The organism is Bosea sp. BIWAKO-01 (assembly GCF_001748145.1).
GTDB lineage: Bacteria > Pseudomonadota > Alphaproteobacteria > Rhizobiales > Beijerinckiaceae > Allobosea.
This window is the reverse complement of record NZ_BCQA01000001.1, coordinates 6,278,525-6,336,195: the sequence shown is the minus strand read 5'-3', so window position 1 is coordinate 6,336,195 and position 57,671 is coordinate 6,278,525. Positions and strand designations below refer to the sequence as shown.

The following is a 57,671-nucleotide window of genomic DNA, read 5'->3' as shown; positions in this document are numbered from 1 at the left end:
TGGGATCGGTTGTCTATACGCTGACCTGCTGGGTCGCCCTCGCGCCCCGTCGCAGATGAGCGACCGGGCTTCGGCCTGGACCCGTTGTTGTGGCCGCAAGGCCGCGATGCAAGGTGAACGCAGCCAGACTGCCGGGCTCACCCATCCATCTGCGGGACATGAAGGGGCTTGGGCACCAGTTTGATGCCGTTCTCCGCCATCATGATCCGCACCTTGGACAGGATCGCCTTGCGGATCTGGAACTGACGCCCGGCCCGGGCCTTGTATTTGGCGCGGATCACCAGAGTGCCTTCCTCGAGCGCGGCAATGCCCTGGCTCTTGAACGGCTCGAGCAGATCGGGGTTCAGCTCCGGATCCGCTTCGATCTCCTGCCCGATCTTCTTGAACAGTTTGCGCACCGCTTCGACATCGGTGTCCAGGGCAACCCGGAACATCATCTTCTCGATGACCCATTCGCGGCTGAAATTCTGGATTTTCCCGATCTGCCCGAAGGGGATTGTGGCAACCGGGCCACGCGGATGCCTCAAGGAGACCGATCGCAACGAAATCCTCTCGACGGTGCCCTTGGCTCCCGAGGTCTCGATATATTCGCCCATGCGGAAGGCATCATCGACGAGGAAGAACAGACCGGCCACCACATCCTTGACCAGGGTCTGGGAGCCCAGCCCGATCGCCAGGCCGAAGATCGAGAGGCCGGTGATCAGCGGCCAGACATTGATGCCGAGCATGACCAGGACGGTCAGAGCCCCCAGCGTCAGAAGCGCGGCCTTGGTGAGGCCCACGAGCAATGGGCCGACGGTGGTCAGCCGCGTGCCGATCATGGCGGTGGGGACCTGCGGATCGCCCGGCGTTTGAGGTCTGATGCGCGCGGCCATGATGGCCACCCAGTTCCAGCAGAAGGCGATGACCAGCACGAGCATCAGGATCTCGCCAGCTTTCAGCAGGACAGTGCCCCGTGGAACGCCGACGACGTCCAGGATGGGCAGGAGCCAGAGCGTGGCCAGGACCGCGAGAATCGATGCGGCGACCACGATGCGGAAGGTGCGCCACAGCGCGCCGCTCAGTTCGCCGCCCTGCGATCGAACCGCCTGCCGGCCGCGTCTTTCGATGGCGACGTCGAGATGAGGTCCGGCGAGAACGAGAAGAAGCGAAAGCAGCAACAATCCGCCCCGCGTCGGCCGTCCGATCGTCAGGTCCAGTTGGATGAAGAGGAAGGCGGCGATGACGACCGCCACCACCAGCCCGGGCCAGAGTGCGGCGAGCCTCCGGCGGAGCGACCCTGCGCTGCTGCCGAAGGACAGAACCCTCGTCACCAGCCGGCGATGACGAAGATACGCGGCCGCGACCAGAATGGTGAACGGCAAGGACACCGCGAATGTCGCGAAGAGATCGCGTAGCGGATCAGCCGCACTCCATATGCGCAGGCAGGCAAGGACCACCAGACCGCCGGCCGCGATGCCGATGGCGACCGCGAGATCGCGTCGCCAAGGCCAGAAGATCGACCTGCGACCAGTGGCCAGCGGGAAACAGATCATTGTCGCCACGGCCGCAATCACGATGCAGTTCAGCAAGGCGCGGCGGAGCACCGTATCGGTGACGAGACCCAGGAGCAGGACCCAGGCCGCCAGCACCACCAGCAAGGCGGCCGCGAACCAGGCGGCCCCGGACAGAAGCGGCCTGGCCTTCGCTTTGCCGATGATCAGGCTGGCAAGCACTGCCGTTGCGGCACCGGCAATCAGGCAAACCGCGGCAATGCCGAGAGCCAGCAGCGCTGGATTGTAGCCAGCGGCTTCGAGCCCCCGGATGAAATCGTGCCACGCACCACCGGACGAGAACCAGCCTGACAGCCTTGCCGTCAGGCCGTCCTCGATCAGCTGGGAGAACCGATGGAGCATCCCCGATGCAGCCTCGAGCTCGTCGGTCCTGGAATCAGCAGCCATGGTCTCAGTCTCGCGTGGAAGTCGACGACACCAGTCCGTCCACGCCAGACAATTGTCCAGCATGGCGGATGTTCTGGACGCCTTGCAGAGGAGGGGCGTCCCGATGCTGGCGGGATAAGGCTGCGGCCTTCGCGGCGCGCAATCGCGGACGAAACGGCCGCCGAATCCGTTGCGGGCATTTCGCGCATGGGCAGCCTGCCCGTCTTGCCATTTCGCGCCAATCGCGACCGATCGATCACGGCAGCAGACCCGAGCCATCCGGCGCAGGCCTGCGCCGCATGGGGCGATGATCGCAGCGTTCGAGGCCGGCGACCGGGCAGGGCTGGTCGAGCTCGCGATAGGGCGGCTCGGCGAGGAGAAGCAGCGCGAAACCTCTAGACGGGAAGGCGCTCGCTGCCCTGATGCAATGCGTGCGGTTCCACTGGCTTGACGGAGCCTCCGAGAAGACAGCCGACCGGCCTGTCATCGGCAAATCCCAGGCGCACGCCGATCTCGGACAGGGAACCCATGGCCCTTCCCTGGAAAACGGTGATGCGCTGGCTGTCGCGGCCCACCAGCCCGTTCCTGAGCAAGCCGAAGGCCAGGGCCGCGGCCGCGATGCCGGTTGCCGCATCCTCGGGATAGCCTGAGGATTTCGGGAATTGCCGCGCCTCGAAACGCTGCGCGCCGCGATCCTCGACCGCGTAGGGATACAGGCCCGTGGAGCCGATGCGCGCGCAGCAGTCTTCCGTCCGCCTCATGTTCGACGACAGGCCATTCAGAAGCGCGGTGCTCTTCATCGGAATGAGCGTCTTGACGCGCGATGTCACCGCGTTCTGGATGGGAAGGTCGAGGAGATCACGGCGCGAGAGGTTGAGGGTCGCCAGAACCTCCTCTTCCTCGGCCGCTGTCAGGTCGACGACCTTGCCGGCGGGCTGGCTGATCTCGACCGATGGGTCATCGGGATCCGTCAGATCGACATAGCCGGTCACCGGTCCGCTGCGCGTCTCGATGCGCAACTGATCGGCACGGAGCCTGCCAGCCTTGGCCAGGCACCAAAGCGCACCGATCGTGGCGTGCCCGCACATTTCCATCTCGTGGCGCGGCACCCAGAAGCGGAAGGCATAATCGAAATCGGCGCTGGACCCCGGCAGGACGAAGCCGGATTCGTGGCCGAAGCGCTCGGCCACCGCCTGCATTCCGTCGTCGGGCCATCCCGACGCGTCGATCGCGATCGGGCAAGGATTCCCGCCGCGGCCCCTATGGGTGAAGACATTGACGAGCCTGATGTCGTTCATCGTCGTAGCCCGGATCACGTCATGGACGGCGCGACGGCGCCGATGGCGGTAGTCCCGGAGCCGATCGGAGACGTCTTCGTCAGATCCGAACGGATGACGAAGTCTTTTGGTTGAGCGCCCTGCATCGCATGTCCTCGCCTGGCTCTTGAAGCATCCCACCAGGATAAGGGGCGGGGCGGCTCCTTGCGCGACCGAGCGGGCCTCATGGTTTGTCGGATCGGGCCAAGTCTCGCCGTGCTGTCGTCGGCGTCAGACCGGTCAGGCGCTTCATCGCCCGCGCGAGGGCGGAGCCGGATTCGAAGCCGACGCGCCAGGCGATCTCGCCAATCGGAAGCGTGGTCGCAAGCAGCAGCTCCTGCGCCTGCCTGATCCGCACATGGTCCTGGAAGGCGGCGATCGAGAAGCCTGTCTTGTCGCGGAACAAGCGGGTTGCATGGCGTCTGGACAAGCCAAACCTGTCGGCGATGAGGTCGAGCGGCAGGTCCTGGCTGGCGTTCTGGCTGATGAACGACCTGATCTCCGAAACGAGCATCTCGCCATGCCCCTCCGGGCGCGCCCCGGGCAGTTCGTCGCTTCGCTCGATCTGCGCGAGGCAATTGATCAGCAATGCCGCAGCGAGGTGGCTGCGCGTGACCTGCGCAACGGTGTCGTCGGCGTCTCCACCCTGGCACAGCCCGCGAAGCGATCGGATCTCGGGCGTCATCGCGAAAAAGCCGGTTCGCCCGAGCTTGCCGCGCACACGATTCAACGAGCCGATGCGGGCCTCGATCTTCGCCAGCTGTCCATCTGCGGCGTAGATCGCCACATGGCGATGGACCGGCCGGGCTGCCGCGGTCTGGTGCGCGAGGCCCGGCGGAACCACCACGAAACGGTCCTCGCTCAGCCAGGCGCCGGATCGTCTGGTCTCGTCGCGAAAATCGACCGCTCCGATATGCGGCAGGAATATCATCAGGCAGTCGTGCCAATGCCACGGCATGCGGTATTCGGAGCCACCGCCCATCAGCGTCAATTGCTCTTCGCCGTCGGCAAGCCGCGCGCCCACCGAGGAGCTGTCCCGAAGCTGTTGGATCGACCGGAGCATGTTTGCATGCCTAGCATCCGCCGCGAGCTCAGAACATCATCCATTCTCGAGGCCGCCGCGGGTGTCCGTGCGGCTTTAGATCATCGGATCTGAAATCCTATCCGGCCCGATGATCTAACCCTTTGTGTCCGCATCGGCTTTGCCCCGAAAACCGCAACCCACTTTTCGGGCCGATGCAATCGGCCGAGTGACAGGATTTCAGAGCCCGAACAGCCTCTCGAAGAAATTCTTCTGGCGCTTGGTGCGCTGGCGGGGTTGGCCCCTGCCGCTTTCATTGGCGTAGCGCGGATCCTGTCCGGCGCCGGCCACGCCCGCCAGGCCGACCGGCTTCTGGTCCTTGAGGGCGATCTTCATGAAATTGTGCCAGATATCGGTCGGCAGGTTGCCGCCGGATACGCCCTTGGTGGGTGTGCTGTCGTCGTTACCGAGCCAGACGCCGGCAACCAGATTGCCGGTGAAGCCCACGAACCAGGCGTCCTTGTAGTCGTTGGTGGTGCCGCTCTTGCCGGCCATGGGCCAGCCGGGCATTCGCGCCCTTTGGGCCGTGCCGATGACGAAGACGTTGTGCATCATCGCGTTCATCATCGCATCGGTGGCGGGATCGATGATCTGGCCCGCATCGTCCGGCGCCGCGCGGGTGAAGATCGGCCTGCCATCCGCAGCCTTCACCTCGGTGATCACGTAGGGCGCAACCCCGACGCCCCCGTTGGCGAAGCTGGCATAGGCGCCCACGAGCTCGAGCGGCGTGACTTCGGAGGTTCCGAGCGCGATCGTGGGGTCGGCCTGGAGCGGCGAGGTGATGCCGAGGCGCTGTGCCGTTTGCACGACGGCTTGAGGGCCGACCTCCATGGTGAGTTTCACTGCCACCGTGTTGAGGGAGAGTGCGAGAGCATTGCGCAGGCTGATCGGCCCGCGATAGCCCCGGTCGTAGTTCTCGGGCTTCCAGCCGTTGATGTTGACCGGCGAATCCGTGCGCACGGTGTCGGGGCGAAGCCCCCGCTCGAGCGCCGTCAGATAGACGAAGGGCTTGAAGGCCGAGCCTGGCTGGCGCCGGGCGGAGGTCGCCCGGTTGAACTGGCTCGTCGCGTAGTCGCGGCCACCCACGAGCGCCGTCACGGCCCCGTCCGGCCGCATCGCCACGAAGGCGCCCTGGCTGACATTGAATTTCTGGCCCTTGGCGTCGAGTTCGTTCACGAGCACCCGCTCGGCCGCCGCCTGCAGGGATGGCTCGAGGGTGGTCGAGACCACGACGTCGGAGTCGATGGCGCCGACGGTGTCGTCGAGCGCTTCCATGACGTAGTCGGCGGCATAATTGGCGGAGCCGGCCGCTTTGGGACGCGCGATCTCGGCCGGTGCGCCAAGAGCCGTCCTGGCCATGTCGGGCGTGATGAAGCCGAGCTCCTTCATCGCCGAAATCACGCGTTCGGCGCGGGCCTGCGCGGCCTCGCGGTTGCGGTTGGGGGCCAGGCGCGACGGGGACTGGACGAGGCCAGCCAGCAGGGCGGCTTCCGACAGCGACACGTTGCGGGCCGACTTGCCGAAATAGCGCTGGGCCGCGGCCTCGACACCATAGGCCCCGGCGCCGAAATAGACCCGGTTGAGATAGAGTTCGAGAATCTGGTCCTTGCTGTAGCTGCGCTCCAGCCAGAGAGACAGGATCGCTTCCTGGATCTTGCGCGAGACCGTGCGCTCCTGGGTCAGGAACAGGTTCTTGGCGAGCTGCTGCGTCAGGGTCGAGCCGCCCTGCAGGCCTCCGTCATGGGCCAGATTGCGGTAGGCCGCGCGGAGAAGGCCCATCAGGTCGATGCCCCAATGGTCGTAGAAGCGCCGGTCCTCGATGGCGACGAAAGCCCTGGGCAGGAAGGGCGGCAACTCCCCCAGTGAGACCTCGCGGCCGCCAGTCTCGCCGCGATTGGCGAGAGGCGAGCCGTCGCTCGCCAGGATGGCGATGTTCGGGGGGCGTTTGGGCACCGTGAGCTGATGGAGCGGAGGCAGCTGCGAGGCGTAATAGGCGACGCCGCCGCCCAAGGCGATGACGCCGCTCAGGCAGAGCACGAGCCCGGCATAAACCATCTTGCGTAAGAACGAGCCGCCGCCCGCGCTCCGGGCCTTCCCGGGCTGGCTGGACGCGTCATCGCTGGTTTGAGAGGCCGGCCCACGCGCCGTGGTCTCGCCCTCTCGATCCTCGGAGGTGCGGCGAAAATCCAGCTCCTGCGCGTTCGTCGCCAGCGCGTCGACAACCGGCTCGCGCCGGTCACATCCGTTCGCCACCTTTGGTCAGCCCCCAATCCGTGCAGCCGGTGCAATCGGGCGCTTCTGACATCGGCTCTTGGCGCAACTAAGACCGGGAGGTGAAGCCCCTCCGCGTGAGGGCGCTTCATCGTCGGGCGGGGAGTGCCGGGTCGAAGCGGACGTCTCCCTATGCGCAGACGGCGCGCGATGTCGCCAGCGTCCGCCCGGAGATCGGGAACCTAGTCGTCCCATCTGATCACCGCGCGTCCGCTGGTGACGTCCCGCACCATCTGGGCCACCCTGTCGGCTTCAACCTTGGGAACGGACACCGACAGCACGGCGCCGGTATCGGTGAAGACCTGATCGCGGACCTGCACCCCCGATAGCTCACCAAGCCGCGCCTGAACGCGCGCCAGATCGCCGAACGCACAGGTGATCATCGCCGAGGCCGTCTCGACCAGCGCTACCGTCTCGGCCGCGCGCAGGCAGAGCGCGGCCGTGCCGCCATAGGCGCGGATCAAGCCGCCGCTGCCGAGCAGGACCCCGCCAAACCAGCGCGTCACGACAACCGCGACACCGTCCAGCGCTTGCCCGTCGATGGCCGCGAGTATCGGCTTTCCCGCCGTGCCGCTCGGTTCTCCGTCATCGTTGAAGCGATAGCCTTGGCCGCAACGCCAGGCCCAGCAATTGTGATTGGCCGCCGGATCGGAATGGGCAGCGATGAACTCCTTGGCCGCCGCCTCATCGGCAACGGGAGCGGCGGTGGCAATGAAGCGGCTCTTCTTGATCTCCTGCCGGAATGAGAAGGGCCCAAGGAGTGTAAAGCGCGTGTCCATGCGCTCCTCTATCGGCTCGGACGCGACCTGAGCAAAGCCAATGACGGATCTCCCCTTGTGAGCGCGATCGGGGCTGGCCGGAGCACAGGCCTGATTGCAGCCACGATGCGGGGCGATCTCACTCTTCGGCATCGCCTTGCCGCGAGGGATGGGCACTCTGGAATGCAGGGTGTTCGCCGCACAATCGCTCGACCCGCAGGATGCGCGTGAAACCGTCTATCGGCACCTGGAAGCGCCGCGCCGCGTAGAGTTGGGGCAGCAGATAGACATCCGCCAGGCCGGGCAGGGGGCCGAAGCAATAGCCCTCGTCGCCAATCAGAGCCTCGACTGCGCCAAGCCCCTGTCCGATCCAGGTGGCGATCCAGGCCGCAACCTCCGGTTCGGCGTGCCCAAGGTTCCGCCGAAGGTAGGAAAGCGGCGCGATATTGTGGAGGGGATGAATGTCACAGCCGATGATCGCCGCGACAGCCCGGATTTTTGCACGCAAGACCGGGTCGCGCGGGAGGAGCGCCGGAGCCGGACAGATCTCCTCGAGATATTCGATGATGGCGGGTGACTGGGTCAGGATGGTCCCGTCGTCGAGCTCCAGTGCCGGCAACCGGCCTTGCGGGTTGAGCGCACGATAGCTCTCGCCATGTTGCTCTCCGCCGTTCCGGACGAGATGAACGAAGCTCTGCGTGGCCTCCAGCCCCTTGAGCGCAAGCGCGATGCGAACGCGATATGAAGAGGTGGACCGCCAATAGGTATAGAGTTTCATCGTGCTCCCCCTCAACTCGGACCGATGACCGCCTGCCCAAGAGCAGGCAGGAGCTGCGGACCGGCCCCGCTCGCGGAGCAATTGCCGCCGTAGCAAACCCGGTAGCGCGCCAATAGACTATCAGCGATACTGACGCAGTATTGTCCAGGAACGGTCTGCTGATCCTGCGCAATACAGCTCTTTGATGAAGCGAGGGCGAGATGCGCATCGTGTTGATCCTGATGTGGTGCGTCCTTGCCGCCTGGGGAACAGCCAGTGCCCGCGCACAGGAGCAGGCAGAAGCTCCTCCTGCCCAGGCCAGGGAATTGCTGCGCCTGCTCGAGGATCCGGGTGTGCGGCGCTGGATCCAGCAAACCGCCAAGGCCGGGCCGGCCGCAGCCCCCACGGACATGGCGACTCCCGAACCGGCGCTGTCCAGCCGACTTGCGGCGCGGCTCACCAGTATGCGCGACCATATCGGCTCGACCGCTGCGGCAGTCCCGCGATTGCCGGCGCAGCTCGCGCGGGCCGGCGGCCTTCTGAACAGCGAGCTGGCCGCGACAGGCATTGCCCGCCTTGCGCTGTTGCTTTCGAGCTTCCTGATCCTCGGCTTCGGTTCCGAGCGCGTGTACCGGGCCCTGAGCTCCCGCTACCGGGCGTCGCTCGCGCAGAGGCCCGTCCTTTCGGTCGAGGACAGATTCCGTACCGCAGGGCTGCGGCTGGTGACCCTCATTGCCGGGCTCGCGATCTTTGCCGCGGGCAGCCTGGGCGCGTTCCTGCTGTTCGCATGGCCACCGCTCCTGAAGCAGATCATGCTCGCCTTTCTCGTGGCGATGCTGATCACGCGAGGCACGCTGGCCCTGCTGGATTTCGCGATGTTTCCGCCAAGGGGCACGCAGGGAGGCTGGTCGGATCATCAGATCGTTCCGGTCAAGCCGAGCCACGCCATCTACTGGCGCCGGCGCATTGTCCTGTTCGTCGGCTACTTCGCCTTCGGGTGGTCGATCGTCGGCATCCTGGTCGATCTGGGCTTTCCCAATGAGTTCCGCTTTGCCGCGGCCTATCTGCTTGGGCTTGGCCTGCTGGCCATCGGCCTGGAAGCCATCTGGAGCAGACCGCGCGGCGACGACCCCGTTCAAGGCTTCGCCAGGATGGGAAAGAGCCTCGCCCTGACCGCCTATGCGGTCGCCTTGTGGGGCCTCTGGGCTGCCGGACTGCTCGGCATGTTCTGGATTGCCGTTTTCGCGACCCTGCTGCCCAAGGCCATCGCGCTCGGAAAGGCCGCGGTCGGACATCTCCTGAGACCGGTCGAGGGCCAGGCGGTGGCGCCGATCAGGCACAACATCCTCGAGGTGTGCCTCGAGCGCGGGGTGCGGCTGGTCATCCTGATCGCCGCGACGTTCTGGCTCGCCCATATCTGGCAGGTCGACCTGGTCGAGATGACCAGCCAGGACGGCCTGCTGATGCGGCTGCTGCGCGGCGCGCTGGCCAGCATCGTCATCCTGCTGCTGGCCGATTTCTTCTGGGAGATCATCAAGGCCGCCGTGGACGGCGCCCTCGCGGACCCGACGGAGAGCATCGCTCCCGGTTCCAACGAAGCCATCCGCCGGGCGCGGCTGCGCACGCTTTTACCCATCTTCCGAAACATCCTGTTCGTGGCCATCGCGGTCATGGCGGGCCTGACGGCGCTGGCTGCGCTCGGATTCGAGATCGGCCCGCTGATCGCCGGGGCCGGTGTGCTCGGCGTCGCCATCGGCTTTGGCGCTCAATCCCTGGTCAGGGACATCATCAGCGGCATGTTCTACCTGCTGGACGATGCATTTCGCGTCGGCGAGTACATCCAGAGCGGCAGCTTCAAGGGAACGGTGGAGTCATTCTCGCTCCGCTCCGTTCGCCTGCGCCATCACCGCGGCCCCGTCTACACCGTGCCGTTCGGGCAGCTCGGCGCGGTTCAGAACATGAGCCGCGACTGGGTCATCGACAAGTTCATGATCAATGTCACCTATGACAGCGATCTGGAAAAAGCGCGGAAAGTCGCCAAGAAGATCGGTCAGGAGCTGGCAGAGGACCCCGAACTGGCGCCTGACATCATCGAGCCGATGAAGATGCAGGGGGTGGAGCAGTTCGGCGACTATGCCATCCAGCTTCGCTTCAAGATGACGACCCGCCCCGGCCAGCAGGCGGTCGTGCGTCGCAAGGCCCTGCTGCGCCTCAAGACGGCGTTCGACCAGGCCGGCATCAAGTTCGCCCATCCGACGGTGCATGTCGAAGGCCGGGACGAGGAGGCCGCTGCCGCACAGCAGATGATGACCGCTGCAAAGGTCGAAGCGGCGAAGATCGAAGCGGCAAGCGCGGCCGGCCGATAGCGCCCGCTGCATCACACTGGAAGGCATGGCCGCAATCGGCGATGATCGCCTGGTCAGCCTGCCAGATGCCGCTGCCTGATCAGCCCGTGAGAGGACGGCGGCCGATCACCCCTGGCACCAGCGACCCCGCCAGTGGGAGGCGGCTGCTCGACGAGACAAGGGGGAAACCATGGCGCTCCTAGGCAGGATCACGCACACCACGACCTATCGATACGCCAAGCCTGTCACCTTCGGCACGCATCGAGCCTTGTTCCTGCCCAGGAAGGGCGCAAATGCACGTCTGCTCAGCTGGTCGGCAAAAACCAGCGTTCCTTCGAAAATTCACTGGATCAGCGATTCCCGCTCCAACGCCGTAACGGTGATGGAGTTCACTGAACCCGGCAGCGAACTGACATTTACCTTTGAAGTCTGCGGGGTTTATTTCGGGGTCAGCGGGGTCGAGGCGTTTCCCCTCGACCCTCGGGCCGAGGAAATTCCGGTCCAGTACACGCCCGACGAGTGGACCGACCTGGCGGGCTATCTGCGCCCTCATGCGGAGGATGCCGACGGGAGTCTGGCCGCATGGGCGAAGAGTTTCGTTGCCGGCGACCAGGACCGAACGACCGATGTCCTGCGCCGGATGCTGACCATTTTTCGCGACGGCTTCCACTATCAGGCGCGGGAAGAGGAGGGGACCCAGACGCCTGGCGAGACCCTGCGCCTGAAATCCGGGACATGCCGGGACTACGCTTGGCTGATGACCGAGGCGCTGCGGCGGCTCGGCTTCGCATCCCGTTTCATCACGGGTTACCTGTATGACGGGGCTGTCGATGGCGGCGCGGTTGGCGTCTACGGGGCGGGTGCGACCCATGCGTGGCTGCAGGTTTTCCTGCCGGGTGCCGGCTGGCTCGATTACGATCCGACCAACCAGATCAGTGCCGGTTTCGATCTGATCCCGGTGGCCGTAGCCCGACATCCCGGTCAGGCCATTCCCCTGGCGGGCTCGTGGTTCGGCGATGCGAATGATTATCTCGGCATGACGGTCAATGTTGCCGTCGAAAAGCTCGGCGAAGCCCCCGATGTGTGAGGGCGGCCGTATTCGGGGGGCACTGCCCTCGTCAGCTCCGGTCTGATACAGTGCCGTCATGACATGGCGCGTGAAAGGCACGCGTCGCCCTGACCGGTAACGGCGGTCCGCCGCCGCGGACGCAAAGGGACAAGTCACTGCCGTTCGCCCTCCCGACGCGGCTCTGGATGTGCGTGGAACCGCCCGCGGGGCCTGATGCTGGTATCTTGCTGACGTGAGCCGTGCCGCCGTTCCGGCGGAGAGCACCGGGGCAATGACGCGGCCGCCGAGCCATGGGGCGGGGAATTGCCATGCGAATGACCGTTTCCATCATCAAGGCCGATGTCGGCTCCGTCGGCGGGCACACGAAACCCTCGTCCCGCATGCTGGACAGCGTCAGGAGCGAGGTCGCGCAGGCGATCGAGAGGGGGCTGCTGATCGACGGCTTCGTCTGCCATACCGGCGACGATATCGCGATCCTGATGACCCATTTGCGGGGCTCGGGAAACCGCGAGGTGCATCAGTTCGCCTGGGCCAGCTTTCTGGCGGCAACCGCGATCGCCAAAAGTTCGGGGCTCTATGGCGCGGGCCAGGATCTTCTGGTCGACGCGCCATCGGGCAATGTTCGCGGTGCCGGCCCGGGTGTCGCCGAGCTCACCTTCGAGCACAGCCTGTCGGGCGTGCGGCCGGCGGAGTCCTTCATGGTGTTCGCTGCCGACAAATGCGGTCCCGGCGCCTACAACCTGCCGCTCTACCTGGCCTTTGCCGACCCGATGTACTGCGCCGGGCTGATGCTGCCGCAGATGATCAAGGGCTTCCGCTTCCATATCATCGACATGGACAACACGGCCGGCGACAGCGTGATCGAACTCGATGCGCCGGAGGATAGCTACCGCATCGCCGCGCTGCTGCGTGACAACGAGCGGTTCGGCATCGACCGCATCGTCTCCCGCAGCCATGGCGAGCCGGCGGCGGCGGTCTCGGCGCAGCGCCTGCACGCGATCGCCGGCAAATATACGGGCAAGGACGACCCCGTCGCGATCCTCAGGAACCAGGGGATCTTCCCGGCGCCGGAGGAGATCATCTCGCCCTTCGCCAAGGCGCATTTCGTGGGCGGCGATGCGCGCGGCTCCCATGTCATGCCGCTGATGCCCGTGCCGCTCAACACCGCGGTGACGGGGCTTTACTGCCTGCCCATCGTCTCCTGCGTCGGGTTTTCCATCGACGGCCAGGGCCGCTTTTCCGAATCCCATACGGATTTCTTCGACAACCCGGCCTGGGACGAGGTCCGCCGGCGCGCCCAGAGCAAGGCGATCGAGATGCGCAGCCAGGGCTGGTCCGGGGCCGCGATGCTGCCCTATTCGGAGCTGGAATATGGCGGCTTCCGCGACACCGTGGGCGAGCTGATCGATCGCTTCAAGATCCGCGACGCGTGCGAGCCTGCCGCAGCCGAGTAGCGGGGACGCTGTCAGCCAGATCGCAGCGGCGTCGTGATCGAGGCCAGGCCGGCTCGCCATCCCAGCGACAGAGGGCTTCGTCAGCACCGTTCCCGTCTCCGCCTTAACCCTGAGGAGAACCGCCATGCCCGGCCCGGACCCGTTGATCGGCCGCAGGAGCTTCATCGCATCGACCGTCGTGGGAACGATCGGCGCGATGCTTCCCGCCATGAGCGCGACCGCTGGTCCGTCTCCCTCGCGCTCGCCGCAGGAGACTGCGGCCGCAGACCCGAAGGCGAGCGGCGACAGTTCGATCCGGCCATTCCGCTACCACGCGACCGACGAGGAACTCGCCGACCTCAAGCGCCGCATCAAGGCGACGAAATGGCCCGAGCGCGAGAACGACCCGACGCAGGGCGTCAGCCTCTCGACCATCGAGAAGCTCGCCAACTATTGGGCGGACCACCATGACTGGCGAGACGCCGAGGCACGGATCAACGGCTACCCGAACTTCGTCACGACGATCGACGGGGTGGATATCCACTTCATCCAGGTGAAGTCGAAACATCCGAACGCGCTGCCCATCATCGTCACGCATGGTTGGCCCGGATCGATCATCGAGCAGCTGAAGATCATCGACCCGCTCACCGATCCGACCGCGTTTGGCGGCACGGCAGCCGATGCCTTCGATGTCGTGATCCCGTCGCTGCCGGGCTATGGCTTTTCCGGCAAGCCGGCCGTCAACGGCTGGGATCCGCAGCATGTCGCACGCGCCTGGGCGGTGCTGATGCAGCGGCTCGGCTACACGCACTATGTCGCGCAAGGCGGCGATTGGGGCAACGCGGTCACCGAGCAGATGGCGCTGCAGCGCCCGGCCGGCCTGGTCGGGATCCACACCAACATGCCCGCCACGGTTCCGGCCGAGATCGCCCCGCTGCTACCCAACGGCCCCGAGCCGGCGGGCCTGGATGCCGAGGAAAAGCATGCTTGGGACCAGCTCGTCGATTTCTATGCGAACGGGCTCGGCTACGCGCAGGAAATGGCGGGCCGGCCGCAGACGCTCTACGCGCTGGCGGATTCGCCGGTGGGGTTGGCGGCCTGGATCATCGACCACGACATCCGCAGCTACAACCTCATCGCGCGCGTCTTCGATGGCGCGAAGGAGGGCCTGACCCGGGACGATATCGTCGACAACATCACGCTGTACTGGCTGACGAACACGGCGGTCTCCTCGGCGCGGCTGTATCGGGAGAGCAAGCTCGCGTTCTTCGCGCCCAAGGGTGTGCCGCTGCCGACCGGCGTCAGCGCGTTCCGCGACGAGATCTATCAGGCGCCGGAAAGCTGGACGCGCAAGGCCTATCCGAACCTGGTCTTCTACAGGCGCCACGACACGGGCACGCATTTCGCGGCCTGGGAGCAGCCGCAAGCCCTGACGGACGATCTGCGCGCGACATTCCGCTCGTTGCACTGAGGCGTTCGGCACACTGCAACCATGACGGCCGCGCGCTGCCGTCATGGTGCAGCAGCGAGATACTGGGCGACAGTGCTTGGTGCTGGGCCTGCGCCCCGCGGTCCGACGATGAGCGGTGGTCATGACGAAGGCCAGAGCCCGGACCCATCAGGCTGATCCGGCGCATAGGACAGGGATCCGGCGTGGTTCGCCGTGATCGGGCTGCTGACCGCCGATGGCGCGGGCACGAGGCGCCGTACTCAGCGGGTCAAATCCCGCTGCCATGGCCATCGCCCCTCGATTTCGAGCACCAGTGTCCAACTGAGAAACGTCCGCACCACAACCAGGCCTGCGAGTAGCCCGAGGCTGGTGAAGGTAAGCTCGATCGCAATGGTCTTCACGATATCGGCTGCCACCAGCACTTCCAGGCCAAGCAGAAGCGACCGGCCGATGCGTATCTTGTATTGATCGTAATACCGTTCCTCTCGACGTCGAGCTACATAAACGTAAGTCGACCAGACGATGCCGGCAACGATGATAAAGACGCCGAATGTCTCGATACATGTGCCAACGAGACGAATCCAGTGGCTTACATCGGCTTCGAGGGCGAGCAGGTTCTCGATTCTGGTGCTCATCTTTTATCACCCCACCCACCCGGGCTGAGCCTGATCCCGATCCGATCGTCGACTTCCCGTGTCCTTGGCAAGCGGGTTGTACCCCAAAATGCCCGGTTCTGGCTCTCATGCGAAGTGCAGGTGAACCGGGAAGGAGCCCGCCCGTTGGCGGCGCCGGGGCAGGGCGATTGCGAATGGCGGGACGACCGTGGAAGGCAGACCTGAGCCCGCCGACGCCGCGAAACGCGGGCGGCGTGTCTCAGGCGCTGCGCGAGGACAGGCCGACGACGACCACGACCGTGATCATCAGGCAGCTCACGACGATCAGGGCCGTGGACAGGGAGACGGCCGTCATCACCGCACTGGCCAGGATGACGCCGGTCGCGTTTGCGGTGCGCAGCAGCGCAAACACCTCCGGCCGCTTCTTCGGAGGCGCAAGCGAATCGAGAGCGAGCGAGTAATAGGTGCCGAGCGGCGCCAGAACCGCTCCGACCAAGACCGCGCCAAGGACGGTGACCGCCAGCGAGATCTGGAGCGCAGCGAGGATGGAGCCGGCCGTCATGATCGTCAGCTGGACCAGGACGGCCCTGCGTGTCTGCATGCGGTTGCGAATGCTGACCCAGACACCACCCGCCACCGACGCCAGGCAAAGCGGCACCGTGAACAGGATCGCCAGCGTCGGCTCGTAGCCGAAATGCAGGGCGAGGGCGACAGCGCCGATCTCGAGCGCCGCCACGGTCGCTCCGCCAGCCGCGGCGCACATCAGCCAGAGCAGGATCGCCGGACTGACGACCGAGGCATCGGGATGATGCGCGTCTTCCTGTGCCGCCGCCGCCGTCGTCGGCACCAGCAGGGCCGGGATCGCCCCGAGCGCCGCGACGACCATCACGGCGAAGACCGGCGAGACGCTGCCGAGCCCGGAGGCGGCGACGGGCGCCAGGACGAAGGTGACCTCATTCAGGGTCGCGGCGATGCCGAGCGCTCTCGGCAGTTTCGCGGCCGGCGCCAGCGCGTTGAGCACGCTCCGCATATAGCCGAAGGCCGCGCCGTTCACCGCTCCTGCCAGCGCTGAGAACGCGACCAGCCAGCCGAACGCCGCCGAATGGTGCGCCAGCATTGCGATAGACAGAAGCGCAATCGTCCGGAAGACCACGAGCAGGCGCAGGAACGTCGTCGCCGGCAAGCGTCTCCCGGCCCGGGTGATCGGGATCGCACCGACCACCTGTGCGAGCGTCATCGCCAGGATCATCGCCGCGCCGCCGCTGGTGTCTCCCGTGAGGGCCAGGGCGACCAGCGCGAAGGCGACCGGCCCCGCGGCCTGCGGGACGGTCAGCGTCGCCGATGAGATGAACCACCGGACAAGCAGGGCTGTGCCCGATGTCCCGGGGCTGCCGGGTGTTCCAGGTCTGAATGTCGCCACGCACCGGAACCAAAAAGCGGGCCGGGCCGACCCCGGAGATGTGAAGCCCGTGACAGGACCGAAGACGTTCCCTCGTCGGCCTGCCTAACAATATTCGGGATGCTGTCAATCACGCCTTGAAATGCCCGGCAGCCGCGCCGTGTTGACGGCCGAACCGTGGTCGGGCACCTTCGCCATGCTTTTCGAAGTTAACGTTCTGTTAAAACATTCAGGGTCCCTTCCATTGACGACGGTCCGCCGCCTGCGGCGGCCCGGAGCCCGTAATTAGGAGGTTGCCGCATGAAGCGCGCCGTGATCGCTGCCAATGCCGTCCGTCCCCTCGGTAAGAGCCGCCCCGGCCGCAAGGCGATCCCGCTTCTGATTTCACTGGTTGCGCCGGCGCTCGGCGCCTGCAGCATGTCGCCCGTCGAGACCGCCGCGACGGCGGCGCCGGGGGCAAAGGACCCCCGTGAGGCGCGCAAGCGCGCGGTTGCCCTGGCCAAGGCCGATCCGCGCGAGAAGGACTGCCTCGTCCGCGCGATGTATTTCGAATCGAACCGCTCGAGCGAGGCGGGTCTGCTCAGCGTTGGCACGGTCGTGATGAACCGGGTGGAATCGCCGCGCTATCCCGAGACGATCTGCGGCGTCGTCGGAGCGCCGCGCCAGTTCGCTGCCGGCGTGCTGACCCGCCCGATGGCCGCACGCGACCTGCCGAAGGTCGAGGCCATCGCGGAAGACATCCTCAATGGGCGGCGCCACGAGCCTGTCGGAGCGGCCAAGCATTTTCACATGGCCGGGATGCGCTTTTCCTATCCCAACATGCATTACGTGACCCTGGCAGGCGGGAACGCCTTCTATGTGAAGGGCGAGCGGCCTGAGCGGCGGCGCATCGAGGAGCCGAACTATCAGCTCGCTGCGCTCAACATGCCTGCGGCTCCTGCCACCACCTCGACCGTGCAGACCTCGTTTGCCGCCGCGCCGCTGGCTTTCGCCCCGGAGGCTCCCGCGCCGGCCGCTGCCGCGTCGGCAAACCCGACCCTGACGCTCGTCAGCACGATGCGGTTGCCGCCCAGCCGGCCCTATGATCTCGACCTGCCCAAGAAGACCCTGCGCGCCTTCAGCGCGCCGCCGACGAGCGGCGTCCGCGTGGCTGCGCTGCCGCCCGAGACCCGCGGCCTGCGCGGCGGCCTGTCGCTGGACTGACCGGCACGCGAGCTGCTCCGCCGGCCCCGGCCATGGTGGCCTGTCGGCGACACCGGTTTGGGCCTGGCGATCGTCTCCGTGAGGCTCAAGCGCGAGGGCCAGGCGGCCTGTGGCAACGGCTGACGACGAGCTGTCGCGACGCGCCGCAACTGGGGTGGGTGGGGCACGGTCACGCGTGCCGCCAGATTTTCACGGCGGAGACCAGCAGGATGACCGCCAGGGCCGGAAGCAGGACCCCGTTGGGAACGACGCCGAGCAGCAGCCCCCCGATGAAGGTTCCGACGATCGACCCTGCCGCCATGACGAGCAGAAAGGTGCGGTTCCGGCCGATCACGGCAAAGCTCTGGTCGCGGCTATAGCGCGTGAAACCGACGATCATCGTCGGCAGCGACACGGCAAGCGAGAAACTGCCCGCCAGCTTGATATCCGCACCGAACAACAGGACGAGCGTTGGAATCAACAATTCGCCGCCCGCGACGCCAAGCAGCGAGGCGACGACGCCAATACCGAAACCCGCGACCACACCCGCGACGAGTTGCGCTGAGCCCGTCAGCAGCGGCTGACCTGCCGTCGCATCATGGCCCAGGACCAGAACGGCCGCGATGGTGACGAGCAGTGCGGCGATCACCTTGTAGAACGTTTCCGATCGCAGGCGTGTTGCCCATCCGGCGCCGAGCCACGCGCCCAGCAAGCTTCCCGCAAGCAGGTTCAAGACAATCGGCCAATGCGCTGCAATTGTTGCGAAAGGCACCGTCGCGGCACGGAAGGGCAAGGCTGAGGCGACCACGACGAGACTCATCGCCTTGTTCAGAATGACAGCTTCCAGAGCGGCAAATCGGAACACGCCGATAAGGAGGGGCAGCCGGAACTCGGCGCCGCCGAGCCCGATCAATCCGCCGAGCGCACCGATGACCGCCCCGCCGCCGAACGCCACAGGCAGCTTCCGGGAGGTTGGGACGACCGCTGCTTCGGAGCGCATGACGCTCTATCTCGTTGAGAATAGCGCCGACCGTAGGCGCTTGCTCGTGATGTCCGCAATCGGCGAGAGGCGGACGCCATAAGCGTCGATCATCGAGTGCTTCCGTCAGCTTGCAACCGTGGCGGAGGGGGATCACTCCGCTTTAACTAGATGATGTACGCGTACGCTCCGAAGAAAACGAAAATGCAGCAATAGAAAATCTTAGACCGAAAGAAAGGTTTTATATCTGCGAAGCTCTCCACTTTATGGGTGGCCGCATAAATGAACCATCCCATCATGATTATTGGAAAAACTAGAATCGAAAGCAGGAATGGACCCGTGATCATTGATCGTTGTTCAGCCAAAAATTTTGTGATCAGAAGGAATACCGCCGAAGTCATCAAGCATAGGAACGGAATAGCCCCGTCATGACGTAATTTTGGGAAAAGCCTTTGCAAAAATTGCATGGGAATAATCTCTATCTACCTGTGAGGCATTCTGATTCTAAATCTTTGATTTAGTGTTTCGAGGTCGACATGTTTTTTCTGCAATGACGTTAGCTATCGCTTCGGCCGGTCTAGCCCCATCTCACCTCAATGTCCGCTCCGGGGCGAAAACGGATGCTATTCGCTTGGATATGTTGATATCGGTAGCAACTCTAGCGACGGCTCGGCGAGCCAACAGACTGCGCGACCGTAGCGCTCCCGGGCAGCCAACAGGTGAGCGAGCGTGGGCCGCTTGCATCGCGGGACATAAGGCTTGGACTTCATCGAGCCCGTACATCGATACCGACTTGGTATCTTCTGCCCAGCCGATTTCCATAACTGGGCAATGGTCCTGGAACCCCGCCTGACCTAAGCCGTTGATCGGCATCTGCGCGGCAGGGTGCCGGGCGGAATGCCTGCCGCCCAAGCGGCTCCTGTCGTTCCACCGTCATCGCCACGCCGTCGCCCGCGCCGAAGGCAAGCGCTGCGGCCAGCCGGCCCGGTGCTTGAGCCTCAGGACCTTGGCCGAGGACCATGCCGATGCCGTCGCGAACCCCGTCCGGGTCAGGTCCAGCTTCCACCGCGCCTTGCGCGGGCTCGACGCGCTGAATTTCTGTCTCGCGGATGTGCGAGATGGGCTCGGGCCCTATCTCGCGATCTACCTGATCGCGGTCAGAGGCCCCGACCAGGGCTGGAACGAAGCGACCACGGGCCTGGTCATGACGATTGCCGGCATCGCCGGGCTGATCGCGCAGACGCCGGCGGGCGCGCTGATCGACCGGACGAACAACAAGCCTGCCATCGTCATCGCCGGTGCGCTGGCCGTGACGCTGTCATGTCTCGCGCTGCCGTTCATCGGCAATTTCTATCTAGTTGCCGCGACGCAATCGATCGCCGGCATCGCCGGTGCGATCTTCCCGCCAGCGCTGGCGGCGATCACGCTGGGCCTCGTCGGACCCAGGATGTTCTCGAAACGGATCGGCCGCAACGAGGCCTTCAACCATCTCGGCAACGCCGTCTCGGCCGCCATCGCCGGCGGCACCGCCTATGTCTTCGGGCCGATCGTGGTGTTCTGGCTGATGGCCATCCTCACAGCTTTCAGCATCGGCGCGATGCTCATGGTTCCGCGAGGGGAGATCGACGACGAGATGGCGCGCGGCCTGGCGCGCGCTGACGGGCATGACGAAAAGCCGTCGGGCCTGAGGGCCCTGCTGCAGAACCGGCATCTGCTGCTGTTTGCCTTGATCTGCGCCGTCTTCCGCCTCTCGAATGCGGCGATGCTGACCTCGGTAGGCCAGCTCCTGACCAAGGTCGTCGGCAAGGAGCAGGCGACCTCGCTGATCGCCCTGTGCATCGTGGCGGCGCAATGCGTCATGGTTCCGATGGCGATCATGGTCGGGGCCAAGGTCGATCAGTGGGGCCGCAAGCCGATCTTCCTGCTGGCCTTCGGCGTGCTGGCGCTGCGCGGCGGTCTTTATGTCCTGTCGGACAACCCGTTCTGGCTTGTCGCCGTACAGGCGCTCGACGGCGTCGGGGCAGGGATCTTCGGGGCGTTGTTTCCTGTCATCATCGCCGACCTGACACGCGGCACCGGACGCTTCAATGTCAGCCAGGGCGCGGTCGCGACGGCCCAGGGACTGGGCGCCGCGCTGTCGGCATCGCTGGCGGGCATCATCATTGTCTCCGCAGGCTATTCGGCGGCCTTCCTGACGCTGGCGGCCATCGCCTGCCTCGGCTTCGTGCTGTATGTCGTGCTGATGCCAGAAACCAAAGACTACGCGCCGCCGACCGGCCGCTCAGATGCTCCCGCGACCGCCGCCTCCACCGGCGTGAGCACCTGATGCAGCTTCCCGGCTGGAGCACGATGATTCTGCCTGCCGAGGCGAGCAGGATCGCTGCCATCGCGATCTTCGTGGCAACCTATGTGGCCCTCGCGATCGGCCGCCTGCCGGGCTTCCGGATCGACCGGACGGGCGTGGCTCTGATCGGCGCCACGCTCATGCTGGCCTTCGGCGTGCTCTCGCTGGAGGAGGCGTATAAGTCGATCGACCTCGACACCATCACCCTTCTGCTCGGCATGATGATCGTCGTCGCGAATTTGCGGCTCTCGGGCTTTTTCCGGATGGTCAATGGCTGGGCCGTGAAGCGGGCGCATCACCCCGTTCTTCTGCTGGCGGCGATCGTGCTGAGCAGCGGCATCCTCTCCGCCTTTCTGGTCAATGATGCGATCTGCCTGGTGATGGCGCCCATCGTCATCGAGCTGACCCGGGCGCTCAAGCGCAATCCGGTGCCCTATCTGATCGCGGTCGCGCTCGCCTCCAATGTCGGCTCGACGGCGACGATCACCGGCAATCCGCAGAACATGATCATCGGGACGCTCTCGCAGATTCCCTATGGTGCGTTCACGGCGGCGCTGGCGCCGGTGGCGGCCCTTGGCCTGCTTGTCACGGTCGCGCTGGCCGTCCTGCTCAACCCGCGCGAATTCTGGACCCGGGAGCGGCTGCCCGACGCCGAACTCGCTTCGCATTATCATGGCTGGCTCGTGGCGAAATCCGCGCTGGTCACACTCGCGATGATCGTCCTGTTCTTCCTCGGCCAGCCGGTTGCCAAGGTCGCCATCGTCGCGGCTGGCCTGCTCTTGCTGACGCGCCGGATCCGGCCGGAGAAGGTCTATGCGGAGATCGATGGATCCTTGCTCATGATGTTCGCCGGGCTGTTCGTCGTCGTTGCCGGCCTGGAGCACAGCGTCCTGACCCACAATGTCGTCGCGGCGGCGGGGCAGCTCCATCTCGACAACACGATGGTGCTCAGCGCCGTGACCGCCGTCCTGTCGAACCTCGTCAGCAATGTTCCAGCCGTCCTCGTCCTGAAGCCCTTCGTCGCGCCGCTGGCCGATCCGCAGCGCGCCTGGCTCGTCGTCGCCATGGCCTCGACGCTGGCGGGCAATTTCACGCTGCTCGGCTCCGTCGCGAACCTGATCGTCGCCGAGCGCGCCGCAAAGGACGGCATCACGATCGACTTCTGGAGCTATTTCAAGATCGGGGCGCCGCTGACGCTGATCACCATCACGATCGGCGTGCTGCTGCTCTAGCTGAAGGAGACCGTTACGCCGCTTCGAGCCATTCGCTCAGCGCCAAATAGCCGACTCTTGCTATCGCCCGGAAGCGGGCATAGCCGTTCGAGACGGCACAAGGCCCGGTCTCGCCCCATGTGAGACATGCGAGCGTGCTCGGTCTGGTGGTGGCAGCGGCACTCCCAGATCCCATTGAAGACGCGCGGATACTCAGTTCCGTCACAGATCGACGACGACGTCGCCCAGAGGCTGGGAACAGCAGATCAGCACATTGGCGCCGGCTGGTGGATCGATAGGGGCGGGCCGGTAGGTGACTTTCCCAGCAACAAGCCCGGTTTCGCAGGAGTGGCAGAACCCCGTGCGGCAGGACCACCGCGTGGGGATGTCGCAGGCTTCGGCAAGCTCAAGGAGGCTCTGAAACGCCGGCCCCCAAGCGACGCTCAAGCCACTGCGGGCGAACGAAACCATCGGCCCCGAAGCGGAAGGTCCGGGAGGCAGGTGCGGCGGCCGGTGCGGCGAGGCGGCGATCCCCGGGGTATTCGACGGACCCGCGCCGAACCGTTCAGTGTGGATCCGGCCTTCAGCGATGCCCCAGGCTGCAAGGCCTGCTGTCAGGTCGCTCATGAAGGCCGATGGCCCGCAGATAATGAAGTCGGCATTGAGCGGGACGTCCAGATCCCGAAGCGCCCCCATGTCCAAACGTCCAGGAGAATCGAAATCCACGCCCGGCCTGTCCTCGGGATCAGGCGCGCTGTAGCGGATGTGGCTATGGCCGTGGGCCAAGGCTTCGAGCAGGGTTCGGGCCTCCTGAGCAAAGGGATGCTCACGGCCGCGACGAGCCCCGTACAGCCACCAGATGTCCCGCGGCGACGCTTCGGCCGCCAATGCGTGGAGCATGGACAGGAGAGGAGTCGCCCCCACCCCTGCACTCAGGAGGACGACGGGGCTGTCGTCCGGTCGAAGAGTAAAGTTGCCTCGTGGCGCGCTCACGTCCAGCACGTCGCCAATCTGCACCGTTTCCTCGATATAGGTGCCCACCACACCGTGCGGTTCCCGCTTAACGCTGACGCGATAGCAGCGGTCGCTGGGTTCACCCGACAAGGAGTAGCTGCGCATGAGCGCCGGCGCGACCGAGGTAGGCCCCAGGCGCAGCACGACAAACTGACCTGGAAGAGCAGCCGTCAGGGGGTGTTCGTCCACGGGCTCAAGCACCAGCGAGATCACGCCGCCGCTCTCGCGAATCTTGCGCGACACCCGCAGCGGGCGGAAACCCGCCCATGGTGGAGGCGGCCCGGAAACCGGAGCGAGCCCGGCATTTCCCGTCGTCGCGCCGCCGCTCTGCTCTTGCGCGAGCAGCGCCTGGAAGGATCGGCGCCAGCCTCCGCTCAGTGCGGGGATGCGCAGCGCGCGCTCGATCTGGCTGCGAGGGTGACCGGGCATATAGAGCAGCGCATCGATCTCGGCGACGGTCATACGCTCGGCACCGATTCCGACCTGGACGATCTCATCTCCTGCTTCTACTTGGCCTTCCTCCAAAACACGCAGATAGAAACCGGGCCTGCCGCGCGCCACCAGCAGCGCGGCCATTTGCGGCTCGTTCATGCGAATACCGACCCGGTAGCAAGTGACGCGCGGCTGCGTCACTTCGAACAGGGCGCTGCCGATCCTGTAACGGTCGCCAATGCAGACCTCCTGGTCCGGCAAGCCATCGACCGTGAGATTTTCTCCAAACTGTCCATAGGAGAAGTCGCCGCGGCCTAGCTCACCTTGCCAAAAGCGATAGGAGTCCAGTTGATAGACTAAAATGGCCCGGTGCTCGCCGCCGTGCCCAGCGAGGTCTCCTTGCCCATCGCCCTCGATGTTGAGCCGACGTACCGAGCGCGGGCCTTGAACTGGTGTTTTCCAAACGGCGGTGTGGACGGTCTCGCCCCGCCACAGAATGTCGCGTGGCAGGCCCACGTTGACCGAAAGCAAGCGAGCCATCACTTCCTCCTTCTCGTGCGACTGTCGGGGTACCCTCGGCCTGAACCATCGATGGGAAGTGCACTTACGTTTTGTCAGAGAGCGGCGTGATGGGAATGCCGAGCTCTGCTCGTTCGATCAGTTCTGTCTCAACCTCAGGCTCTTCCCAGAACGGCGTTATGTCGTGCTTCGACAAGGCGGCGGTGACAGCCCGCGCGTGGTCTTCGGGCCTCGCGATATCCAATGCAAATTCGCGGATGACGCCTCGGCTGATGTGCTTCCCAACCCGCAGGTCGAACTCAGATCTGATCTCCTCAGAATGTGCTGAAGCTTCGTCGGCAACGACGTGCTCGGCCCCGGCATTGGTCATCAGGCCCTCCACGTTTTAATGGCGAGGCTCGGATCGTGCCATGAAGTCCACCGATTTTGTCAGCCAGGAGGCTTGAGATCTGAGCGGTCTCCCGGCTCGTTCCAGCCACGCATGAAAACAGAACTTTCGGCGAATGGTCGCGGGGATGAAAGGTCGTCTAAGGACAGCGACCACGCGATCGATCCGGCCAAGATCCAGAGCCATAGGTGAGCGATGCCAGGATACAAGAAAGCAGCGCTCATTGTGGCGGGAGCGCTGGCCTGTGCGGTCAGCAGCGCCCGCGCAGAGCCGATTGCTCAGTTCCTGAGTCGATCCGAAACATATCAGCAGACTTATCTGCTGGGCCTCTGGGACGGTTTCATCTTCAGTTATTTCAAGGGCGACAACGCGAATGCGCGCAAGTTCTATTATGATTGCATCCGCAAACTTAATGGGGACGTGAGCGTCCGGCGCATGTTCATCCCTTGGGCGTCGGCAAAACCGGAGTTGCGGTCGACTCACGTCCACCTGACATTTGGGCCATTCCTTTTCGCGACCTGCGGCCCGGGCCCAGGACGGTGACGATCCCAGCCACGCCCCGTGACATGAGGCGATCGCGGGAGCGTGCAAAGCGGCTGATCGCCCTGGCGCGCTCCTTCGCGATCGAACTCGCACCGCGCCGGATCACCGTCAATGTGGTGGCGCCCGGATCGACCGACACACCGATGCTGAAGGATCCGAAGCGAGCCTCGGTTGCGCCCAAAATGCCGCCCATGGGCCGTCTGGTGAAGCCGGAGGAGGTCGCGGCAACCACGGCGTTCCTGCTTTCGGAAGGGGCCGCCAGCATCACTGGCCAGCAGATCGTCGTCTATGGCGGTGCATCGCTCTGACGACGGATTTTTAGGCCAACGGATTCTGATCCGACTGCACTCCCGCGCGATCGTTCAACAGTTTCCACCCGACAGAGATGTTCACGAGAGCGGGTGCGATCCGGGGCTCTCTCTCTCATTTGATCTGGATTGCCGGAGTGGCATGGCGGCGGCTCGCGCTACAGGTCCGTCGGTTCGGATGAGACGAGAGTGTCGTCGGTCCGTTCGCCGCCTGGCCGCCAGGGGCGCCCGCTGACCGGGGCGGCGCTCCTGGCGTCACGCGGGAACGACCTCGTCAGCTGCGATACCAGCTGTTCAGGCGCCACAGATCATTGTCCCAGCCGCTGCTCTTGGGCGTCAGGCTGTTGCTCGCCGCCGCGACCCGGGTGCGCGAAAGCAACGGCAGGATGACGTTGGCCTCGCAGAAGATCTCATTGACCTTGATCAGCAGCGCGGCGCGCGTGACGGGATCGAGTTCCTTCTGCGCCGCCTTGTAGGCCTCGTCGGCAGCCGGGTCGGTGTAGCGCGAGATGTTGCGGCCCAGCCACTTGTTCTCCTTGGCAGCGACTTCCCAGGACACCAGCTGATTGAGGAAGCGCTCCGGGTCGGGCTGCGGCTGCGAGGATGTGTGCATCTGGATGTCGCAGTACAGCTTCGTGTAGGTGTCGGGGTTGGCGACGTCCGTGGAGAAGAACACCGAACCCGTCACCGATTTCAGCTCGAGATCGATGCCGGCGCGCTGGCAGGCCTGCTTGATGATGGCCTGGGTCTTCTGGCGCGGCGCGTTGGTCGAAGTCTGGAAGACGTATTTCAGCTTCTTGCCGTCCTTGGCGCGAATGCCGTCGCTGCCGCGCTCCCAGCCTGCGTCGTCGAGGATCTTGTTGGCCTTGTCGACGCTGAATTCGTATTTCAGCTTCTCCGACTTGAACTGCCTGGGCGCGTTGACGAAGCTCGCCGTCGCGATGCCGCCGCGGCCATAGATGAACTTCTGGATCGAGTCGCGGTCGATCAGCAGGTTGATCGCCTGGCGCACCGCCGGGTCGGAGAGCGTCGGGTGCCTGGATTTGGCGTGCGAGCGCTCGCCATCGATTTCGGTCCACGGATCCGTGGTGTTCAGGGTGATGAATTCGATGCCGCCGGTGGGGGAGGTCACAACCCTACCGCGTCCGCCGGCTTCCATGCGCTTGAGGATCTCGTCCTCGACCTGCATGTTCCAGGCATAATCGAATTCGCCGGTCTGCAGCACGGCACGCGCCGCCGAGACCGCGTCACCACCGCCCTTGACCTCGAGCGTGTCGAAATGCGGCTGGTTGGCGATGTGGTAATTGGGGTTGCGTTCGCATTGCAGGATGTCGCCCGGCTTGAAGTCGACGAACCTATAGGCGCCGGTGCCGACCGGTTTCAGGTTCGTCGGCGCCTCGCGCGACGTCGCGCCCTTGTACGCGCCGAAGAGATGTTTCGGGATGATCATGCCCACGGTGCCGACGAAGGCATCGGCCCAGAAAGGCTGGGGCGCGGTGAAGATGACCCTGACCGTGTGGTCGTCGAGCTTCTCGACCTTGAGATCCTTGTAGGCGCCGATCGTGTAGGCGGCGGTCGCCGGATCGGCGGCATATTCCCAGGTGAAGACGACGTCATCGGCGGTGAACGGCTTGCCATCATGCCATTTGACGTCACGCTTGAGCTTCCAGGTCACCGTCAGGCCGTCGGCGGAGAGACCGCCATTCGCCCGGCTCGGAATTTCCGCGGCGAGGAAGGGCACGAGATTGCCCTCGGGATCCCAGCCGGCGAGCGGCTCGTAGAACACGCGCGAGGCTTCCTGATCCTTGGTGCCGCTGGCGAAATGCGGGTTCAGCAGCGTCGCGGCCTGCCAGAACAGGATCTTCAGTGCGCCACCGCCGCCGGCCTTGGTCGGCTTGTAGTCGTCGGGCGTCTGCGTCATCGCTACACCGTGCCAGACCAGCATCTGGCTCGCGATGGGTGCCGCAACGCCGACGGCCATCATCTTCTGGATGAACGAGCGCCGCGAAAGCGCTCCGTCCTTCACATCCGCGATCAGCCGTCGCACGTTTCGTTCGTTCATGAAAAAGCCCCCATTTGTGCAAAATCAGTCAGTCGTCCCCGCGGCGGTTGAAACGTTTTTTTCCGCTCGCCCGGTCAGCAAGGCATGTGCCAACGGGGGCGTCAATTGTGCAGCGCAGGGCAACTTTGCATGAATCGCAGGGCGCTCCGGCAGACGCCGATCGGGAAAGGGGCACGCCTCTGATGGGAGTATAGCTACTACCCGCTTAGCCGCTTTTATCCTTGGCTTTATTTAGCCGCTTAATGATGATGTGGATCATCCCGCCATATACCAATGCAACTATGGCAACGTGAGTGGCTACTGTGTTGTAGAACCTACCGGCGCTCGATTGGCCGTCGATCCACCCACCACCAGTATGTCGACCCGTCGACCAAATGAAGCCAGTCTCATAAGTGTGCCAGAGCAGGTAAGCACTCGGCATACCCAGCATCGACCAGACCAGGGTAGCTATCCAAAATCGTACTGCTTGCACCAAACGGCTCCGACACTTTCGTTCCAACTCGCCACCCTCCTGCGACCTTCTGAGTGTCTGCTAGTGGGCAAGCCCCCGGCGACGTTCCGCGAGCCGGAGGGGCGGTCGCAGGTGGATGCCAAATCTTACATTCGATCGACCGGAATGTTGGATCGGCGCGTACACCCTTGATCCGAGGCTTCACACCAGACGATGCCGTCGATGCCTCGCCAAATCGACCGGCTGGTTGCGATCTAGCACGGCAGCAGCCCCCCGGTGCTTGGATCGAAGCCAGAGCACGGCTGGTTGTAGAGGACGCCTGAGCGGCCTTGGCTAGGGAAGGAATAGGAATAGGTCGGCGAGGCCGACGCACTGCCTTGCAACCGAGTGCCGTAGCTCGGCTGCCGCATCGCATCGTCGATGGCGGCTCGCGTCAAGACGCCAGCGACACCGGCGATTCCTCCGCCGAGGGCGCCGCCGATCAAATCCAGCGTGATGTCGCGCTTCGCTTGGGCTTGGGCCTGCATCGTGGCGGTGAAGAAGCTGAACGCGACGACGGAAATCGCCCAAGTGCGGTGCATGCTGGTTGCTTTCTCGCGGTTTCAGTCGGGCGTGCTACCAAATCCTGCCTTTCGGTCGCGCTAAGAAGTTTAGTAAGTGCAACTTTAAGGCGATCGACGAACAACAGCGCAGCGCCGAAGGTCAGGAATGAGCCAACTCCGCGCCTAGGGAGCGCCTTTCAATCAGCTTGGAGGAAAGGGGACATCCCCACCGCCAAAAGGGCCGGGCGGGTCAGGTCCGCTTTGGGGCGGTGAGACAGATTGCGCCCATGGAGCATGGCTGACGGCGAGCAGCCGAGAGAGCGCAAGGGCTGGGTCGGGTGTGTCAGCGGACCTGCCGAAGCACCCAGAAGGCAACCGCAGCCAGAGCCAGCAGCCAAACGAAGACGATGATCGAGGCGGCCATCACGCTGCGTGGACGAGCTGCGTGTTGCTCGGCCTCCCTCCTGAATTCAGCCATGAGGTCCGATGGGATGAGACGAACCGCCAGTGCGATACCCGCGGGGACGATCAGCAAGTCATCGAGATAGCCAAGTATCGGAATAAAATCAGGAATGAGATCGATTGGGCTCAAGGCGTAGGCCGCGACAGCGGCGGCCAGGGCTTTCGCATGCCACGGCGTTCGCGGATCGCGAGCCGCTATCCATAGCGCGACGACGTCGCGCTTGAGATGTCGCGCCCATTGCTTTGCACGCGCCAGCGTCATGACGATGCAATGGCACGCGGTCGAAGAGACGCGCAATGGGTCGAGACCGGGCTTCAAGCAGATCCGGCGGGACTGTTCGCTTGCGGGCGATGGGCCTCGATCGAGGTCGATCATGCCGCGATGGCGTGAGGGGCCGAGACAGCAAACGCCCCGGAGTGACCCGGGGCGCGTCGCGCTTCGGATCTACAGAATACACCTGCGGTTACCGGCCGCTGCCTGTGCCCCCGGTGTTGCCACCGCCGCTGCCACCATGGCCGCCGCCGTTACCGCCGCCATAGCCACCGCCGTTGCTGCCGCCATGGCCACCGCCATTGCCACCATGGCCTCCGCCGTTGCCGCCGCCATGGCCGCCGCCGTTGCCGCCATGGCCACCGCCGTTGCCGCCGCCATTGCCACCATGGCCACCGCCGTTACCGCCGCCATGGCCACCGCCGTTGCCGCCGCCATGGCCGCCGCCGTTGCCGCCGCCATTGCCACCATGGCCACCGCCGTTGCCGCCGCCATGGCCACCGCCGTTGCCGCCGCCATGGTCGCCGCCGTTGCCACCATGACCACCGCCGTTGCCGCCATGGCCACCGCCGTTGCCCCCGTGGCCACCGCCGTTGCCGCCGCCATGGCCGCCGCCGTTGCCACCATGACCACCGCCGTTGCCGCCGCCATGGCCGCCGCCGTTACCACCATGGCCACCGCCGTTGCCACCGCCATAGCCGCCGCCTTGGCCGCCGCCGTTCCCGCCCGAACCTCCGCCCGTGCCTCCGCCCGAACCTCCGCCTGAGCCGCCACCGGAACCTCCGCCTGAGCCGCCACCGGAACCGCCGCCCGAGCCGCCACCGGAACCTCCGCCCGTGCCTCCGACGGAGCCGCCACCGGAGCCGCCACCGGAGCCTCCACCGGTGCCTCCGACGGAGCCGCCGCCCGAACCGCCACCGGAACCTCCGCCCGTGCCTCCAACGGAGCCGCCGCCAACCGAGTTGCCATTACCGCCGGCGCCGGACGAGGATGCGGCCCCTCCGCCGCCGTTATTCGCGCTGGCACTTGCGCCGGCGGCGTTGGAACTCGAATTTCCCTCGCCGCCGCCGGAGCGGTCTGAGGTCCCTGAAGAAATGGCGCCTGTCGTGGTCGGCGGGCAGGTCCAGACTTGACTGCCACCCCGCTGCGTCAGGTAACACGCTGCATTGGGCGCACGGGTCGGCCGGCCATCAGGAGAAACGGCCGCATAGTACAGGACGTTGCCGCCCGCGAAGCCCTGAACGGACGATGCGCCGGCGCCGATAGACGCGGTAGCGCGTGGTGGGCAGACCCACAGACGGTCGCCGTCATACTGCTGAATGATGCAATGGCGGCTGGGTGCGCGCGTCGGGCGGCCATTCGCGCTCATGGCGCTGTAGTATCGTACCGCGCCGGCATCGCTCTGACCGAACCCAGAGCTCTCGACGGAGCCGCTCGTCCAACGACCAATCGCTGCCGTTGTTGCTGGTCCACCACGCCCGTTCCGCCGGGCAGGGTCGCATTCCCAAAGCCATTGGCTCCTCACGAGCTTGCGTTCGCAGGAGGGGTAGGGTTGCGGCGTCGGCGAGCCGTTGACTGCAAAACCTTCATGGTATTCTGGCCAGGAACTGGCGGTCGATGCTTGCGAATACGCCAATGTTGACGTCGTCACAAGAAAGCCGACCGCAATAAGGTTAGAATTTAAGTAATGCATGACGAAACAACCTCTTTTCAGCAGGTTACTTGCAGTCATAAAAAGGATTTAGATATGTTATAGCCAGCTACGTAAGCCAAGCAGTCTGATGCTTACGATAATGCGCGCGCAGTTTTCGTTGTCAATTTTACAGAGCTTACTTTAGGCGGTCGATTATTAATGCCTGCGAAGACCTAAGTCGGATGATTCCACCCGCACTTAGTGGATTGACTTCCACGCCAGTTGCGCTTTGGTTGCTGCCGCGATGACTGCGTCGGGGTCGGCTTTCCCCAGGGAAGAGCGAGATCACGCCCCGCATCGACACAGTGAGCGCCCCGGCGCAGCGGGAGCGGCTCGCCGCGCGGGTCGCTTGTTGCGTGTCGGTCCTGGTGCCGAAATTGTCCGGGGCCCGGCCAGCAAGGCGCGGGATGCGCGCCAGCGGTGCGCAACGGACCACCCGCCGCCTCCCGCCAAACGGGACGACCTGAACGAGACTTCCTCCGAGGTCAGGAACGGGCCAATGGTGCCCTTGGGCCGGCGCCCCGATCAGAATTCCCGAAAGCCGACGTCCGCGACGTCGGCGCGGGCCGCAGGGGCCTTGATCGGGGCCATCATCTCATTCAGGGCGGGATTTTGCTCATTCAGGACGGGGTCTTGGCGGTTCGCGGGTCAGCAAGCCGCAGAGCCGCGCGAGGGTCGCGCGCATCTCGGCTCTGGGCACGACGATATCGACCATGCCGTGCTCCTTGAGATACTCGGCCTTCTGGAAGCCCTCCGGCAGCTTTTGACGGATCGTCTGCTCGATGACGCGCGGTCCGGCGAAGCCGATGAGGGCGCCAGGCTCCGCGAGATGCACATCACCCAGCATCGCATAGGACGCCGAGATACCGCCCGTCGTCGGGTCCGTCAGCACGACGAGATACGGCAATTTCGCCTTCGCCAAGCGCCGCCGGGCGACGGTCGTGCGCGGCATCTGCATCAATGCCAGCACGCCTTCCTGCATGCGCATCCCGCCGCCGCTCGCAAACAGGATCAAGGGCGTGTGGTGCGAAATCGCGGCTTCCACGGCGGTGATGACGGCTTCGCCGGCCGCCATGCCATGCGCGCCGCCCATGAAATGGAAGTCCTGGACCGCCACCGTGACGGGCATGCCCTCAAGCCTGCCGCGGACCACCTTGACCGCGTCCTGCAGACCGGTCTTCGTTCTCGCCTCCTTGAGGCGGTCGACATAGCGTTTCGTGTCGCGGAAGCGCAGCGGATCGACCGGCCCTTCCGGCACGGGCACATCCTCCTCAGAGCCGGGATCGAGTGTGATCGCCAGGCGTTGCGCTGCCGTGATGCGCATATGGTGACCCGAGCCCGGGATCACCCACAAATTGGCTTCGACATCCCTGTGGAAGACAAGCTGGCCGGTTACCGGGCATTTGATCCAGAGCTTTTCGGAGGTTTCCCGCCGCAAGAGCGTGCGGATCCTGGGCCGCACCACCGCGGTAATCCAATTCGTCGGTGAATCCCGCATGGGCGTTCGTAACTCCGCTGCGTCGGTCGGACGCTAGATGGGCTCGAACGACATGCCATGCAACCGGCCCACGCTGCGGCCTTCGCGGCGATCTGGCGCTCCGTCTTGAAGCGCGGTGCGATTTCCGCCGGCCATCGAAAGCCGGCTCGCGGTCCTGGCTCGCAAAGCGGCCGGCGCTGTTCGACCCCCCTTCGTTCAGGTAGCATGGACCTGCCGCAGGAGAGTGGCCGCCCGGCGGCGAAGCGCCGGCCGGGCCGCGTCCCGCGCCGGAGGGTGCCATGCGATTCATCGCGGGTTTCGTCTCAGCCTTCATCGTCCTGGCCGTCGCCGGCCTCGCCCTCGTCTTCAGCGGTGTCGTCAATATCGCCGCCCGCGAGCCGCACAGCGCTCCGGTGTTCTTCCTCCTGCAGACCGCCATGCGCCAGTCGGTGGCCCGCCAGGCGGCCAAGGTGCCGGCGCCGGCGCCGTCCACGGACATTGCCCGGGGTTTCCGTCTCTACAACGAGACCTGCGTCTACTGTCACGGCGCCCCGGGGAAGGACCCGACCGATATCGGCAAGGGCCTCAATCCGGAGCCGCCCTTCCTGCCGGACACGATCCAGCGCTGGAACGCCGCCGAGATCTTCTGGATCGTCAAGAACGGGGTGCGGATGACCGGCATGCCGTCCTTCGCGGACACGCATAGTGATGACGACCTGCGGGCCGTCGTCGCCTTTGTGCAGAAGCTGCCGACCATGACGGAGGAGCAATATGCCACCTATGAGAAGGCGCAATGAGCGCCAGGTTCCGTGGCGGCCGGCACCGGCTCGGGCCAGACCGCATTTGAGGAGGACCATCATGCGAACCGCATCGCGCCTGCTGTCTGCGCTGTCACTGTCGACCCTGCTGATCGGCCCGGGCGCCTGGGCCGCCGGCTTCGAGTGCGGCGGGCGGCCGACCGCCGATACGCCGGCCGGGGTCAAGGACATCACCGCGCTCCTGCCGGTCTCCGATCCGCTCGACCACCCCGCCTCGCTCAACGCCGCCGTCGACACATTGCGCAGCCAGGGCCTGAGCAAGACCTTGATCATCGACAATCTGATCGGAGCCTATTGCGCCCTGCTGGCCAAGGACACGGCGCTGACCGACGCGCAGAAGACCGCCCGGCTGCGGAGTTTCAGCCTGCAGGCGACGCGTGCGGTCTACGCCATCGAGATGGCGGACCGCATCATTCTCGACGTGCCGCTGTTGCCCGACGTCGTCGACGCGGTCAGCGCCAGGGCGCGGGCGGCGGGTCTGACCCCCCAGGACTGGATTGCGCAGGCGATAGCCAAGGCACTGGCCGCGCAGCCCTGAACGACCGGGTTTTCCAAATGGATCGAGCTTGAACTGTCCGGGGCCGTTCGGCTGCGGCTGCTCGCGGCCGAGTGTCGAAGTCAGGCGGTCCGGTCAGGCAAGAGGTCCGGTCAGGCAAGTCCCGTCGGGAATGCTGGCCTCTGGACCTCCTCGGGTTCGCCGGCCGGTGCTGGCTCAGGAGCTTGTGTGATCAAGCGCATGCAAGCGAGCGCGGGAAGGGGGAACAATCCCAGCGAAACCCCGGAAGGCTCGGTCCGATGTCCCTTCACACCACGTTTGCCCCTCAATCCATCACCCGGGACGTCAGGGCCTCGATCCTTGCACGCGTTCCCGTGCTGATCGCCGCAGGTGCCCTGGTCGGGGCCATCATCCTCATGGCCTCGGCCATGCTGCGCCTCCTGCCGGATGGCTTCGCTGTCTCGCTCCATGGCCTGTCGGCGGCATTGCTGCTGGCCTGCGTCGCTCTGGCCTTCGAGCACGGCGCCAAGGATGCAGGTCGGATGATCCGCGATACCTCAGTCTTCATCCGCAGGATGCGCCTGATCTGCCTGTCGGCAGCCTTCGCATTCGGCTTCCTGATCCCGGTGTTGATCAGCATCGTCCCGCGGCCCTGACCCAAGAGGCTGGATGGCGGCCTGGAGCAGGAATCCTGCCGTGCAGCGACCCGCATCACGGGCCTATTGTGATCTGCCGGTTCTTCGTGCCAGGGCATTGAGCAAAAATGCGACCAAACCTATCAATGCAAACACGAGCGCGAATGCCATGATCCAGGACAGAACGCTTCCTCCCTGAGGTGCATTCGCCAGCAGGCGGTACATCGCCACCGCATATAAACCGGTCATTGCGATGATCAGTACGATCTTCTTCATCGGGACGCTCCCTGTTCCCCTTGGGGAATGTACGTCTCCTTGCGTGAACGAAGCGATAAGCCCTGTTGCCCTCCAGACCTCGGCGCGTGGCATCCGGCAGCGCCGATGGCCGCGTCGCCACGGGGCGAGCCTCCGCCTTTGAAACGACACCCGCACCGGTCACGCTGGCCCAGCGGTTCTTCGATTGGAGAATGACGTCGCATGGCTCTGTCAGAGGTCCCCGCCGCGCCGTCCACGAGGCGGACGCCCCCGGCGCCGATTCCGGGCGATCGCCAGCTCGGCCGTCTGGAGCTGCTGCTGCGCCTGCGTCGCAACCCGCTGACGATCTGGCGCCAGCAGCATTTCCAGGACCCGATCGTCGCGGGCAAGAGCGTGCTCGGCTATGGCGTCGTCATCTCCGATCCTGCTGCGATCCGGCATGTGCTCGTCGAGAACAACGCGAATTATCCGAAGGACGCGCTTCAGAAGACCATTCTCGCGCCCGGCCTGGGGCAGGGGCTGTTGACGGTCGAGGGCGATGCCTGGAAGCGGGCCCGCCGCACGCTTGCGCCGCTGTTCACGCCAAGACGGGTCGAGGCGCTTGCCGCCAGGATGCTGCCCCCGATCGCCAGTCAGGTGGCGCGGATGGCGCAGCGACGCGCCGGCAGGATCGTCGACATCAGCGAGGACATGACGCGGCTGACCTATGACGTGCTGGCGCAGACGCTGTTCTCGAACGCGATCGCGGGCGGCGCTGTGGCGTTCGGGCAGGCATTGACCCGCTATTTCGCGACGCAGGGGCGCATCGATCCTCTCGATATCCTGGGCGCACCGGCCTGGATCCCGCGGATCGGCCGCATTCGCGCGCGCCCCGCCATCGATTTCTTCGAACGGCAGATCGAGGCGATCGTGACCGACCGGCAAACGCTGCGCCTGTCTCATCCCGCAAGCGCCGATCCGCATGCCCGCGATCTGCTGGATGCCCTTCTCGATGCGCGTGATCCCGAAACCGGCGCGGGCCTCAGCGACGCGGAGGTCGGCGCGAATATCGTGACCTTCATCGGCGCCGGCCACGAGACGACGGCCAACGCCCTGACATGGTCGCTCTACCTCGTCGCGACGGCCGACGATGTCAGGGAGCGCCTCGAGGCCGAGGCCGATGGCGCAGCAGCCGACCCCGTCGCCGCAGTGCTCGCCGGCGATCGGCTGGCCATGACGCGCGCCGTGGTCGAGGAGGCGATGCGGCTCTACCCGCCCGTGCCCTCGCTGACGCGCGTGGCGATCACTGAGGATGAGGTCGGGGGCGTCGCAATCCCCAAGGGCGCGCTCGTGATCATCTCGCCCTATGTGCTGCATCGGCATCGCGCCCTCTGGACCGCGCCGACGCAATTCTGGCCGGAGCGCTTCTTGCCGGGAGCGCGCGAGACGATCGATCGCTATGCCTATCTGCCCTTCGGCGCGGGACCGAGGATCTGCATCGGCCTGCACTTCGCGATGATCGAGGCGGTGCTGAGCCTGACCCAGCTGATCGGCGCCTTCCGGTTCACCTACGCCGGAAGCGATCCGCCGGTCCCGCAGCAGCGGATCACGCTTCGGCCGCAGGGTGGCATGCCGATGAAGCTCCGGGCGCGTCGTTAGAGCATCGGCCCGAAAGGCGGATTGCGGTTTTCGGGGCAAAGCCGATGCAAACACAAAGGGTTAGATCATCGGTCCGGATACGCTGTCCGGTCCGACGATCTGGAGTGCCGTCCCCGGCGTCGTGAGCGATCGCCGCAGTCAGGCTTGCGCTCTCCACGCCTGAGCCTGAAGAGCCTGCTGGCGTTGACCCAGCGTTCGTGGGGCTGGGCGGGAACAACACTTTGCAATGTCCTAACGCAATCTACATCTCTCACCGCTAGCAAACCCCGGTCTCGCACAGGCGGTTCAGCCGTGCTGCGGTCTGGCTGGGGGAAGCGGATCATGCATGCCATCGTCGGGCGCGGTGCCGGAAAACTCGTGGGCGCCGTGGAGCCCTCGCTCCTGCGCGACGAACTGCTCGGCGAGATCTTCGAGGCATCCGTCCGGCGGACGCCGGAACACATCGCCATCATCTTCGGAGGCGAGCGCGTCACCTATGCCGAGCTCGACGCACGCGCCGACAAGGTGGCGCGCGCGCTGCGGGCGCGCGGCGTCGGGGCAGGGGCCTTTGTCGGGCTCTGGATGTCGCGCTCGCTCGACCTGCATGTCGCGCTGCTCGGCATCCTCAAGGCCGGCGCGGCCTATATCCCCTTCGACGCCGACGCCCCGCCCGAGCGCATCGGTGAATGCCTCGCCGATTGCGAGGCAAGGCTCATCGTCGTGGACGACGCCACCGGCGCGAAGCTCGACCGGGAGCTGCCCGCCCAGGCAATGCGCTGCCGCGACCTGATCGCCGCCGGGACTGACGCCCCGCCGGTCGATCCGCGCAAGGAGGGCGTGACGCCGGCGAGCCCGGCCTATGCGATCTACACCTCGGGCTCGACCGGCAAGCCCAAGGGCATCGTCATCGCGCACAGCAACATCTGCCACTATCTGCGCTCGTCGAACCATGTCTATGGCATGGCGGCTGACGACGTCTCCTTCCAGGGCGCCTCGGTCGCCTTCGATCTCTCGCTGGAGGAGATCTTCGTCCCCTATCTCGTCGGAGCGACGCTCTGGGTCGCCTCGGCGCAGGTGCTGGGCGAGGTCGAACGCCTGCCCGCCTTGATGTCCGATGCCGGCATCACCGTGCTCGACACCGTGCCGACGCTGCTCGCGATGATGCCGCAGGATATTCCGAGCCTGCGCATCATCATCCTCGGCGGCGAGGCCTGTCCGCCCGCCGTTCGCCAGCGCTGGTGCCGCCCGGGCCGCAAGGTCTTCAACTCCTACGGACCGACCGAGGCGACCGTCGTCGCCACCGTCGACGAGGTCACGCCGGACGAGGCGGTGACGATCGGCCTGCCGATCCCGAACTACACCTGCTATGTCGTCGACGAGCAGATGGCGATCGTCGGCCCCGGCACCGAGGGCGAACTCCTGATCGGCGGCCCCGGCGTCGCCGCGGGCTATCTCGGCCGTCCCGAGCTCACCGCCGAGAAGTTCATCGCCAATCCCTTCGGCGGCGACGGCACCGACCCGGTGCTCTACCGCTCGGGCGACGCGGTCAGCATTTCGGACAAGGGCAAGATCCTCTTCCACGGCCGCATCGACGATCAGGTCAAGCTGCGCGGCTTCCGCCTCGAACTCGGCGAGATCGAGGCCAGGCTCTGCGACCTGCCCGGCATCGCGCAGGCGACCGTGGTGCTGCGCCGCGATGACGGCATCGACCGGCTCGTCGCCTTCGTGGTGACGGATGCGGCGACCGCCTTCGACCGCGCGGCCGTGCGCGCTGCCCTGAAGGAGACCCTGCCGCCCTATATGCTGCCCTCGCATTTCGAGGAGATGGCGAGCCTGCCGCGCCTGACCTCGGGCAAGGCCGACCGCAAGGCGCTGAAGGCGGCGACGCTGACGATGGTGGCCTCCGCCGAGGAACAGGAGGAGCCCCGTAGCGCGACCGAAGCCGCGCTTCTCGACGCCGCCAGGCCGCTCTTCCCGGGCCAGACGATCGGGTTCGAGGCCGATTTCTTCGCCGATCTCGGCGGCCATTCGCTGCTGGCCGCCACCTTCCTTGCCGGCGTGCGTGCCAATCCCGCTCTGCCGAGCATCACGCTGGAGGATGTCTACAGCCTGCGCACCCTGCGCGCGATCGCCGCCCGGCTCGATGAGCGCAGGCAGGCCGATATCGGCCGCCCCGTGCGCGATCTCTCCTTCACGCCGCCGCCGCTGCAGCGCCGCGTGTTCTGCGGGCTGGCGCAGCTCGCCTGCATGCCGGTGCTGCTGCTGGCGCTGACCGGCCCCTGGCTGACGATCTACGTCATCTACGAGCTGATCACGGTCGACGGGCGCGTCGAGCTGCGCGAGATCCTGATGATGATGGGCATCTACGCGCTCGTCACGCTCTCGGTGATGATCGCCGGCATCCTCGGCAAGCGCCTGGTGCTCTGGCGCACGACACCGGGCCGCTATCCGCTCTGGGGCGTCTATTTCTTCCGCTGGTGGCTCGCCCGCCAGTTCACCGGGATGGTGCATCTCAACCTGATGCAGGGCACGCCGCTGGCCAGGGTCGCCATGCGTCTGCTTGGCGCCCGGGTCGGCAAGGGCGTCTTCGTCAGCGGCTTCGAGGCTGGCGCGATCGACCTGATCGAGATCGGCGACGACGTCACGCTCGGCGGCAAGCTCAGCCTCGCCAATGCCGAGGTGATCGGCAACGAGCTGGTGATCGGCACGATCGCGATCGGCAAGGACGCCTATATCGGCACCTCCTGCGCCATCGGCCATGACACGGTGATCGGGGAGGGCGCCGAGCTCGCCGATCTGACCGCGCTCGCCGCCGGCAGCCGCGTCGGCGCCTTCGAGCTCTGGGACGGTTCGCCCGGCCATCGCACCGGCAAGGTCGATCCCGCGTCCTGGCCCCAGCACGCCCTGCAGCCCTCCGTGCCTGTCAGGGCGCTGCAGACCATCTTCTTCGCCGCCGTGCTTCTGGTGATGCCGGCGCTGGCGCTGCTGCCGATCTTCCCGGCCTTCTTCATTCTCGACCGTTTCGACGGGCCGCTGCAGGAGCTGGTCGGCATCGACTATCGCTGGGTCCTGCCGGTCCTCGCCTGGCCGACCGCGATGGTGCTGATGTTCGCCACCGTCCTGCTCGTCACCGCGATCCGCTGGCTCGTGATGCCGCGCTCGGTCGAGGGCACGCATGCCATCGCCTCCGGCTACGGCCTGCGCAAATGGACTGTGGGGCTGGCCTCGGACGTGATGCTCCAGAGCCTGTCCTCGCTGTTCTCCACCGTCTACATGCGGCTCTGGTACCGCATGATGGGCGCCCGGATCGGCAAGGACACCGAGATCGCCACCAATTTCGGCGGCCGCTTCGACATGATCGAGATCGGCGAGCATTGCTTCGTCGCCGACGAGGTCGTGCTCGGCGACGAGGATGTCCGCCGCGGCTGGATGACCGCAAAGCCCGTGCGCACCGGCGACCGGGTCTTCATCGGCAATGACGCGGTGGTCCCGCCCGGCGCCTTCCTGCCGACGGGCTCGCTGCTCGGCATCAAGTCGAAGCCGCCCGCCGACGTGGCGATGCAGCCCGGCGAGACCCGCTTCGGCAGCCCGCCGATCCTGCTGCCCTCGCGCCAGCGCTTCGACGATGCCGACATCGCCAAGACCTTCCGTCCTCCGGTCTGGCGCCGCATCCTGCGCGCCGTCCTCGAGCTGTTCAGCGCCTCGATGCCGACGATGATGTTCATCACGCTCGGCACGATCACGGCCGAGCTTGTCCTCTTCCCAGCCCTCGAAAATGCCCAGAGCTGGGGCGAGTTCGCCCCGGTCCTCGTCGCCTGCGCAGTCGGCACCTCGATTGCGCTGGCGACAGCCGTGCTCGTGATGAAATGGCTGGTGATGGGCGTCTATCGGCCCGGCAATCGCGGCCTCTGGTCCTGGTGGGCGCTGCGCACCGAGGCGATGACGACGCTCTACTGGGGCACCGCCGGCTCGATCCTGCTCAATGCGCTACGCGGCACGCCGATGCTGCCCTGGGTGCTGCGCCTCTTCGGCGTCAAGATCGGCCAGGGCGTCTATCTCGACTCGACGGATATCACCGAGTTCGACTGCGTCAGCATCGGCGACTATGCCGCGATCAACGCGACCGCCAACCTCCAGACCCATCTCTTCGAGGACCGGGTGATGAAGGTCGGCCGCATCGAGATCGGCCGCGGCTGCGTTCTTGGCGGGCTGACCACGGTCCTCTACGACACCCATGTCGCCGACCACGCCCGGCTCGGCCTGCTCACCATCGTGATGAAGGGCGAGACGATCCCGGCGCAGACCGAATGGGCCGGCGCTCCCGCGGCACCGGCCTGATGCGACATCGTCCAGCGCAGGCGCCGCCTTCCGCGCCATCATCGGGATCGGCGCGACCAGATCCGCGTTGCCGCAGCCGGTGAAGAAGACCGGTCGCGATTGGCGCGAAATGGCAAGACGGGCAGGCGGCCCATGCACGAAATGCCGCGACGACAGTCCTGGCGGGGCAGATCACGAGCTTCGCCGCCCCCCAGCTGGCGATAAGCCGAAGCGCGGACGCAAGACCCGTTCGGTCTTGCTCTAATGAGCACATGATTCAGATACGCCAATGAGGTGCCGTTCTATGCGAATGACGTCGATCTACAGCCTGAGTTTCCTGGTTCTCGCGCCATGCGCGGCGTATTCGCAGACGGTTCCGGTGAACGTCGACAATTTCAAGCGAGCCGAGACCGATTTCTATATGGCAAAGACGGTTGCCGACGGCGGCCTCGGCAAATTCGCCCATAGCAGGACGCCGACGCCGATCGATAAGCAGCCCGTGGTCCGGATGAACCGGGATACGCTCTATTCCCAGGCGCTCTTCGATCTCGATGCCGGCCCGGTGACCATCACCCTTCCCGATGCCGGGAAGCGTTTCATCTCGATGCAGATCATCAGCGAAGACCATTACACCCCGATGGTGGTCTACAAGCCCGGCCGCACGACGCTGACCAGGGACAAGGTCGGCACCCGCTATGTGTTCGCTGCGGTCCGTATCCTGGTCGATCCCAACGACAGCAAGGACCTCGCGCAGGTTCACGCATTGCAGGATGCGCTGAAGGTTGAGCAGAAGTCGGTCGGCAAGTTCGAGGCCCCGAACTGGGACCTGGCTCAACAGAAGAAGATCCGTGACGCGCTCGAAGCGCTGTCGGCGGCATCCGGCAGCTTCACCAACGCCTTCGGCCCGAAGGGCAAGGTCGATCCGGTCAAGCACCTGATCGGCACGGCAGCCGGCTGGGGCGGCAACCCCGACAAGGACGCATCCTACCCCTCGTTCACGCCGGCCAAGAATGACGGCACGACGGTTTACAAGCTCAAGGTCAAGGATGTCCCCGTCGACTCGTTCTGGTCGATCAGCGTCTATAACGACAAGGGCTTCTTCCAGAAGAACGATTACGACGCCTATTCGGTCAACAGCATCACCGGCAAGAAGAGCGCCGATGGCGCCATCGACATCCAGTTCGGCGGCTGCGACGGCAAGATCGCGAATTGCCTGCCGATCACGCAGGGGTGGAACTACACGTTCCGGCTCTACCGCCCTCGGGCAGAGATCCTGAACGGCAAGTGGTCGATCCCGCAGGCGCAGCCTGCATCGTAGACGGCATCAGCCCCGTCCGTCTGGCCCGGCAAGCAGCGGTAACGTTCCACCCGCTCTTGCCGTTGGCCGCATGGAGAAACCGGCACGGCGCTCGTCCGCCGTTCCGGTCCTCCTCGGACGGAACCTGACGCTTCGCAACCGCGGCGTCCTCGCTCCGGACCAGAGGAACACCCTCTTGAGAGCTCACATCTGGATCATCGGACCGGATATTGCTTCGGCGTTTCCGAAAGCCGCAATCCAGCTCTCTGGCCGATGCTTTAGAACCTGACGTCGATCCTGCCCTTGAGGGCATGATCGCGGGCGTTCTCGCTGATCGCGGCGCTGTAGCTCACGCCGAGCGTGGTGGTCGCGGTTGCGCGCCAGGCGAGCCCGGCCTCGGCCACCAGGGCGTTGCGGGCAAGCGGGGCGGCGTAAGTCTGAAACGGCGTTGCTGCGCCGATGAAGGCGAGCCTGGCCGCGGGTGTCGTGTCGCCAAAGGCATGGCGCCAGCCGAGCATGCCGCGGGCCAGCAGCGGCGTCGCGCCCAACTGCATCTCGGCCCGCAGGCCGAGCGTCGAGAAGCCGAGGCGCTGATCCCGGCCGAGGACCTGCAATGCGGTCGGGCCACCTGTCTCGGCGTCGCGGCTGGTGCGGACGGTGATGGCGGCGAGCTGCGCGAAGGGCTCGAACGAAACCGGGCCGTAGGGCAGGGCGTAGCCGATCTCGGCGAAGGCCTGGGCGGTCGCGCTGCGGCCGTCGAAGCGCAGCGCATCGGAGATCCCGGGCAGTGTCACCCGGCGCGTCACGTCGAGATCGCTCCACGCATAGGCCGCGCCGGCCCGCAGCGAGACCGCCCCGAAACGCATGCCGCCATAAAGCGCGCCATGGGCGCTGCCCAGCTCTCCGCTCGAGCGGCGCCCATCGACATCGAAATCGCTGCGCGTATAGCCGCCGGCGATGCCGAGGCGCCATTGCCGAGCGTCGGTCCAGCTCGAGTTGAGCTCGGCGCCGAACAGCATGCCACCGCCGCGCCGGTCGAGCGAAGCCGCGTTGCGGTCGCTATCCCCGCGTCCCTGCGCCCCGATCGCCTCGCCCCAAAGCGTGAAGCGTTCCATGGCGAGGCCCGGCGCCGGCAGGGTCGTGCCGGCCGATCTACCGGGCGCGTCGGCACTGAAGGCACCATTGACGGTGCCGCCGGTCGTGCCGCCGGCCAAGGGCCAGCGCAGCCGGGTGAGGATGGATTCGCGAATGAGGTGGCTGTCCTCGATCGCGACGCTGACCGCTTGCGCGTGAGCCTCGCCCGAGAGCGCGTCGAAACCGGCGCGGGCATCCGCGACGCTTGCCGTGAGCAGCGCATCGTAGACACGGTTGCCGGCGCCCAGCGCTTCGGCTGCTCCGGCAGCTCCGGCCTGGTTACGGGTCAGGGCGACCTGCGGAAAGGCGATCGCGTTGCGATCGAGCGTCAGCGCCACCTCATTGGCGCCATAGGCCAGGCTTGGGGTCAGGAAGGCAAAATTGGAGGTCACCGCGGCGAACTGGCCGAAGACCCCGCCCTGCGCCGTCAGGATGGTGTAGCGCGTCGAGGCGCCATACCCGCCTTGTTCCGCCAGAAGCTGCACCGTTCCTCCCGACACGGTCGCGGTCCCGGTGGCGGCGATCCTGTCGGACTGGCCGGCGGCATTGACCTCGAGCTGATAGGTCGAGCCGGGAGCGAAGGAGATGTTGCCGGCGACGCTCAGCGTGCCGATCGAATTGCCCGGCGCGACTGTGCCGGCATTGCCGGCAATGACGCTCCCGACCGTGCCCGAACCACCCAGAGAACCACCAGACAGGGTGATGGTGGAGCCCGTCAGCGAACCGTTGACCGTGAGCAGGCCAGACAGCACCGAGGTCGCCCCGGTATAGCTGTTCTTCCCCGTCAGAATGAGCCGGCCGGAGCCCTGCTTGGTCAGCGTCCCCGTGCCCGAGATGTTTGCGGCGAGCGTGGCGGTATCGACAAAATCCGCGACGATGGCGCCGTCATTCAGGATTCCGGGCGTGTCGATCGCGCCCGCGCGCCCGCCGGTGCCGAGATTGAGCACGGAGGTATCGCTGATCTCCACCCAGCCGGCCTTGACCAGGCCCCCATCCGCAGCGGTGAGCATGGCGGTGGTGGCGCCGCAGCCGCAGCCATAGCCGACATAGAGGCCGTCGACCACGTTCAGCTGGGAGCCGGCGCCGGTGACCGTCACATTGGCGCTGGCGAGGCCCAGCCCGGCATCGGAATCGTAATAGAGGCTGCCGTTCAGATTGACGACGCCACCGTCGGATACGACGAGCGCGCCGGTTCCATTGGACCATTTGGAGCCGATGAACATGTGCTGCTCGACATTCCAGACCGAGCCGGCGCCGGTCACGCTGACGGTCGACGAGGTCCCATGCCCCTCGATGAGCGCGCCCGCCTTGCTGTTCATCACGCCGCCGCCGCTGATGGTCAGGGTCGCGGCAGCAGGACCGCCCACATCCGTGTAGCCCTCATTGGTGACGCTGGAATTTGCCCCCGAAACCTCCATGGCGGATTTGATCGCCAGATACCCCATCGGGTCCACCAGCTTCAGCGTTCCGCCATTGCTGACCCGGAGCAGGCCGCTCGACACTTCGTTCCAGCCCATTGCCCAGCCGGTCGGATCGCCGACCGTGAGCGAACCGCCCTTGATCTCGAGCGTCGGGCTCGCGCTGCCGCTGAGGGTGAACGCGCCCCCGATGACATTGTGCGCTCCGGTCAGCGACAGGGTGCCGGGGCCGTTCACAAGGAGAGAGCCCGGGCCGGAAATCTGACCCGAAAGGGTCAACACGCCGCTGGCGTCGATCGTGCCGCCGGCTGCGCTCAACATCACATCCCGCGCCGAGGTGAAGCTGCCGGTGGTTCTGAGCGTGCCACCGTTGAGGGTCAGCCCCCCTGATACCGCACCGAGATTGGCGTCGCGGCTTATCGACAGAACGCCTCCGTTGATGTTCGTCCCGCCGCTATAGGTATTCGTCCCTGTCAGGATGGTGACCCCGGCCTCGATAAGAAGCGCGCCGGCGCCTGTGATCTTGGGCGCGAACGTGTAGGCCGTAGAGGTATGGTTGAAGACAATGCGTCCCGTGGCTGCGCCGAATGCGACTTCAGCCGCGAGAAGGCTCCCGACCGCCGCCGCCGCTTGGCCGGACGCGGCACCAATGTTCAATGTGCCTGTACCGCCATAAGTGCCATCTGACGCGACCAGAAGGGTGCCCCCGCCACCCCGAACGGAAACCGTGCCTCCGTCCTGAATGGTGAGCGTCCCGTCGCCGATACCGCCGACGTACAAGGCCGAGTTGCCGCTGCTGATCAGGGACGATCCGGCCCCTGTGACCATCACAGAGCCCGCTGCACGATGGGAGAGGCCGCCAGCGTTGCCTATGACAACGAAACCAAACGAGACAGTCCCTCCTGCCTCTATAAGCAGCGAGCCAGTGCCATTGTGTCCAACATCAAGTCGTCCACTGCCGCTGAGGGATGACCCAGTCCCCGTCATGCTGACTGAGCCAATACCGCCGACGGCCGCGCCGAGGCGGACATCCTCGGAGCCCACGCTGACGGTGCCGCCGCCGGCAATGGTCAGCGCGCCAGTGCCTGTTTGACCGATGTTGAGGAGGCCGCCCGGAGTCCAATGCGGCAGCGGATTGGGCGATGGAAGAGGCGAAACATCGCCCGTCACCGTCACGGACGGCGTTTGCGCCGAAGCTCCCAGCGGCTGGCCGGCGAGCCAGGTGACGAGAGACAGCGCCGCGGTCGCCGGGAAGGACGCAGCGCGGCGGCCCGGCCGCGTGTGTCCGCATGCCTGCAGGCCGGATTGTTGCCGGCCACGAGCCGCATCTTCGATCAGTCGCAGGATGGCGAGCGGCGCTCGCGCTCCGCGCCTCACGCCGGCCGCCCTGTGCACTCCCATCATCCACCCCCCGGCGCCGCGGAGAGGACTGAGTCGCCGCCGCACCGCATGCCAGCCGCGACAACTAGGGCAGCGGAACTCTCGCGGCAATACGGGATTTGCCGTCGATGCCACGGAGAGGTTGCATAATTAAGATGTTAAATAACGCATCGTCCTGTCGCGCGGGCGCTGGTCGAGCAGAACGTGGTCGGCTGGGCGAAGGTCAGTGTGCTGCGCCGCCGGCACGGCAGCCGGCTGGGGCGGCAACCCCGACAAGGACGCCATCCCGAGTGCGGGAGGCTCGGGCTCGGTCTACCGAACGAGCAGTTGCACAAACTATGGCGGGTTCGCGAGGGCCGCTTTGCGCTGCGCGCCTTGCACGCGTTCTTTCCGGCGCTCTAGGATCGGTCTGCCGACATCGCAGCGCTGCTGGATACGGAAGGTCTCAAGCATGAAGCGTCGGACATTTCTGGGCGCTGCCGCGGGCGCCGCCGTCTCAGCGATCGCAAGGCCCAGCCTCGCGCAGCCGGCAAAAGTCCTGAAATTCGTTCCCGAGGCGGATGTCGCGATCGTCGATCCGGTCTGGACCACGGCGACGGTGACGCGCAATCACGGCTATCTCGTCTTCGATACGCTCTATGGCCAGAACGCCGATTATGGTTTCGAGCCCCAGATGGTGGCGGGCCATACGATCGAGGATGACGGCAAGACCTGGCGACTGACCTTGCGCGAGGGCCTGCGCTTTCATGATGGCGAGCCGGTGCGGGCACAGGACGTGGTGCCGAGCATCCGTCGTTTTTCCGCCCGCGATGCCTTCGGCCGGGCCTTGATGGATGCGACGGACGAACTGTCGGCCGAATCCGACCGCGTCGTGAAATTCCGCCTGAAGCGGCCGTTCCCGCTGCTTCCGGCAGCGCTAGGCAAGACCGGGACCTCGATGCCCTGCATCATGCCGGAACGGCTGGCGCTGACCGACCCCAACAAGCAGGTGACGGAGATGGTCGGCAGCGGCCCGTACCGCTTCAAGGCCGACGAGCGGGTGCCGGGCGCATTGGCGGTCTATGAGAGATTTGCAGGCTATGTGCCCCGGCCGGATGGCTCCGCCACCTTCACTGCCGGCCCCAAGACCGTGTTCTTCGACCGGGTTGAGTGGCGCATCATGCCCGACCCGTCGACGGCGGCGAACGCCCTCAGCACCGGCGAGATCGACTGGTGGCAGAACCCGACACCGGATCTGCTGGGGGTGCTTCGAGCCAAGACCGGCGTGAAGGTCGAAGGCCTTGATCCGGCCGGCGGCATCGGCTGCCTGCGCTTCAACAGTCTCCTCCCGCCGTTCGATAATCCCGCGATCCGACGCGCGCTGCTTGGCGCCATCGACCAGAGCGAGTTCATGACGGCGGTCGCCGGCGAGGAACGCTCGATGTGGAAGGACCATGTCGGCGTGTTCAGCCCGGACACGCCGCTCGCGACCACGGCCGGAACGGAGGTTCTGGTCGGCAAGCGGGATTTCGCGGCGGTCAGGCGCGAGCTTGCGGCCGCCGGTTACAAGGGTGAGCGCATCGTGCTGCTTGACCCGACCGATTATCCCTCGACCCATGCGCTGGCGATGGTGGCGGCGGACGCGCTGCAGAAATGCGGGATGAACGTGGACCTGGTCTCGACCGACTGGGGCAGCGTTGTTCAGCGCCGCGCCAGCAAACAGCCCATCGACAAGGGCGGCTGGAACATCTTCTTCACCTATCTGAACGGCACCAATAATTTCGATCCCGCCAGCCAGCTCGGCATCCGTGGCAATGGCGACCAGGCCTGGTTCGGCTGGCCGAAATCGCCGCGCCTGGAAGAGCTGCGCCTCGACTGGTTCGCGGCCAAGGATATCCCCGCCCAAAAAGCGATCTGCGCCGAAATCCAGAAGCAGTTCTTCGTCGAGGTGCCCTATATCCCGCTCGGCGCCTATTACGAGAAAACGGCCTATCGCGGATTGGCCGGGATGCGTATTGGCTTCGCGCAATTCTACGACGTGAAACGAGCATGATGTCCAAGCCGATCCGTATCGCCGTTCTCCAGTTCGCCCATGAGACGGTCACCTTCCTCCCCAATGACACCACCTTGGACGACTTCATCTATCCCGGCTCGCCGGCCGGCGGCGAGGCGCTGCTTGCGACCGATCCGAAGGGCTATATGGGCGGCTTCGTCCAGGTTGCGCGCGAGCATGACGATGTCGAGCTGATCGGCATCACCTCGCCGCTCTGGCCGCGCACCGGCACGGGGTCGGGCTGGGTCACGCAGGATGCGTACGAGCATTTCCTCGGCGTCATGATCGAGGAATTGCGGGCGCAGGGGACGCTGCACGGCGTCTATCTGGCGCTTCACGGCGCGCTGGCGGTGCGCGGCGTGCCGCGTCCCGAGGCCGATATCGCAAGGCGCGTCCGCGAGGTCGTGGGCCGGGAGGTCTTCATCTCCTCGACATTCGATCCCCATGGCAATGAGGACGAAGCTTTTCTGCAGCAGGCCGACATGGCCTTCTGCGTCAAATACTTCCCCCATTACGACATGCACCTGCAGGGCGAGCGCGCGGCGCGCATGCTGGTCAGGGCGATCCGCGGCAGCTTCAAGCCGGTGCACCGGTCGCTGCGGATCCCGATCATCGCCCCCACGGTCGTGATGTGGACCGGCGCCTCGCCCTGGTCCGATCTGATCCAGCGGGCGCTGATCTGGGAGGCGCGCGAGCCGGACGTCTTCGTCAATGTCTTCTTCGGTTTTCCCTGGTCGGACGTTCCCGATGCCGGGATGGGCCTTCAGGTCCTGACCGATGACGACGCGGAGCTCGCCGAGCGCGTGATCCGGGACATGGCCGACTGGACCTGGCGCCGGCGCAAGGCGCTGCTCGAGACCGTGAAGATCCACGAGATGGCGCAGGGCGTCGCTCTCGCCCGCGAGGCCGTGACGGCGGGCAGGGCGCCGGTCGTGCTCGCCGATTACAGCGATCGCTCGGGCTATGCCACCTGGCTGCTGCAGGAGATCCTCGCGCAGAAGCTCGAACGCACCCTGATCGCCACCATTGCCTCGCCTGAGGCCATTCGTGCCGTGCTGGCGGCCGGCGCCCGGCCGGGCGACGCGTTCGACGCGGAGATCGGCGGGTTGTTCGATGAATCGGCCGGGGAGCCCGTGCGCATCACCGGCACGATCCGCGATATCCGCTCGGCCACGAACCGACGCGGCATGGGCAGCGAGACGCTCTGCGTGAGCTTCGGCAACGGCAATGTGCTGGTCTTGAGCCCCTATCTGGTCCAGATCATCGAGCCGTCGGAACTCTGGGAGCTCGGTTTCGAGCCCGCGGAATTCGATGTCATCGCGATCAAGTCCCGCGTGCATTTCCGCCGGGGTTTCGACGACAGCGGTTTCGCGCCGACGATTCTCCTGGTCGAGCCGCCCAAGCCCTTCATGGGCACGGTGCATCTCGAAGCTCTGCCCTACGAGAACCTCACGCTGAAGGACTACTATCCCTATGGCAGCCCGCGCTTTCAGCCGGAGGAGGGCGGAGCGTCCTAAAGCGAATGCGGGCTTCGGCGCGTCCCGGTTCTGGAGGCGAGCCCGGCTCCCGGAATGTCTTTGTCAGGTAGAGAGCGCCGGCTGGCCTTCGGCGGAGCTTGCCGGTTTCCGGTGTGACCGTCGTTGCGGGGTGGAGGCGGTCGAGAGCGGTGCTATGAATGAGGCACGCCCGGTGCGGATGCAATAAAGCCGCATTGCCGAGAGCATGCTGCGAAAAAGTGGCAACGGTTTTTCGCACTCAGCATGCTCTAAACTACAAAATTCGATCACCTGAATAGCCGCCGACCATCATCTCTGTTCCAGCAACGGTTCCAGTGTTTTTGAATGTCTGACAACGCCGCCATCGCCTCCCGCATTGCCACCGAGATCGGCGCGCGCCTGCCGCAGGCCGCCGCCGCCATTGCATTGATCGACGAGGGGGCGACGATTCCCTTCATCGCGCGCTATCGCAAGGAGGCCACCGGGGGACTGGACGACACGCAGCTGCGCCAGCTCGGAGAACGGCTGATCTATCTGCGCGAGCTGGAAGGCCGGCGCGGCGCCATTCTCGGGGCCATTCGCCAGCAGGAGAAGCTGACGCCTGATCTCGAGGCCTCGATCGCTGCCGCCACGACCAAGGCAGAGCTGGAGGACATTTATCTTCCCTTCAAGCCCAAGCGCCGCAACAAGGCGGAGATTGCGCGTGAGCGCGGCCTCGGGCCACTCGCCGAGGCGATCCTTGCCAATCGCCGTGCGGTGCCGACCGAGCTGGCGGGGGCCTATCTCACCGACGACGTGCCTGACACCAAGAGCGCGCTGGACGGTGCCCGGGACATTCTCTCGGAGCAGTTCGCCCAGAATGCTGAGCTGCTCGGTCGTTTGCGCGGCTATCTCCACCAAAAGGCCGAGTTGCGCGCGCGCGTGATCGGAGGGAAGGAGGAGGCGGGTGCCAAATTCTCTGACTATTTCGATCACGTCGAGCGCTGGGCCAATGTGCCGAGCCATCGTGCGTTGGCCATGCTGCGGGGGCGCAACGAGGACATCCTGACGCTCGACATCGAGGCCGACAGGGAGGATCCGCGCCCGGTCAAGCCGGTGACGCGCATGATCGCCGACACCTACGCGATCGGCGACAGGTTGCCGGGCGACGCCTGGCTGATGGAGGTCGTCGGCTGGACCTGGCGGGCGAAGCTGTCGCTTCACCTCTCGGTGGACCTGATGACCGATCTGCGGATGAAGGCGGAAGCCGAGGCGATCAATGTCTTCGCCCGCAACCTCAAGAACCTGCTTCTGGCCGCACCGGCCGGCTCAAAGACGACCATGGGGCTCGATCCGGGCATCCGGACTGGCGTGAAGGTGGCGGTGGTCGACGGCACCGGCAAGCTGCTTGCCACCACGACCGTCTATCCATTCCAGCCGAGGAACGATGTTCGCGGCACGCAGGCCGAGCTTGCGAGCCTCATCCGCAGGCATGGCGTGGAACTCGTCTCCATCGGCAACGGGACCGGCAGTCGCGAGACCGAGAAGCTGGTCGCGGAGCTGCTGGGCGATCTGCCGCCGCCCAAGCCGATCAAGGTGGTCGTATCGGAGGCCGGCGCCTCGGTCTATTCGGCCTCGGAACAGGCCGCCGCCGAGTTTCCCGGCCTCGACGTCACGCTGCGCGGCGCAGTTTCGATCGCAAGGCGCCTGCAGGACCCGCTGGCCGAACTCGTCAAGATCGATCCGAAATCCATCGGCGTCGGCCAGTATCAGCACGACGTCGATCAGTATCATCTCGCCCGCGCGCTCGACGCCATGGTCGAGGATGCCGTGAACGCAGTCGGGGTCGACCTCAACACCGCCTCGGCCTCGCTGCTGGCGCGGGTATCGGGGCTCGGCGCTGCGCTTGCCGAAGCCATCGTCGCGCATCGCGATGCCAACGGACCGTTCGGCACCCGCCGCCAGTTGCTCTCCGTTGCCAGGCTCGGACCTCGGACCTTCGAGCAATGCGCCGGGTTCCTGCGCATCCGGGATGGCTCGGAGCCGCTCGACGCCTCATCGGTGCATCCGGAAGCCTATGGCGTCGCCCGCAAGATCGTCGCCGCTTGCGGGCGCGACCTGCGCTCCCTGATGGGTGACAGCGCTGTGCTGTCCAGGCTCGATCCTCGCAGCTTCGTCGACGATCGCTTCGGACTGCCGACTGTCCGCGACATCATCGCCGAACTCGACAAGCCGGGCCGCGACCCACGTCCTGCCTTCAAGACCGCGGCCTTCGCTGATGGCATCGACGACATGAAGGACCTCGAAATCGGGATGACGCTGGAGGGCACGGTGACGAATGTTGCCGCCTTCGGCGCCTTCGTCGACATCGGCGTCCACCAGGATGGGCTCGTCCATGTCTCGCAGCTTGCCGAGCGCTTCGTGAAGGACGCGCATGAGGTGGTGAAGGTCGGCGACGTCGTGAAGGTGCGTGTCCTGGAGGTCGACATCAAGCGCAAGCGCATCTCGCTCTCCATGCGCAGCGACGTTGGCGCCGACGGTTCGAAGGGGCCGCGTGAGAACGCGCACCAGGATGCGCGCGGCGGCCAGGGTACTCGCGACGGCAACTCCGGCCGGGGAGGGCCGGCGCGGACACCACAGAAGGAAAGCCAGGGTTCTCTGGGTGCCGCCCTCATGGACGCGTTCAAGCGTCGATAGCGAGGCAGGCCGTCATGCAGCCCGGGCGTGCGCAATCGCGCTCGTCCGGCGCCACAGGCACCTGTCGGTCATCTCGGCCTATGCTGCGTTTCGGGGGCATCGCTGATTTGCGCGAAGTGGCCTCTGGCCGCGCAGGTCGCGCGTTTCCGTGTTGGCACTACCGTGCAGCGTTGGGGCCCGCGACTTCGGTTGCCACTGAATCGAGTTCGCTGATGCTACCCTCGGCATCATAAAGGATCGCGCAACTTACGTTTGGCCTCTCGCTGGCAAGATCAAGCGTTACGCGATACTTGGGGAACGATAATTTTAACCCGCCGATGATCCCGCGCTGGAAATCCTGAGTATTATTCTTGGTTTCCATTTCAACAAAAATCGAATCAACCTCTTTCGATAGCGTGTCCGGATCTAAATGCAGCTTTGATTTATGTAGATAATTGGCAGCGGCGACCGAGAAACACGCTGTGCCAAGGTAGGAAAGCGGTGTGATCTGAAACTGGTCGGCCCTGTTCATTTTGGCCGGATCGGTTTCCTTCAGGATAAAATTCGCCGAGAGCGATCCATCGGGCCCATGGGTGATCGCTATATTGAAAGGGGCTTCGATCGAGCCAAACGCGTAGCAGCCACTTTCCAGGCACGTGTATTCGGCCGTCGGATCGGTCGGGAAAAACTGCGAGACGCCGTTCGCCGCGTACTCATCGGGATGGAGCTTCCATTCAGGCCGGAACGCGGTGACCCGCAGGATGGCGATCAAGCTCTTCATTTGACCGGCTAGAGACGGTTCCTGCCCCTGGGATGCGGCCGGAAATGAGATGGCGGCCACGACAGCGACTGCAAGGCCGGTCAGGGACCCTGAGAAACTGCGCGACATTCTTGCCCTCGCGACCTGCTTCGCCATGGATCGAACTGTAGCGACAAGGGCACTCTCTTGCGAGCCGGTCAGAGCAGCAACCGCCCGATCGGCCTGTCTGATCCTGGGATCCGGCCTTGGACACGGAATTGAATGCGGCCACCGACGCCTTGCGCTTCGCACGCTCGGCCGGTCGCTTCATGCCGTGACGATGGCTTCTCAAGGGACCGATTTTTGCCGGTTGGGACGAATTGGATGTCTTTCCTCGGCCCCGTTTGGCCGGCGGATCAGATCGGTATCGACGGCAAGGCAGAGCCGCTTGTGCTGCCTGTTGCCTGAGCGGCGGCTCTGAAACGAAAGTGTTCAGCGGTTCGCTGATATCGTCAGCTGTGGTCTGGGCGCCTGGGCGGCGCGCCGGGATGCATGGTCGCTTCAAGCGCGGAGGTATTCGATGAAGCTGCGACGCATCATGATTGCTGCATCCTCAGTCTTTCTGACGGCCTGCAATTCGACTGGCTACCGGACCGGCCCGTGGGGGACGCGCAGCGTCTATGGCCCAGCACCTGGTTACGCTGCGCCTTGGGATGCGCCGCCCTATAACGGTGTCGAGACGGAACCCTATTTCGATGACGGCGGCATGGATTCCTTCCAGACCGATGTCGCACCTCCCGCCGGACGCGTCGTGGTTGGACCACCGCCAGACCCTGTTGCCTCGGGGCCTGATTCCGCTCCGGAGCCTTATGAGGACGGCGAGCTTCCCCGGGAGGGAGAGGTGATCGAAGAGCGACCGCAGCCTGCTCGAAGGCTTGCGACAAACCAGCCCTCTGCCTCGCAGGCGATTCCACCCGCATCCAGCCCATCAGCCTACGCCGGGGCCTGGCGAGCTGTGGATGCCAGCGGAAAGGTCTGCAGGATCCAGCTCTCCACCACGTCCTCGATCGACCTCTACAAGGCCTCCGTGAGTGGTTGTGCCGGATCTCCGCTGCAATCCGTCAACCTCTGGAGCTTCTCAGGAGGCAATGTCACGCTGTACTCGCGTGAACGGGTCGTTGCCCGCCTTTCTGGTCAGGAGGCGAGCCTCTCGGGCTCGGTTGAAGAGGGTGGTGGCTCGCTTCGCATGACGCGGTGAGGAGGCGATCGATTTTGCATCGCGCCGCCGGAAACCAGCGCAATCCACGGCAAGCGGCGAACTCTCTCGCTAGAACATCGGCCCGAAAAGCGGATTGCGGTTTTCGGGGCAAAGCGATGCAATCACAGATGGTTAGATCATCGGGGCGGATACGATACCCGGTCCGATTCACCCGCAGCGAGAGGATGTCGATCGCCGATCCATGCTCACGCGCGGGAACTCTTTGCCCGATTGAGCGTTTGGTCGCCGCCCAGGCTGGTTGCGCCTTGCAGTTCGTCCGCGTCGGAATCGATCTGCTCGTGCGCCCCCGACCGTAAGGGCGTCATCTTGGAGCGATCGAGACCTGCCGATGTCGACTGTTAATTTCCGCTTCCCCGGGGTGCTCAATTCGAAGGAGCTGCTGGTTGCCGAGTCGATCCAGGCGCGTGCCTGGGATGCCGTCAGCCGCGACAACCGCCTCATCGGCGACGAGGCAGATGCTGCGAAAGCAAGACTTGGTGGCATCATCGTTCGCCTGATGAGCGATGGCTCCAAATCCATCAACACCCTTGCCGCTGAGGCGGTTCAGACCTTCCGGGAAAGTGTCGCCGGCCGATGAGGCCCCGGCGCAACGGGGGCAACGATGGGCCAGCGTCGGTTTCCGGCGCCTTGCGACTGCCGGGACCGTGACGCCGCACAGCCGACCTCCATCGCTGAACGATGGTGCAACCTGCGTTCTTGGCGCTTTCCAAACAGGAATCGTGACGTAAGATTCGGGCCTTACGCTCGGAATCAACGCCGGCGCCCCAGAAGCAGACGTCGGGAATGAGCCGGGTCATGGATGTGAAGAAGCCTGCGGCAGGCACGGGGCCGTTTGCGCCTCTCAACAACCTGACGTTCCGGGCCATCTGGCTGGCCGGGCTGATCTCGGGGTTGGGATGGCTGATCCAGACCATCGCCATGAGCTGGCTGATGGCGACCATCACGCCCTCCAGCGTCATGGTGGCCTTGGTTCAGGCCGCGACGAACCTGCCCGCTTTCATTCTGTCGATTTTCGCCGGGGCCATCGTCGACAATTTCAATCGGCGCAAGGTGATGCTGATGGCGCGGTCCCTGATGGCCGTGACCGCTGCCGCGCTGACGATCCTCGTCGCGCTCGGCATGATCAACCCCTGGATCATCCTGTTCTTCAGCTTCCTCGCGGGCTGCGGCATCGCCTTCAACGACCCGGCCTGGCAAGCATCCGTGGGCGATATCGTCGATCGAAAGGATCTCGCCGCGGCCGTGACGCTGACATCCGTCGGGTTCAACACCGTGCGCAGCGTGGGGCCAGCGCTCGGGGGCATCATTCTCGCGACTTTTGGCCCCCTGACGGCGTTTTGCCTGTACACGCTGGGCCATCTCGCGCCGCTGATCGTGGTCTGGCGCTCCAGGTGGAAAGTTCCCGCCTCGAGGCTGCCACCCGAAGCGATGCTGACGGCGATCTCCGACGGAATTCGCTTCACGTCGCTGTCTTCGGAGATCAAGACGGCGATGGCACGCGGCTTCCTGTTCGGGCTCGCGGGCATCGCCATCCTCGCACTCCTCCCGCTGGTGGTCCGTGATCAGCTCAAGCAGGGAGCCGTTGCCTATGGCACCCTCATGGCCGGCTTCGGCGCGGGAGCGTTGCTGGCGGGCCTGACCTCGACGGCGCTCAGGCGAAAATTGTCGGACGAACAGCTGCTGAAGCTCGCTTGCCTCGCCTGCGCGACATGCACGATCAGTCTTTCGCTGACGAAAACCCCGGCTGTCGCGGCGGTTGCGCTCATGCTCGGCGGCGCCGGATGGGTCCTGGGATGGTCGGGCCTGAGCATCAGCGTGCAATGGGCGAGCCCCCGTTGGGTCGTCGGCCGGACGATTTCGCTGTATTACGCGCTCACCTCATTCGGGCTCGCCGCCGGGAGCTGGCTGTGGGGGATGGTCACCGAGAGCTATTCCCTGAGTTTTGCCCTGCAGGCGTCGAGCGCAGCCTCTCTTGGCGTCGCCGTTCTCGGGTTGCTCCTGCCCATCCATCAGCGCAAGGATTCCGATGTTTCGACGCACGAGACCTTCGAGGCGCCCGCCATCAACCTCGATCTGAAGCCACGCAGCGGTCCGATTGCCGTCAAGATCGAGTATCAGATCGCCGCCGACCAGATTGAGAACTTTCTTGCCTTGATGCTGCAGCGCCGGCGTGCCCAAGGGCGCAACGGCGCCCGCAGATGGATTCTGACGCGCAATCTGCGCAATACCGCAGTCTGGACCGAGTCCTTCCACACGCCCACCTGGCACGATTATCTGCGTTTCAATTACCGCCAGACTGCAGCCGACAGAGCGCTGAATGCCAGCCTCGTCGATCTGCATATGGGGCAGGAGGCGCCGGACGTGACCCTCGCGATCGAACGGCCGACCGCCACGCCTCGCAAGGCCGCTGTCTTCCGGCCCGACACCCCCCACAGCTGAAGGTCGCCATTCCTTGAAACCCACCGATCACTCGGGTGGCGCTCAGTTCTTCACGATCTCAAGCGGTTGCCAGGAGCCGTCGATGATCGCCGGCTTTCCCCGATAGGCACGGGCACGGAGCGGGAAGGGCCGCTGGGCGCCGGCAAGCCGTTGCTCTCCTTGTCCGTGCCGGACGAAGGTCAAAGCGGTGGACATTGAACCGGGTCTTGCGAGGCCCGATGGCTCGCTGTCACCAGGTTTTGTATCCTGGTGAACGACTGGTGGGCAGTCGGCGGCGAAGAAGACGGCTAGAGTCGCGGCATGAAGATGGCATCCTCCCAATTTGATCTGTTCGACAACGCGCCGGGATACCGGCAGACGCCACGACCGGTGCCGAGAAAGCGCAAGCCGGATACCGTGCCGCTGTCGCCCGGCGGCGATGACGAAGCGGCTGCCCAAAGGCTGGAGCAGACCGGCCGTTTCAAGGTGCTGCGCAAGCTCGTGCCTCGCCCTATCGTCCCGCGCGCGCAGAGCGCCTTCCCGCACCTCGCGCTGCTGGTCGATACGGAGACGACGGGCCTGCAGCATGCCCGGGACGAGATCATCGAAATTGGCGCCGTTGCTTTCACCTATGACGATGAGGGCGCGGTCGGGGATGTTGTCGGCATCTATAGCGGCTTGCGCCAGCCATCGGTGCCCATCCCCGCGGAGATCACGCGGCTGACGGGCATCACCGACGAGATGGTCGCCGGTCACGACATCGATATCGCGGCGCTCGATGCATTCATCGAACCTGCCGATCTCGTCATCGCCCATAATGCCGGGTTCGATCGCCCGTTCTGCGAGCGGCTGTCGCCAGCCTTCGCGTCAAAAGCCTGGGCCTGCTCCGTCACGGAAATTCGCTGGGCGGACCTGGGCTTTGAAGGCAACAAGCTCGGATATCTCGTCGGTCAGTCCGGGCTGTTCCACGAGGGCCACCGCGCAACGGATGACTGCAATGCCCTCCTGGAGGTCCTGGCGAGACCGGTGGGAGCCAGCGGAACGCGACCGTTCTCCGAGCTGTTGCGATCGAGCGCGCGCAGCAGAATCCGCATCTACGCGGAAAATGCACCCTTCGACATGAAGGATCACCTCAAGGGGCGCGGCTATCGATGGTCGGATGGGAGTGACGGAAGGCCCCGGGCCTGGTGGATCGAAATCGACGAAGAGCTCCATGACGAGGAGCTCCGCTATCTCCGCACCGACATCTATGGCTGGGCAGACGCCGAGCCGCTGACCCTGCGGCTGACGGCGCATGATCGATTTCGTGCGTGACCGGCGACTATCGAACCGCTCGCCACTGCCGACGTGCCAGCGATTTCGGCCCGCCAGGGCGTTTGGCCGCCTGAGGACGGC

General features: G+C 65.4%; 42 protein-coding genes. 22 read left to right on the top strand and 20 right to left on the bottom strand.

The window, feature by feature from the left end; translation table 11 throughout:
* Positions 1 to 137 precede the first annotated feature (137 nt).
* From BIWAKO_RS29440 to maiA, 6 genes are all read right to left on the bottom strand, one after another.
* Complete coding sequence (locus BIWAKO_RS29440) at positions 138 to 1,940, bottom strand: mechanosensitive ion channel family protein (RefSeq protein ID WP_176733435.1); 1,803 nt, start codon at positions 1,938 to 1,940, stop codon at positions 138 to 140.
* 374 nt (positions 1,941 to 2,314) lie between these two features.
* Positions 2,315 to 3,217: a PhzF family phenazine biosynthesis protein gene (locus BIWAKO_RS29435; RefSeq protein ID WP_069881663.1), complete on the bottom strand. Its 903-nt coding sequence runs from the start codon at positions 3,215 to 3,217 to the stop codon at positions 2,315 to 2,317.
* Between the two features lie 202 nt (positions 3,218 to 3,419).
* Positions 3,420 to 4,298, bottom strand: a complete 879-nt coding sequence (locus BIWAKO_RS29430; protein ID WP_069881662.1) for an AraC family transcriptional regulator — start codon at positions 4,296 to 4,298, stop codon at positions 3,420 to 3,422.
* A 198-nt stretch (positions 4,299 to 4,496) separates the two neighbouring features.
* Entirely contained in the window at positions 4,497 to 6,569 is a 2,073-nt protein-coding gene (locus BIWAKO_RS29425) for a transglycosylase domain-containing protein (protein ID WP_074471630.1), read from the bottom strand.
* A 200-nt stretch (positions 6,570 to 6,769) separates the two neighbouring features.
* Positions 6,770 to 7,366: an IMPACT family protein gene (locus BIWAKO_RS29420; RefSeq protein ID WP_069881661.1), complete on the bottom strand. Its 597-nt coding sequence runs from the start codon at positions 7,364 to 7,366 to the stop codon at positions 6,770 to 6,772.
* 118 nt (positions 7,367 to 7,484) lie between these two features.
* A complete protein-coding gene (maiA, locus tag BIWAKO_RS29415) occupies positions 7,485 to 8,123 on the bottom strand; it encodes a maleylacetoacetate isomerase (RefSeq protein ID WP_069881660.1) in 639 nt (212 codons plus the stop codon).
* A 200-nt stretch (positions 8,124 to 8,323) separates the two neighbouring features.
* On the opposite strand from maiA, the gene BIWAKO_RS29410 reads away from it, so the two are divergent.
* From BIWAKO_RS29410 to BIWAKO_RS29395, 4 genes are all read left to right on the top strand, one after another.
* Positions 8,324 to 10,468, top strand: coding sequence for a mechanosensitive ion channel family protein (locus BIWAKO_RS29410; RefSeq protein WP_069881659.1), 2,145 nt, complete (start codon positions 8,324 to 8,326; stop codon positions 10,466 to 10,468).
* A 169-nt stretch (positions 10,469 to 10,637) separates the two neighbouring features.
* Complete coding sequence (locus BIWAKO_RS29405; protein ID WP_069881658.1) at positions 10,638 to 11,534, top strand: transglutaminase family protein; 897 nt, start codon at positions 10,638 to 10,640, stop codon at positions 11,532 to 11,534.
* 296 nt (positions 11,535 to 11,830) lie between these two features.
* Positions 11,831 to 12,970 carry a fructose-1,6-bisphosphatase gene (locus BIWAKO_RS29400; protein ID WP_274533599.1) on the top strand — a complete coding sequence of 380 codons (1,140 nt, stop codon included), beginning with the start codon at positions 11,831 to 11,833 and terminating at the stop codon, positions 12,968 to 12,970.
* 124 nt (positions 12,971 to 13,094) lie between these two features.
* Entirely contained in the window at positions 13,095 to 14,420 is a 1,326-nt protein-coding gene (locus BIWAKO_RS29395) for an epoxide hydrolase family protein (RefSeq protein WP_069881656.1), read from the top strand.
* Positions 14,421 to 14,659: 239 nt separating this feature from the next.
* Here BIWAKO_RS29395 and BIWAKO_RS29390 read toward each other — a convergent pair whose 3' ends face one another.
* Both BIWAKO_RS29390 and BIWAKO_RS29385 read right to left on the bottom strand, forming a co-directional pair.
* Complete coding sequence (locus tag BIWAKO_RS29390; protein ID WP_069881655.1) at positions 14,660 to 15,034, bottom strand: DUF1622 domain-containing protein; 375 nt, start codon at positions 15,032 to 15,034, stop codon at positions 14,660 to 14,662.
* 238 nt (positions 15,035 to 15,272) lie between these two features.
* Entirely contained in the window at positions 15,273 to 16,433 is a 1,161-nt protein-coding gene (locus BIWAKO_RS29385; protein WP_084651991.1) for an MFS transporter, read from the bottom strand.
* Between the two features lie 279 nt (positions 16,434 to 16,712).
* Between BIWAKO_RS29385 and BIWAKO_RS36165 the strand changes: the two genes are divergently transcribed.
* Positions 16,713 to 17,615 carry a cell wall hydrolase gene (locus tag BIWAKO_RS36165; RefSeq protein ID WP_069881654.1) on the top strand — a complete coding sequence of 301 codons (903 nt, stop codon included), beginning with the start codon at positions 16,713 to 16,715 and terminating at the stop codon, positions 17,613 to 17,615.
* 169 nt (positions 17,616 to 17,784) lie between these two features.
* On the opposite strand, the gene BIWAKO_RS29375 is transcribed toward BIWAKO_RS36165, so the two are convergent.
* A complete protein-coding gene (locus tag BIWAKO_RS29375; protein ID WP_069881653.1) occupies positions 17,785 to 18,594 on the bottom strand; it encodes a sulfite exporter TauE/SafE family protein in 810 nt (269 codons plus the stop codon).
* Between the two features lie 985 nt (positions 18,595 to 19,579).
* On the opposite strand from BIWAKO_RS29375, the gene BIWAKO_RS29365 reads away from it, so the two are divergent.
* Together BIWAKO_RS29365 and BIWAKO_RS29360 are read left to right on the top strand one after the other, a co-directional pair.
* The gene (locus tag BIWAKO_RS29365) at positions 19,580 to 20,899 is read left to right on the top strand and encodes an MFS transporter (RefSeq protein WP_069882903.1); all 1,320 of its coding nucleotides are present in this window, start codon (positions 19,580 to 19,582) and stop codon (positions 20,897 to 20,899) included.
* Positions 20,899 to 22,149 (top strand): anion transporter, encoded by a 1,251-nt coding sequence (locus BIWAKO_RS29360; RefSeq protein WP_244523580.1) that lies wholly within the window; start codon positions 20,899 to 20,901, stop codon positions 22,147 to 22,149. The genes BIWAKO_RS29365 and BIWAKO_RS29360 overlap by 1 nt, the downstream gene beginning before the upstream one ends.
* Before the next feature lie 201 nt (positions 22,150 to 22,350).
* Here the strand turns inward: BIWAKO_RS29360 and BIWAKO_RS29355 are convergent, their stop codons facing one another.
* A complete protein-coding gene (locus tag BIWAKO_RS29355) occupies positions 22,351 to 24,114 on the bottom strand; it encodes an MOSC and FAD-binding oxidoreductase domain-containing protein (RefSeq protein WP_069881651.1) in 1,764 nt (587 codons plus the stop codon).
* A gap of 64 nt (positions 24,115 to 24,178) precedes the next feature.
* On the bottom strand, positions 24,179 to 24,463 hold the full coding sequence (locus BIWAKO_RS29350; RefSeq protein WP_069881650.1) for a hypothetical protein: 285 nt from the start codon (positions 24,461 to 24,463) through the stop codon (positions 24,179 to 24,181).
* Between the two features lie 213 nt (positions 24,464 to 24,676).
* Between BIWAKO_RS29350 and BIWAKO_RS29345 the strand changes: the two genes are divergently transcribed.
* Positions 24,677 to 25,024 carry a hypothetical protein gene (locus BIWAKO_RS29345; RefSeq protein ID WP_069881649.1) on the top strand — a complete coding sequence of 116 codons (348 nt, stop codon included), beginning with the start codon at positions 24,677 to 24,679 and terminating at the stop codon, positions 25,022 to 25,024.
* A gap of 23 nt (positions 25,025 to 25,047) precedes the next feature.
* Positions 25,048 to 25,332: an SDR family oxidoreductase gene (locus tag BIWAKO_RS29340; RefSeq protein ID WP_084651989.1), complete on the top strand. Its 285-nt coding sequence runs from the start codon at positions 25,048 to 25,050 to the stop codon at positions 25,330 to 25,332.
* A gap of 274 nt (positions 25,333 to 25,606) precedes the next feature.
* Here the strand turns inward: BIWAKO_RS29340 and BIWAKO_RS29335 are convergent, their stop codons facing one another.
* The 5 genes from BIWAKO_RS29335 to accD form a co-directional block, all read right to left on the bottom strand.
* On the bottom strand, positions 25,607 to 27,394 hold the full coding sequence (locus BIWAKO_RS29335) for a peptide ABC transporter substrate-binding protein (protein WP_069881648.1): 1,788 nt from the start codon (positions 27,392 to 27,394) through the stop codon (positions 25,607 to 25,609).
* A gap of 705 nt (positions 27,395 to 28,099) precedes the next feature.
* Entirely contained in the window at positions 28,100 to 28,426 is a 327-nt protein-coding gene (locus BIWAKO_RS29325) for a hypothetical protein (protein ID WP_069881646.1), read from the bottom strand.
* A 304-nt stretch (positions 28,427 to 28,730) separates the two neighbouring features.
* Complete coding sequence (locus BIWAKO_RS29320) at positions 28,731 to 29,111, bottom strand: YkvA family protein (protein WP_069882901.1); 381 nt, start codon at positions 29,109 to 29,111, stop codon at positions 28,731 to 28,733.
* Between the two features lie 202 nt (positions 29,112 to 29,313).
* Entirely contained in the window at positions 29,314 to 30,489 is a 1,176-nt protein-coding gene (locus BIWAKO_RS37185) for a hypothetical protein (RefSeq protein WP_176733228.1), read from the bottom strand.
* A gap of 940 nt (positions 30,490 to 31,429) precedes the next feature.
* Positions 31,430 to 32,311 (bottom strand): acetyl-CoA carboxylase, carboxyltransferase subunit beta, encoded by an 882-nt coding sequence (gene accD / locus BIWAKO_RS29310; RefSeq protein WP_069881644.1) that lies wholly within the window; start codon positions 32,309 to 32,311, stop codon positions 31,430 to 31,432.
* Between the two features lie 278 nt (positions 32,312 to 32,589).
* On the opposite strand from accD, the gene BIWAKO_RS29305 reads away from it, so the two are divergent.
* The 3 genes from BIWAKO_RS29305 to BIWAKO_RS29295 all read left to right on the top strand — a co-directional run bounded on the left by BIWAKO_RS29305 (position 32,590) and on the right by BIWAKO_RS29295 (position 34,260).
* Positions 32,590 to 33,087, top strand: coding sequence for a c-type cytochrome (locus BIWAKO_RS29305; RefSeq protein ID WP_069881643.1), 498 nt, complete (start codon positions 32,590 to 32,592; stop codon positions 33,085 to 33,087).
* Positions 33,088 to 33,148: 61 nt separating this feature from the next.
* A complete protein-coding gene (locus BIWAKO_RS29300; RefSeq protein WP_069881642.1) occupies positions 33,149 to 33,646 on the top strand; it encodes a hypothetical protein in 498 nt (165 codons plus the stop codon).
* Between the two features lie 257 nt (positions 33,647 to 33,903).
* Positions 33,904 to 34,260 (top strand): hypothetical protein, encoded by a 357-nt coding sequence (locus tag BIWAKO_RS29295; protein WP_141740283.1) that lies wholly within the window; start codon positions 33,904 to 33,906, stop codon positions 34,258 to 34,260.
* A gap of 63 nt (positions 34,261 to 34,323) precedes the next feature.
* Here BIWAKO_RS29295 and BIWAKO_RS29290 read toward each other — a convergent pair whose 3' ends face one another.
* Entirely contained in the window at positions 34,324 to 34,515 is a 192-nt protein-coding gene (locus tag BIWAKO_RS29290) for a hypothetical protein (RefSeq protein WP_069881640.1), read from the bottom strand.
* Positions 34,516 to 34,716: 201 nt separating this feature from the next.
* On the opposite strand from BIWAKO_RS29290, the gene BIWAKO_RS29285 reads away from it, so the two are divergent.
* From BIWAKO_RS29285 to BIWAKO_RS29275, 3 genes are all read left to right on the top strand, one after another.
* Positions 34,717 to 36,132, top strand: coding sequence for a cytochrome P450 (locus tag BIWAKO_RS29285; protein WP_069881639.1), 1,416 nt, complete (start codon positions 34,717 to 34,719; stop codon positions 36,130 to 36,132).
* 321 nt (positions 36,133 to 36,453) lie between these two features.
* Positions 36,454 to 40,449, top strand: a complete 3,996-nt coding sequence (locus BIWAKO_RS29280; protein WP_069881638.1) for a Pls/PosA family non-ribosomal peptide synthetase — start codon at positions 36,454 to 36,456, stop codon at positions 40,447 to 40,449.
* A 289-nt stretch (positions 40,450 to 40,738) separates the two neighbouring features.
* Positions 40,739 to 41,746: a DUF1254 domain-containing protein gene (locus BIWAKO_RS29275; RefSeq protein ID WP_201788720.1), complete on the top strand. Its 1,008-nt coding sequence runs from the start codon at positions 40,739 to 40,741 to the stop codon at positions 41,744 to 41,746.
* 257 nt (positions 41,747 to 42,003) lie between these two features.
* Here the strand turns inward: BIWAKO_RS29275 and BIWAKO_RS29270 are convergent, their stop codons facing one another.
* On the bottom strand, positions 42,004 to 45,678 hold the full coding sequence (locus BIWAKO_RS29270; RefSeq protein WP_176733434.1) for an autotransporter outer membrane beta-barrel domain-containing protein: 3,675 nt from the start codon (positions 45,676 to 45,678) through the stop codon (positions 42,004 to 42,006).
* A 430-nt stretch (positions 45,679 to 46,108) separates the two neighbouring features.
* Here BIWAKO_RS29270 and BIWAKO_RS29265 point away from each other — a divergent pair, with 430 nt between their 5' ends.
* From BIWAKO_RS29265 to BIWAKO_RS29255, 3 genes are all read left to right on the top strand, one after another.
* Positions 46,109 to 47,689, top strand: coding sequence for an ABC transporter substrate-binding protein (locus BIWAKO_RS29265; RefSeq protein ID WP_069881635.1), 1,581 nt, complete (start codon positions 46,109 to 46,111; stop codon positions 47,687 to 47,689).
* A gap of 11 nt (positions 47,690 to 47,700) precedes the next feature.
* On the top strand, positions 47,701 to 49,206 hold the full coding sequence (locus BIWAKO_RS29260) for a M81 family metallopeptidase (RefSeq protein ID WP_084652375.1): 1,506 nt from the start codon (positions 47,701 to 47,703) through the stop codon (positions 49,204 to 49,206).
* 324 nt (positions 49,207 to 49,530) lie between these two features.
* Complete coding sequence (locus BIWAKO_RS29255) at positions 49,531 to 51,861, top strand: Tex family protein (protein ID WP_069881633.1); 2,331 nt, start codon at positions 49,531 to 49,533, stop codon at positions 51,859 to 51,861.
* A 157-nt stretch (positions 51,862 to 52,018) separates the two neighbouring features.
* Here the strand turns inward: BIWAKO_RS29255 and BIWAKO_RS29250 are convergent, their stop codons facing one another.
* The gene (locus BIWAKO_RS29250) at positions 52,019 to 52,729 is read right to left on the bottom strand and encodes a hypothetical protein (protein WP_141740282.1); all 711 of its coding nucleotides are present in this window, start codon (positions 52,727 to 52,729) and stop codon (positions 52,019 to 52,021) included.
* Between the two features lie 430 nt (positions 52,730 to 53,159).
* Here BIWAKO_RS29250 and BIWAKO_RS29245 point away from each other — a divergent pair, with 430 nt between their 5' ends.
* The 3 genes from BIWAKO_RS29245 (at position 53,160) to BIWAKO_RS29235 (ending at position 56,297) form a co-directional block, all read left to right on the top strand.
* Positions 53,160 to 53,837 (top strand): AprI/Inh family metalloprotease inhibitor, encoded by a 678-nt coding sequence (locus BIWAKO_RS29245; RefSeq protein ID WP_069881631.1) that lies wholly within the window; start codon positions 53,160 to 53,162, stop codon positions 53,835 to 53,837.
* Positions 53,838 to 54,186: 349 nt separating this feature from the next.
* The gene (locus tag BIWAKO_RS29240; RefSeq protein WP_069881630.1) at positions 54,187 to 54,435 is read left to right on the top strand and encodes a hypothetical protein; all 249 of its coding nucleotides are present in this window, start codon (positions 54,187 to 54,189) and stop codon (positions 54,433 to 54,435) included.
* A 206-nt stretch (positions 54,436 to 54,641) separates the two neighbouring features.
* Positions 54,642 to 56,297 (top strand): MFS transporter, encoded by a 1,656-nt coding sequence (locus tag BIWAKO_RS29235; protein ID WP_069881629.1) that lies wholly within the window; start codon positions 54,642 to 54,644, stop codon positions 56,295 to 56,297.
* Positions 56,298 to 56,339: 42 nt separating this feature from the next.
* Here BIWAKO_RS29235 and BIWAKO_RS36155 read toward each other — a convergent pair whose 3' ends face one another.
* Positions 56,340 to 56,492, bottom strand: coding sequence for a hypothetical protein (locus BIWAKO_RS36155; RefSeq protein ID WP_176733433.1), 153 nt, complete (start codon positions 56,490 to 56,492; stop codon positions 56,340 to 56,342).
* Positions 56,493 to 56,603: 111 nt separating this feature from the next.
* Here BIWAKO_RS36155 and BIWAKO_RS29230 point away from each other — a divergent pair, with 111 nt between their 5' ends.
* Entirely contained in the window at positions 56,604 to 57,590 is a 987-nt protein-coding gene (locus tag BIWAKO_RS29230; protein WP_371332227.1) for a 3'-5' exonuclease, read from the top strand.
* Positions 57,591 to 57,671 lie beyond the last annotated feature (81 nt).

Coding starts and splice junctions, on each gene's coding strand:
- BIWAKO_RS29440 (WP_176733435.1), bottom strand. CDS start 1,940: ATGGCTGCTGATTCCAGGACCGACGAGCTCGAGGCTGCATCGGGGATG.
- BIWAKO_RS29435 (WP_069881663.1), bottom strand. CDS start 3,217: ATGAACGACATCAGGCTCGTCAATGTCTTCACCCATAGGGGCCGCGGC.
- BIWAKO_RS29430 (WP_069881662.1), bottom strand. CDS start 4,298: ATGCTCCGGTCGATCCAACAGCTTCGGGACAGCTCCTCGGTGGGCGCG.
- BIWAKO_RS29420 (WP_069881661.1), bottom strand. CDS start 7,366: ATGGACACGCGCTTTACACTCCTTGGGCCCTTCTCATTCCGGCAGGAG.
- maiA (WP_069881660.1), bottom strand. CDS start 8,123: ATGAAACTCTATACCTATTGGCGGTCCACCTCTTCATATCGCGTTCGC.
- BIWAKO_RS29410 (WP_069881659.1), top strand. CDS start 8,324: ATGCGCATCGTGTTGATCCTGATGTGGTGCGTCCTTGCCGCCTGGGGA.
- BIWAKO_RS29405 (WP_069881658.1), top strand. CDS start 10,638: ATGGCGCTCCTAGGCAGGATCACGCACACCACGACCTATCGATACGCC.
- BIWAKO_RS29400 (WP_274533599.1), top strand. CDS start 11,831: ATGACCGTTTCCATCATCAAGGCCGATGTCGGCTCCGTCGGCGGGCAC.
- BIWAKO_RS29395 (WP_069881656.1), top strand. CDS start 13,095: ATGCCCGGCCCGGACCCGTTGATCGGCCGCAGGAGCTTCATCGCATCG.
- BIWAKO_RS29390 (WP_069881655.1), bottom strand. CDS start 15,034: ATGAGCACCAGAATCGAGAACCTGCTCGCCCTCGAAGCCGATGTAAGC.
- BIWAKO_RS36165 (WP_069881654.1), top strand. CDS start 16,713: ATGAAGCGCGCCGTGATCGCTGCCAATGCCGTCCGTCCCCTCGGTAAG.
- BIWAKO_RS29375 (WP_069881653.1), bottom strand. CDS start 18,594: ATGCGCTCCGAAGCAGCGGTCGTCCCAACCTCCCGGAAGCTGCCTGTG.
- BIWAKO_RS29360 (WP_244523580.1), top strand. CDS start 20,899: ATGCAGCTTCCCGGCTGGAGCACGATGATTCTGCCTGCCGAGGCGAGC.
- BIWAKO_RS29355 (WP_069881651.1), bottom strand. CDS start 24,114: ATGGCTCGCTTGCTTTCGGTCAACGTGGGCCTGCCACGCGACATTCTG.
- BIWAKO_RS29350 (WP_069881650.1), bottom strand. CDS start 24,463: ATGACCAATGCCGGGGCCGAGCACGTCGTTGCCGACGAAGCTTCAGCA.
- BIWAKO_RS29345 (WP_069881649.1), top strand. CDS start 24,677: ATGCCAGGATACAAGAAAGCAGCGCTCATTGTGGCGGGAGCGCTGGCC.
- BIWAKO_RS29340 (WP_084651989.1), top strand. CDS start 25,048: ATGAGGCGATCGCGGGAGCGTGCAAAGCGGCTGATCGCCCTGGCGCGC.
- BIWAKO_RS29335 (WP_069881648.1), bottom strand. CDS start 27,394: ATGAACGAACGAAACGTGCGACGGCTGATCGCGGATGTGAAGGACGGA.
- BIWAKO_RS29325 (WP_069881646.1), bottom strand. CDS start 28,426: ATGCACCGCACTTGGGCGATTTCCGTCGTCGCGTTCAGCTTCTTCACC.
- BIWAKO_RS29320 (WP_069882901.1), bottom strand. CDS start 29,111: ATGACGCTGGCGCGTGCAAAGCAATGGGCGCGACATCTCAAGCGCGAC.
- BIWAKO_RS37185 (WP_176733228.1), bottom strand. CDS start 30,489: ATGAGCGCGAATGGCCGCCCGACGCGCGCACCCAGCCGCCATTGCATC.
- accD (WP_069881644.1), bottom strand. CDS start 32,311: ATGCGGGATTCACCGACGAATTGGATTACCGCGGTGGTGCGGCCCAGG.
- BIWAKO_RS29305 (WP_069881643.1), top strand. CDS start 32,590: ATGCGATTCATCGCGGGTTTCGTCTCAGCCTTCATCGTCCTGGCCGTC.
- BIWAKO_RS29300 (WP_069881642.1), top strand. CDS start 33,149: ATGCGAACCGCATCGCGCCTGCTGTCTGCGCTGTCACTGTCGACCCTG.
- BIWAKO_RS29295 (WP_141740283.1), top strand. CDS start 33,904: ATGTCCCTTCACACCACGTTTGCCCCTCAATCCATCACCCGGGACGTC.
- BIWAKO_RS29290 (WP_069881640.1), bottom strand. CDS start 34,515: ATGAAGAAGATCGTACTGATCATCGCAATGACCGGTTTATATGCGGTG.
- BIWAKO_RS29285 (WP_069881639.1), top strand. CDS start 34,717: ATGGCTCTGTCAGAGGTCCCCGCCGCGCCGTCCACGAGGCGGACGCCC.
- BIWAKO_RS29280 (WP_069881638.1), top strand. CDS start 36,454: ATGCATGCCATCGTCGGGCGCGGTGCCGGAAAACTCGTGGGCGCCGTG.
- BIWAKO_RS29275 (WP_201788720.1), top strand. CDS start 40,739: ATGACGTCGATCTACAGCCTGAGTTTCCTGGTTCTCGCGCCATGCGCG.
- BIWAKO_RS29270 (WP_176733434.1), bottom strand. CDS start 45,678: ATGGGAGTGCACAGGGCGGCCGGCGTGAGGCGCGGAGCGCGAGCGCCG.
- BIWAKO_RS29265 (WP_069881635.1), top strand. CDS start 46,109: ATGAAGCGTCGGACATTTCTGGGCGCTGCCGCGGGCGCCGCCGTCTCA.
- BIWAKO_RS29255 (WP_069881633.1), top strand. CDS start 49,531: ATGTCTGACAACGCCGCCATCGCCTCCCGCATTGCCACCGAGATCGGC.
- BIWAKO_RS29250 (WP_141740282.1), bottom strand. CDS start 52,729: ATGTCGCGCAGTTTCTCAGGGTCCCTGACCGGCCTTGCAGTCGCTGTC.
- BIWAKO_RS29245 (WP_069881631.1), top strand. CDS start 53,160: ATGAAGCTGCGACGCATCATGATTGCTGCATCCTCAGTCTTTCTGACG.
- BIWAKO_RS29240 (WP_069881630.1), top strand. CDS start 54,187: ATGTCGACTGTTAATTTCCGCTTCCCCGGGGTGCTCAATTCGAAGGAG.
- BIWAKO_RS29235 (WP_069881629.1), top strand. CDS start 54,642: ATGAGCCGGGTCATGGATGTGAAGAAGCCTGCGGCAGGCACGGGGCCG.
- BIWAKO_RS36155 (WP_176733433.1), bottom strand. CDS start 56,492: ATGTCCACCGCTTTGACCTTCGTCCGGCACGGACAAGGAGAGCAACGG.
- BIWAKO_RS29230 (WP_371332227.1), top strand. CDS start 56,604: ATGGCATCCTCCCAATTTGATCTGTTCGACAACGCGCCGGGATACCGG.